The 56,101-nt window shown below is 73.1% G+C and carries 52 protein-coding genes (2 of these 52 only partly in view); 14 read left to right on the top strand and 38 right to left on the bottom strand.

Translation table 11 applies throughout. The annotated features are described in order from the left end of the window. On the bottom strand, positions 1-46 hold the beginning of the coding sequence (locus OG455_RS24810) for a hypothetical protein (protein ID WP_266297212.1). The gene continues 584 nt to the left of window position 1, outside the view; the window shows 46 of its 630 coding nt (coding positions 1-46); its start codon is at positions 44-46; its stop codon lies beyond the left edge, outside the window. Between the two features lie 92 nt (positions 47-138). Between OG455_RS24810 and OG455_RS24805 the strand changes: the two genes are divergently transcribed. Together OG455_RS24805 and OG455_RS24800 are read left to right on the top strand one after the other, a co-directional pair. Then, the gene (locus OG455_RS24805; RefSeq protein ID WP_266297210.1) at positions 139-672 is read left to right on the top strand and encodes a SigE family RNA polymerase sigma factor; all 534 of its coding nucleotides are present in this window, start codon (positions 139-141) and stop codon (positions 670-672) included. Further along, positions 669-1,766 (top strand): hypothetical protein, encoded by a 1,098-nt coding sequence (locus OG455_RS24800; protein WP_266297207.1) that lies wholly within the window; start codon positions 669-671, stop codon positions 1,764-1,766. The genes OG455_RS24805 and OG455_RS24800 overlap by 4 nt, the downstream gene beginning before the upstream one ends. Before the next feature lie 56 nt (positions 1,767-1,822). On the opposite strand, the gene ahcY is transcribed toward OG455_RS24800, so the two are convergent. The 6 genes from ahcY to OG455_RS24770 form a co-directional block, all read right to left on the bottom strand. Continuing rightward, positions 1,823-3,271, bottom strand: coding sequence for an adenosylhomocysteinase (gene ahcY, locus OG455_RS24795; RefSeq protein ID WP_266297205.1), 1,449 nt, complete (start codon positions 3,269-3,271; stop codon positions 1,823-1,825). A gap of 263 nt (positions 3,272-3,534) precedes the next feature. Beyond that, positions 3,535-4,740, bottom strand: coding sequence for a mannose-6-phosphate isomerase, class I (gene manA / locus OG455_RS24790; RefSeq protein WP_266297203.1), 1,206 nt, complete (start codon positions 4,738-4,740; stop codon positions 3,535-3,537). Positions 4,741-4,816: 76 nt separating this feature from the next. Continuing rightward, positions 4,817-6,055, bottom strand: coding sequence for an SIS domain-containing protein (locus OG455_RS24785; RefSeq protein ID WP_266297201.1), 1,239 nt, complete (start codon positions 6,053-6,055; stop codon positions 4,817-4,819). A 40-nt stretch (positions 6,056-6,095) separates the two neighbouring features. After that, positions 6,096-6,278 carry a Trm112 family protein gene (locus OG455_RS24780; RefSeq protein WP_266297199.1) on the bottom strand — a complete coding sequence of 61 codons (183 nt, stop codon included), beginning with the start codon at positions 6,276-6,278 and terminating at the stop codon, positions 6,096-6,098. Positions 6,279-6,387: 109 nt separating this feature from the next. After that, positions 6,388-7,779, bottom strand: a complete 1,392-nt coding sequence (locus tag OG455_RS24775; protein WP_266297197.1) for a phosphomannomutase/phosphoglucomutase — start codon at positions 7,777-7,779, stop codon at positions 6,388-6,390. Between the two features lie 189 nt (positions 7,780-7,968). Then, positions 7,969-8,340 carry a DUF3499 domain-containing protein gene (locus OG455_RS24770; RefSeq protein ID WP_266297195.1) on the bottom strand — a complete coding sequence of 124 codons (372 nt, stop codon included), beginning with the start codon at positions 8,338-8,340 and terminating at the stop codon, positions 7,969-7,971. Positions 8,341-8,479: 139 nt separating this feature from the next. Between OG455_RS24770 and OG455_RS24765 the strand changes: the two genes are divergently transcribed. Then, positions 8,480-8,950 carry a metallopeptidase family protein gene (locus OG455_RS24765; protein ID WP_266297193.1) on the top strand — a complete coding sequence of 157 codons (471 nt, stop codon included), beginning with the start codon at positions 8,480-8,482 and terminating at the stop codon, positions 8,948-8,950. A 27-nt stretch (positions 8,951-8,977) separates the two neighbouring features. Here OG455_RS24765 and OG455_RS24760 read toward each other — a convergent pair whose 3' ends face one another. The 3 genes from OG455_RS24760 to OG455_RS24750 all read right to left on the bottom strand — a co-directional run bounded on the left by OG455_RS24760 (position 8,978) and on the right by OG455_RS24750 (position 15,146). Further along, positions 8,978-10,597 carry a DUF5719 family protein gene (locus OG455_RS24760; protein WP_266297191.1) on the bottom strand — a complete coding sequence of 540 codons (1,620 nt, stop codon included), beginning with the start codon at positions 10,595-10,597 and terminating at the stop codon, positions 8,978-8,980. Continuing rightward, positions 10,594-14,592: a glycosyltransferase gene (locus tag OG455_RS24755; protein WP_266297189.1), complete on the bottom strand. Its 3,999-nt coding sequence runs from the start codon at positions 14,590-14,592 to the stop codon at positions 10,594-10,596. The genes OG455_RS24760 and OG455_RS24755 overlap by 4 nt, the downstream gene beginning before the upstream one ends. Positions 14,593-14,876: 284 nt before the next feature. Then, on the bottom strand, positions 14,877-15,146 hold the full coding sequence (locus tag OG455_RS24750) for a WhiB family transcriptional regulator (protein ID WP_035848588.1): 270 nt from the start codon (positions 15,144-15,146) through the stop codon (positions 14,877-14,879). A gap of 759 nt (positions 15,147-15,905) precedes the next feature. Here OG455_RS24750 and OG455_RS24745 point away from each other — a divergent pair. The 5 genes from OG455_RS24745 to OG455_RS24725 all read left to right on the top strand — a co-directional run bounded on the left by OG455_RS24745 (position 15,906) and on the right by OG455_RS24725 (position 20,255). Further along, positions 15,906-16,565: a cysteine dioxygenase family protein gene (locus tag OG455_RS24745; protein ID WP_266297185.1), complete on the top strand. Its 660-nt coding sequence runs from the start codon at positions 15,906-15,908 to the stop codon at positions 16,563-16,565. 20 nt (positions 16,566-16,585) lie between these two features. Continuing rightward, complete coding sequence (gene cofD, locus OG455_RS24740; protein ID WP_266297183.1) at positions 16,586-17,545, top strand: 2-phospho-L-lactate transferase; 960 nt, start codon at positions 16,586-16,588, stop codon at positions 17,543-17,545. Next, on the top strand, positions 17,542-18,843 hold the full coding sequence (locus OG455_RS24735; protein WP_266297182.1) for a coenzyme F420-0:L-glutamate ligase: 1,302 nt from the start codon (positions 17,542-17,544) through the stop codon (positions 18,841-18,843). Before cofD ends, OG455_RS24735 begins: the two co-directional genes overlap by 4 nt. A gap of 51 nt (positions 18,844-18,894) precedes the next feature. Continuing rightward, on the top strand, positions 18,895-19,554 hold the full coding sequence (locus OG455_RS24730) for a GNAT family N-acetyltransferase (protein ID WP_266297180.1): 660 nt from the start codon (positions 18,895-18,897) through the stop codon (positions 19,552-19,554). Between the two features lie 338 nt (positions 19,555-19,892). Further along, on the top strand, positions 19,893-20,255 hold the full coding sequence (locus OG455_RS24725) for a hypothetical protein (RefSeq protein ID WP_266297178.1): 363 nt from the start codon (positions 19,893-19,895) through the stop codon (positions 20,253-20,255). Positions 20,256-20,369: 114 nt separating this feature from the next. Here OG455_RS24725 and OG455_RS24720 read toward each other — a convergent pair whose 3' ends face one another. From OG455_RS24720 to OG455_RS24710, 3 genes are all read right to left on the bottom strand, one after another. After that, entirely contained in the window at positions 20,370-20,522 is a 153-nt protein-coding gene (locus OG455_RS24720) for a type II toxin-antitoxin system RelE/ParE family toxin (protein WP_266297176.1), read from the bottom strand. 43 nt (positions 20,523-20,565) lie between these two features. Next, positions 20,566-21,483 (bottom strand): DNA-3-methyladenine glycosylase, encoded by a 918-nt coding sequence (locus tag OG455_RS24715; RefSeq protein WP_266297174.1) that lies wholly within the window; start codon positions 21,481-21,483, stop codon positions 20,566-20,568. A 119-nt stretch (positions 21,484-21,602) separates the two neighbouring features. Then, positions 21,603-22,859, bottom strand: coding sequence for an N-acetylmuramoyl-L-alanine amidase (locus OG455_RS24710; RefSeq protein ID WP_266297172.1), 1,257 nt, complete (start codon positions 22,857-22,859; stop codon positions 21,603-21,605). A gap of 161 nt (positions 22,860-23,020) precedes the next feature. Between OG455_RS24710 and OG455_RS24705 the strand changes: the two genes are divergently transcribed. Beyond that, positions 23,021-23,797 carry a TIGR03089 family protein gene (locus OG455_RS24705; RefSeq protein ID WP_266297170.1) on the top strand — a complete coding sequence of 259 codons (777 nt, stop codon included), beginning with the start codon at positions 23,021-23,023 and terminating at the stop codon, positions 23,795-23,797. Positions 23,798-23,834: 37 nt separating this feature from the next. Here the strand turns inward: OG455_RS24705 and OG455_RS24700 are convergent, their stop codons facing one another. The 6 genes from OG455_RS24700 to OG455_RS42245 all read right to left on the bottom strand — a co-directional run bounded on the left by OG455_RS24700 (position 23,835) and on the right by OG455_RS42245 (position 29,954). Further along, positions 23,835-24,434, bottom strand: a complete 600-nt coding sequence (locus OG455_RS24700) for an acyltransferase (RefSeq protein WP_266297168.1) — start codon at positions 24,432-24,434, stop codon at positions 23,835-23,837. A 26-nt stretch (positions 24,435-24,460) separates the two neighbouring features. Then, entirely contained in the window at positions 24,461-25,504 is a 1,044-nt protein-coding gene (locus tag OG455_RS24695; protein WP_266300940.1) for a glycosyltransferase family 2 protein, read from the bottom strand. 132 nt (positions 25,505-25,636) lie between these two features. Further along, complete coding sequence (locus OG455_RS24690; protein ID WP_266297166.1) at positions 25,637-28,207, bottom strand: ABC transporter permease; 2,571 nt, start codon at positions 28,205-28,207, stop codon at positions 25,637-25,639. 22 nt (positions 28,208-28,229) lie between these two features. Next, the gene (locus OG455_RS24685) at positions 28,230-29,018 is read right to left on the bottom strand and encodes an ABC transporter ATP-binding protein (RefSeq protein ID WP_266297164.1); all 789 of its coding nucleotides are present in this window, start codon (positions 29,016-29,018) and stop codon (positions 28,230-28,232) included. A 178-nt stretch (positions 29,019-29,196) separates the two neighbouring features. Beyond that, positions 29,197-29,757 carry an NADPH-dependent FMN reductase gene (gene ssuE, locus OG455_RS24680; protein WP_266297162.1) on the bottom strand — a complete coding sequence of 187 codons (561 nt, stop codon included), beginning with the start codon at positions 29,755-29,757 and terminating at the stop codon, positions 29,197-29,199. A gap of 107 nt (positions 29,758-29,864) precedes the next feature. Beyond that, a complete protein-coding gene (locus OG455_RS42245; RefSeq protein WP_353963012.1) occupies positions 29,865-29,954 on the bottom strand; it encodes a putative leader peptide in 90 nt (29 codons plus the stop codon). A gap of 246 nt (positions 29,955-30,200) precedes the next feature. Between OG455_RS42245 and OG455_RS24675 the strand changes: the two genes are divergently transcribed. Further along, complete coding sequence (locus tag OG455_RS24675; RefSeq protein ID WP_266297160.1) at positions 30,201-31,511, top strand: LCP family protein; 1,311 nt, start codon at positions 30,201-30,203, stop codon at positions 31,509-31,511. 167 nt (positions 31,512-31,678) lie between these two features. Here the strand turns inward: OG455_RS24675 and OG455_RS24670 are convergent, their stop codons facing one another. The 5 genes from OG455_RS24670 to OG455_RS24650 form a co-directional block, all read right to left on the bottom strand. Then, entirely contained in the window at positions 31,679-32,398 is a 720-nt protein-coding gene (locus OG455_RS24670) for an SDR family oxidoreductase (protein ID WP_266297158.1), read from the bottom strand. 86 nt (positions 32,399-32,484) lie between these two features. Next, on the bottom strand, positions 32,485-34,056 hold the full coding sequence (locus OG455_RS24665; protein WP_266297156.1) for a GMC family oxidoreductase: 1,572 nt from the start codon (positions 34,054-34,056) through the stop codon (positions 32,485-32,487). A 135-nt stretch (positions 34,057-34,191) separates the two neighbouring features. After that, complete coding sequence (locus tag OG455_RS24660; protein ID WP_266297154.1) at positions 34,192-35,463, bottom strand: MFS transporter; 1,272 nt, start codon at positions 35,461-35,463, stop codon at positions 34,192-34,194. Between the two features lie 455 nt (positions 35,464-35,918). Further along, positions 35,919-36,614, bottom strand: a complete 696-nt coding sequence (locus OG455_RS24655) for a DUF4232 domain-containing protein (RefSeq protein ID WP_266297152.1) — start codon at positions 36,612-36,614, stop codon at positions 35,919-35,921. Between the two features lie 173 nt (positions 36,615-36,787). Next, positions 36,788-37,966, bottom strand: a complete 1,179-nt coding sequence (locus OG455_RS24650) for an acyl-CoA dehydrogenase family protein (protein ID WP_266297150.1) — start codon at positions 37,964-37,966, stop codon at positions 36,788-36,790. 195 nt (positions 37,967-38,161) lie between these two features. On the opposite strand from OG455_RS24650, the gene OG455_RS24645 reads away from it, so the two are divergent. Continuing rightward, a complete protein-coding gene (locus tag OG455_RS24645) occupies positions 38,162-39,502 on the top strand; it encodes a UDP-glucose/GDP-mannose dehydrogenase family protein (protein WP_266297147.1) in 1,341 nt (446 codons plus the stop codon). A gap of 83 nt (positions 39,503-39,585) precedes the next feature. Here the strand turns inward: OG455_RS24645 and OG455_RS24640 are convergent, their stop codons facing one another. From OG455_RS24640 to OG455_RS24625, 4 genes are all read right to left on the bottom strand, one after another. Further along, a complete protein-coding gene (locus OG455_RS24640) occupies positions 39,586-40,218 on the bottom strand; it encodes a response regulator transcription factor (protein WP_266297145.1) in 633 nt (210 codons plus the stop codon). Continuing rightward, positions 40,215-41,609 (bottom strand): sensor histidine kinase, encoded by a 1,395-nt coding sequence (locus OG455_RS24635; RefSeq protein ID WP_266297143.1) that lies wholly within the window; start codon positions 41,607-41,609, stop codon positions 40,215-40,217. Before OG455_RS24635 ends, OG455_RS24640 begins: the two co-directional genes overlap by 4 nt. A 44-nt stretch (positions 41,610-41,653) precedes the next feature. Continuing rightward, on the bottom strand, positions 41,654-42,400 hold the full coding sequence (locus OG455_RS24630) for an ABC transporter permease (protein ID WP_266297141.1): 747 nt from the start codon (positions 42,398-42,400) through the stop codon (positions 41,654-41,656). 66 nt (positions 42,401-42,466) lie between these two features. Continuing rightward, on the bottom strand, positions 42,467-43,375 hold the full coding sequence (locus OG455_RS24625) for an ABC transporter ATP-binding protein (RefSeq protein ID WP_266297139.1): 909 nt from the start codon (positions 43,373-43,375) through the stop codon (positions 42,467-42,469). Between OG455_RS24625 and OG455_RS24620 the strand changes: the two genes are divergently transcribed. Further along, positions 43,365-43,511: a hypothetical protein gene (locus OG455_RS24620; RefSeq protein WP_266297137.1), complete on the top strand. Its 147-nt coding sequence runs from the start codon at positions 43,365-43,367 to the stop codon at positions 43,509-43,511. The genes OG455_RS24625 and OG455_RS24620 overlap by 11 nt on opposite strands. A 45-nt stretch (positions 43,512-43,556) precedes the next feature. Here the strand turns inward: OG455_RS24620 and OG455_RS24615 are convergent, their stop codons facing one another. From OG455_RS24615 to OG455_RS24600, 4 genes are all read right to left on the bottom strand, one after another. Continuing rightward, positions 43,557-43,964: a CoA-binding protein gene (locus OG455_RS24615; RefSeq protein ID WP_266297135.1), complete on the bottom strand. Its 408-nt coding sequence runs from the start codon at positions 43,962-43,964 to the stop codon at positions 43,557-43,559. A gap of 87 nt (positions 43,965-44,051) precedes the next feature. Then, positions 44,052-45,242, bottom strand: coding sequence for a dipeptidase (locus OG455_RS24610; RefSeq protein ID WP_266297133.1), 1,191 nt, complete (start codon positions 45,240-45,242; stop codon positions 44,052-44,054). Between the two features lie 14 nt (positions 45,243-45,256). Beyond that, positions 45,257-45,790, bottom strand: a complete 534-nt coding sequence (purE, locus tag OG455_RS24605) for a 5-(carboxyamino)imidazole ribonucleotide mutase (protein WP_266297130.1) — start codon at positions 45,788-45,790, stop codon at positions 45,257-45,259. Next, the gene (locus OG455_RS24600) at positions 45,787-46,944 is read right to left on the bottom strand and encodes a 5-(carboxyamino)imidazole ribonucleotide synthase (protein ID WP_266297128.1); all 1,158 of its coding nucleotides are present in this window, start codon (positions 46,942-46,944) and stop codon (positions 45,787-45,789) included. Before OG455_RS24600 ends, purE begins: the two co-directional genes overlap by 4 nt. Before the next feature lie 220 nt (positions 46,945-47,164). Between OG455_RS24600 and OG455_RS24595 the strand changes: the two genes are divergently transcribed. Further along, positions 47,165-47,731: a GtrA family protein gene (locus OG455_RS24595; RefSeq protein ID WP_266297126.1), complete on the top strand. Its 567-nt coding sequence runs from the start codon at positions 47,165-47,167 to the stop codon at positions 47,729-47,731. A 31-nt stretch (positions 47,732-47,762) separates the two neighbouring features. Here OG455_RS24595 and OG455_RS24590 read toward each other — a convergent pair whose 3' ends face one another. Together OG455_RS24590 and OG455_RS24585 are read right to left on the bottom strand one after the other, a co-directional pair. Then, the gene (locus OG455_RS24590) at positions 47,763-49,031 is read right to left on the bottom strand and encodes an ATP-binding protein (protein WP_266297124.1); all 1,269 of its coding nucleotides are present in this window, start codon (positions 49,029-49,031) and stop codon (positions 47,763-47,765) included. Between the two features lie 17 nt (positions 49,032-49,048). After that, positions 49,049-49,723 carry a response regulator transcription factor gene (locus OG455_RS24585; RefSeq protein WP_035848478.1) on the bottom strand — a complete coding sequence of 225 codons (675 nt, stop codon included), beginning with the start codon at positions 49,721-49,723 and terminating at the stop codon, positions 49,049-49,051. Positions 49,724-50,168: 445 nt separating this feature from the next. On the opposite strand from OG455_RS24585, the gene OG455_RS24580 reads away from it, so the two are divergent. Further along, complete coding sequence (locus OG455_RS24580; RefSeq protein WP_266297120.1) at positions 50,169-51,680, top strand: peptide MFS transporter; 1,512 nt, start codon at positions 50,169-50,171, stop codon at positions 51,678-51,680. A gap of 97 nt (positions 51,681-51,777) precedes the next feature. On the opposite strand, the gene hutI is transcribed toward OG455_RS24580, so the two are convergent. The 4 genes in view from hutI to hutU are tightly spaced (at most 38 nt apart) and all read right to left on the bottom strand, a layout consistent with a single transcriptional unit that may run on beyond the window. Beyond that, a complete protein-coding gene (gene hutI / locus OG455_RS24575; RefSeq protein WP_266297118.1) occupies positions 51,778-52,944 on the bottom strand; it encodes an imidazolonepropionase in 1,167 nt (388 codons plus the stop codon). A gap of 34 nt (positions 52,945-52,978) precedes the next feature. Beyond that, on the bottom strand, positions 52,979-54,364 hold the full coding sequence (locus tag OG455_RS24570; protein WP_266297116.1) for a formimidoylglutamate deiminase: 1,386 nt from the start codon (positions 54,362-54,364) through the stop codon (positions 52,979-52,981). After that, on the bottom strand, positions 54,352-55,539 hold the full coding sequence (locus OG455_RS24565) for an allantoate amidohydrolase (protein ID WP_266300939.1): 1,188 nt from the start codon (positions 55,537-55,539) through the stop codon (positions 54,352-54,354). The genes OG455_RS24570 and OG455_RS24565 overlap by 13 nt, the downstream gene beginning before the upstream one ends. Positions 55,540-55,577: 38 nt before the next feature. Continuing rightward, positions 55,578-56,101, bottom strand: partial view of a urocanate hydratase gene (gene hutU / locus OG455_RS24560; RefSeq protein WP_266297114.1) — the end only. 1,147 nt of this gene lie beyond the right edge of the window; only the last 524 of its 1,671 coding nucleotides appear in the window; the start codon falls outside the window, past its right edge; it ends in the stop codon at positions 55,578-55,580.

The raw sequence follows: 56,101 nt of genomic DNA, 5'->3' as shown, positions 1-56,101 counted from the left end.
GTGTGCCGTCGTGCGGGTCGTGGAGGGAGTAGCGGCCGTTGGGCATGGCCCGAAGCCTACGTGCAACCTAATCGCGGGCCGGCCGCATCAGGGGGGCGGACGGCGCGGGGAGCGCGTCGGGGAGAGAGGTGGCCGTCGATGGCCGAAGACGCACGGGACGCGGAGTTCACCAACTTCGTGGCCGCACGGGCGGGGTGGTTACGAAAAGTGGCCTACCTGCTGTGCGGGGACTGGCACCGGGCGGACGACCTGGTGCAGGAGACCATCACCAAGCTGTACACGTCCTGGGGCCGGGTCTCCCGGGCCGACAACATGGACGGCTACGCGCGGCGGGTGCTGGTGAACATTTTCCTGGCCGAGCAGCGCTCCGGGTGGGGGCGGTGGGTCGCCCGGCTGCGCGGCGAGCCGGAGCCCTCACTGGAGCGGCCCGCCTCCGTACCGGACCTGGAGGCCGCGCTGGACCTGCGGCAGGCACTGTCCGCGCTGCCGCCCAGGCAGCGGGCGGCGGTGGTGCTCCGCTACCACTGCGACCTGTCGGTGGAGCAGACGGCCGAGGCGCTCGGCTGCTCCGTCGGGAACGTCAAGAGTCAGACCTCGCGCGGCCTGGGTGCGCTGCGCAACAAGCTCGGCGGCCCGCTGGCCGTCGCTTCTCCCGAGGGGATCGTCCGATGAGCGGCACAGAGGAAGAACTGACGGTCAGGCTGGCCCGGTTGGCCGACGGGGAGGCGCCCCACAGCACGGTGAGCGCAGGCGCGGCGATCCGGATGGGCCGCTCACGCCGGGTACGGCGGCGGCTGTCGGCGGTCGGTGCGGTCACCGCGGTGGCGGTCGCCGCGACGGGTCTGGTGACCGCTCTGCCCGAGCCGCGGCACGGCACGGTGACAGGCTCCGCCGCCGGCGGGACGACAGTCCAGGCCGCCGGCGACATCGCCAGTGATCCACTCGTCTCGCACGCGGAGTTCGGCTGGCTGCCGACCCAGTTCGCGGGCCTCAGCTACCAGGCGAGTCCGGCGAATCCGACCGGTGATACGCCCCAGTTCACCCGGGCGAACGGGAAGCACGGCGATGATGGTTTCACCACGATGCTCCTGTGGCTGACGGTCTACGGCAAGGGCGCGACGCCGCCGCTGAGGTCCACGGACAGCCGTGAGGGACCGGCGCAGCACTTGGTCGCCAGCCCGCCGGTGCACGGGCATCCCGCGTACTTCCTCGCGTCGCAGGACGGCACGCCGGGGCCGCACGAGCTGTGCTGGCAGCTCGCCGACGGGCGCTGGGTCGGGGTGGACGCGGAGCTGACGGCGGCGTCGGCACAGTCCGACTTCGTCAAGGTCGTCGCCGACCTGCCCCGGATCGCCGCGGGGGTCTCCGTGGATGAGCGCGCCGTGCCGCTGCCGTTCCGGATCAACGGCCTGCCGGACAACCTGCGGCTGTCCGCGGCGACCCTGGACCACGATTCGGTCGCGACCCCGGGGTCCTGGGCCGCCGGCGTCAACTACAACGTGGCGGGGACGAAGGACCACCTGGTGGTCACCGTCGAGCCCGAGGGTTCCGCCGATCCGGGCAGTCAGGTCGCCGTGGCGGGGTTCCCGGTCCAGCCCGACCCCAGCCTCCTCTGTGTCGTCTCGCACGGGCTGAAGGCCTGCGCCACCTCCCCGCAGGGCTCGTCCGCCTTCGACGCGGTCGGCGGCGAGCAGGCCTTCCTGAACCGGTTCACCCTGCTCGGCACCAACGAGAAGGCCTGGACCGCGCAGGTGCTCGGCAAGTGACGGAACGACTCAGGCCCCTGTCCCCGGAGCTCCGGGGGCAGGGGCCTGAGGGCGTATCAGTAGCGGTACTGCTCAGCCTTGTACGGGCCCTCGACCGGGACGCCGATGTAGTCGGCCTGGTCCTTGGTCAGGACGGTGAGCTTGACGCCCAGCGCGTCCAGGTGGAGACGGGCGACCTTCTCGTCCAGGTGCTTGGGGAGCACGTAGACGCCGATCGGGTACTGCTCGGTCTTGGTGAACAGCTCGATCTGCGCGATGGTCTGGTTCGCGAAGGAGTTGGACATCACGAAGGACGGGTGGCCGGTCGCGTTGCCCAGGTTCAGCAGGCGGCCCTCGGAGAGCACGATGATGGTGTGGCCGTCCTCGAAGCGCCACTCGTGGACCTGCGGCTTGACCTCGGTCTTCACGATGCCCGGGAGCTTGGCCAGGCCGGCCATGTCGAGCTCGTTGTCGAAGTGGCCGATGTTGCCGACGATGGCCTGGTGCTTCATCTTCACCATGTCCGAGGCGAGGATGATGTCCTTGTTGCCCGTGGTGGTGATGAAGATGTCACCGGTCGAGATGACCTCGTCCAGGGTGGTGACCTGGTAGCCGTCCATCGCCGCCTGCAGCGCGCAGATCGGGTCGATCTCGGTGACGATGACCCGGGCGCCCTGGCCGCGCAGCGACTCGGCGCAGCCCTTGCCCACGTCGCCGTAGCCGCAGACGACCGCGACCTTGCCGCCGATCAGCACGTCGGTGGCGCGGTTGATGCCGTCGATCAGCGAGTGGCGGCAGCCGTACTTGTTGTCGAACTTCGACTTGGTGACCGAGTCGTTGACGTTGATCGCCGGGAAGAGCAGCTGGCCGTCCCGGTGCATCTCGTACAGGCGGTGCACGCCGGTGGTGGTCTCCTCGGTGACGCCCTTGATGCTGGCGGCGGCCTCGGTCCACTTGCGCGGGGACTCGGTCAGGGTGCGGTTGAGCAGCTCCAGGATGATCCGGAACTCGTCGTTGTCGGCGGTGGCCGGGTCCGGCGCGGCGCCGGCCTTCTCGAACTCGACGCCCTTGTGGATCAGCAGGGTGGCGTCACCGCCGTCGTCCAGGATCATGTTGGGGGTCTGGCCGTTCGGCCAGGTCAGCGCCTGCTCGGTGCACCACCAGTACTCCTCCAGGGTCTCGCCCTTCCAGGCGAAGACCGGGACGCCGGCGGGGTTCTCGACGGTGCCCTCGGGGCCGACGGCGATCGCGGCGGCGGCGTGGTCCTGGGTGGAGAAGATGTTGCAGGAACACCAGCGGACCTCGGCGCCGAGCGCGGTGAGGGTCTCGATCAGCACGGCGGTCTGCACGGTCATGTGCAGCGAGCCGGTGACCCGCGCGCCGGCCAGCGGCCGGCTGGCGGCGAACTCCTTGCGGATCGACATCAGACCGGGCATCTCGTGCTCGGCGAGCTGGATCTCCTTGCGGCCGAACGGGGCCAGGGAGAGGTCGGCGACCTTGAAGTCACCAGTGGTGGTGTCGGACATGCGGAAACTCCTCGCTGCGTGGGCCTATGCGTACGGGTGTGCTCAACGGCGGGGCGGCGGCACTCTCAGGGCACCGCTCCGCTGCGCGGCACAATCCGTCGGAGGACCTCTCTCCCTCGACCCGGGACGAACCCGGATCGACCGCCATCAGCAGCGACGTTTGGCACTGGTGACGAATCTACACCGAGGGCCGGCGCGACCGGGGGCGGATCCACCGGATCACGCCGGGTGCGGCGCGCTCCGACGGGAAGTGCGGGGTACCCCTACAGGGTCACCGTGGCGCGGAACAGCACGCCCGCGCCGGTGAGCACGGTGGCGGTGCCGGTGGCCGGCAGGTAGGCGGACTGACCCCGGGTCAGCTCCAGGGCCTGCCCCGCGCCGTCGGTCAGGGTGACCGAGCCCTCGGTGCAGAGCAGGATCTGCACGGCCCGGCCGTCCACCTCGCACCGCAGGCCGGGTGCCAGGGTGAAGCGGGAGAGGCGGAACTCGTCGATCGGGACGGGGAACAGCTCCTCGCCGTCGCCGATCGCCACGGGGCCGCGCACACCCGGGTCGCCCGGCTCGAAGACGACGACCTTGAGCAGTTCGGGGACGTCGACGTGCTTGGGCGTCAGCCCGCAGCGCAGCACGTTGTCGGAGTTGGCGAGGATCTCCACGCAGGTGCCCCGGAGGTAGGCGTGCGGTACGCCCGCCCCCAGGTAGACGGCCTCGCCCGGTCGCAGCCGGAAGTGGTTGAGCAGCAGCGCGGCCAGCACCCCCGCGTCGCCCGGGAAGTGCTTGGCGGCGTAGGCGTAGCCCGCCCAGGCGGGGGCCCAGGGCGACTGCGGCTCGGCGGTCAGCAGCCGGTCCAGCGCCCCGGTCACCTCGGTCACGGTGGCCGCGACCACGACCGGGTCGAGGGAGAGCAGGGTGGCGAGGGCCTCGCGCAGCGCCCGCGCGGCGGGCTTGGTGCGCAGCAGGTCGATCAGCGGGAGCAGGCCGGGGACGGCCAGTTCCTCCATCAGGTCGGCCGTGGCCAGCGGATCGCGGAAGCCGCAGAAGCCCTCGAACTCCTCCAGCGCACAGCACAGCTCGGGCTTGTGGTTGGCGTCCTTGTAGTTGCGGTGACCGGCCGCGACCGGGATGCCGGCGGCCTGCTCGGCGGCGAAGCCGGCCCGGGCCTGGGCCAGGTCCGGGTGCACCTGGAGGGAGAGCGGGATCTCGGCGGCCAGCACCTTGAGCAGGAAGGGCAGCGTCGGGCCGAACTTCGCCACCGCCTGCGCGCCCAGCTCGCCGACCGGGTCGGCGGCGATCACCGTGTCCAGCGGCCGCGGGCCCTCGCCGCGGTCCACCCGGGAAGGGTCGCCCGGGTGGGCGCCGAGCCAGAGCTCGGCCTGCGGCCCGCCGGTGGGCTGCTCGCCGAGCAGGGCCGGGATCGCGGTGGTCGAACCCCAGGCATACGGGCGGACGGTGTTGGCGAGGCGATCCATCTGGCGGCCCTGCTCCTTGATTCGACTGGCATGTGCTGGTGTGGCGTGGTGCGGCCCCGGCCCGCCGGGGTTCGGATCAGTGCTGCTCGGCCAACCCGAGGTAGGCGGCGGCGAAGTCGGTCAGAGCGATCAGCTCGGCCAGCGCGTGCAGCGGCAGGGTGCGGGTACCGGCCAGCTCGGTCAACCGGACCTCGTGGTCGGCGGCCAGCCGGCGGGCGCGGCGCACCGTCGGGGTCGCCGGGCCGGGCTCGGGGGCGGACGGCGGCTCGGCGGGGTTGCCGGTGCCCTCGGCGCCGCCGTCGGCGGTGCCCTCCTCCGGCGGGGTGTGGCGCAGCAGCAGGACCTGCACGGCGAGCGGGTCGGGCTCGTCGACCCGGTCGCGGAAGAAGTCCCCGGCGTCGGCGCCCGCGCCGAGCCGCCCGGTGATCATGCCGCGGTGGGCGCTGAGCACCTCGGGCAGCTGTCCGGCGACGGCCGGCCGGCCGGCGCGGTCCGCCAGCATCGCGGTGAACCGCTCGGCGGCCACCGCCGCCACCGGACCCTCGCTCCACAGCAGCGGCACGGTGCCGGCGAGCTGGGCGGCCAGGTCCTTGGCGGGGTTGCGGTAGGCGGCCGCGTCCGGCCGGTGCCGCACCGCGAGCTCGTCCAGCAGGTCGGCGGTGGCCTCCAGCTCCCGGGCCGGGGCGGCCAGCACGCCGATCCGGTCGGCGAGGGCGAGCAGCGGGGTCAGGTGCGCCCAGAACGCGCCGAAGTCCTCGGAGGGCAGATCGGGTTCGGCGGCCCCGGCCGGCTGCTCCGCCTCATCCTCGGCGGTGGCCGACGGGACGTAGGGCAGCGGCAGCCCGCGCACCTGGAGCGCGGCCTCGGCCAGCGGGCGCCCCTCGGGGGCGATCACGGCGATCGCGCAGCCGCGCGCGTAGGCCTGCTCGGCCAGGCTGATCAGACCTGTCTCGGTGCCGTCGGCCGAGGCCAGCACCACCAGGTCGAGCGGGCCGGCCCAGCCGGGCAGCTGCCAGCTCAGACCGTCACTGAAGAGCGCCGCGGACAGCGCGTCCACCGGGGGCAGCGGCTGGACCAGGGTGCCGGTGCCGGCCAGCGCGGCCAGGGCCTGACCGGCCGTCAGCGCGCTGCCGTGGCCGGCCACCAGGATGCCGCGCGGGCGACCGTCGGGCCGCAGCTCGGCCAGGCCGGCGGCCCGGGCCTGGCGCAGCGCGGTACGGATCCGGGCGCCGGCACCCGCGAGGGCGAGCAGGGCGTGGTCCCGGTCGGCGCGCTGGAGGGCGGCCGGGTCGTCGAGCAGGCTGTCGTCGAGCATGCGGCTGGACCTCCGGGTCAGCTCCGGTGGTGACGGGGGCTCAGGCGGGGCGGCGTGCCTCGTCCACGAGCAGCACCGGGATGCCGTCGCGGACCGGGTAGGCCAGGCCGCAGTCGGTGCCGGTGCAGGCCAGCTCGGGCTGGTCGGCCGCGGCGCTCTCGCGCAGCGCGGCGTGGCAGCTCGGGCAGACCAGGATCTCCAGCAGGAAGGGTTCGAGCGTCATGGTCGGTGCTGCTCCGTTTCGAGAAGGGCGGGCGGAACGCCGGGCGCCCCGGCCGGTACGTCCACCCTACCGGCCGGGGCATCCCCTGAAGGTGATCCGGGTGACCTGGTCAGCCGCGGACGATCGCGAGCACCGCGTCGCGCAGCTCGGCCACCTTCGCGGCCTCCTTGGCCTCGACGTTCAGGCGCAGCAGCGGCTCGGTGTTGGAGGCGCGCAGGTTGAACCACCAGTCGGCGCCGGCGATGGTCAGACCGTCCAGCTCGTCGATGCTGACGCCCTCCTGCGAGGCGTACGCGGCACGCACCTCGGCGGTCTTGCCCGCCTGGTCGGCGACCTCGCTGTTGATCTCACCGGAGGCGGCGTAGCGGTCGTACTCGGCGGTCAGCGCGGAGAGCGTGCCGTCCTGGCCGCCCAGCGCGGCGAGCACGTGCAGCGCGGCCAGCATGCCGGTGTCGGCGCGCCAGAAGTCGCGGAAGTAGTAGTGCGCCGAGTGCTCGCCGCCGAAGATCGCGTCGGTCTCGGCCATCCGCTGCTTGATGAAGGAGTGGCCGACCCGGGTGCGCACCGCCTTGCCGCCGTGCTCGGCGACCACCTCGGGCACGGACCAGGAGGTGATCAGGTTGTGGATGATCGTCGCGCCCTCCTCGCCGGCCGCCCGGGCGCGGGCCAGCTCGCGCACCGCGACCAGCGCGGTGATGGCGGACGGGGAGACCGGCTCGCCGCGCTCGTCGATGACGAAGCAGCGGTCGGCGTCGCCGTCGAAGGCCAGGCCGATGTCGGCGCCGACCTCCCGGACCTTGGCCTGCAGGTCGACCAGGTTCTTCGGGTCGAGCGGGTTGGCCTCGTGGTTCGGGAAGGTGCCGTCCAGCTCGAAGTACATCGGGACGACGTCCAGCGGCAGGCCGGCCAGCACGGTCGGCACGGTGTGGCCGCCCATGCCGTTGCCCGCGTCCACCACGACCTTGAGCGGGCGGATCGAGGTGAGGTCGACCAGGCCGAGCAGGTGGTCGGCGTAGCCGCGCAGGGTGTCCTGCTGGGTCAGCACACCCTGCTCGGTACCGGCGGGCGCGGCCGGGACGGTCACCGTGTCGTCAGCGGCGATCCAGCTCTGCACCAGCTCGCGGATCTCGGCCAGGCCGGTGTCCTCGCCGACCGGGGCGGCGCCCTTGCGGCACATCTTGATGCCGTTGTACTGCGCCGGGTTGTGGCTGGCGGTGAACATCGCGCCGGGCAGGTCCAGCTTGCCGCTCGCGTAGTAGAGCTGGTCGGTGGAGCAGAGGCCGATCTCGGTGACGTCCGCACCGTAACCGGCCGCGCCCTCGGCGAAGGCCCGGCTCAGGCTCGGCGAGGAGGGGCGCATGTCGTGCCCGACAACGATCGCGTTCGCGCCGGTGACCTGCACGAATGCGGCACCGAAGGCCCGGGAGAGGTTCTCGTCCCACTGGTCCGGGACGACGCCCCGCACGTCGTACGCCTTGACGAGCTGCTTGAGGTCGCGCACTGCGGCTCCACCCTTGTCATATCTGCTGGAACGGACTGTCTGTTGGAGACGGGCTGTCTGTTGAAGACGGGCTGTCTGCTGGAGACGGGCCCGGTCGGCCCACGGTCACGATACGTCGCGCCCCGGGCACAGCACGGCGTGCCCGGGCAGGGGAGCAGCGTACCGGGTGGTGGTGGCGCTGAAGGAAACTCAGCTGTCGGGCGAGCGCAGCACTCTCAGATGGCCGCGGCGGCCGACCTCGGCCGGGTCACCCTCGGCGCGGCGCACCGGTCGGGGGCCGCGGTCCTGCGGACGGGCGGCCTCGCGCACGGCGTTGGCCAGCGCCTCCAGGTCGTCGCTGCTGCGGCGCATCGGTCCGCCACCGGTGGCGAGGCGGACCACCTCCCAGCCGCGCGGGGCGGTCAGGCGCTCGGCGTGCTCGGCGCACAGGTCGTAGCAGTGCGGTTCGGCGTAGGTGGCGAGCGGGCCCAGGACCGCCGTGGAGTCGGCGTACACGTACGTCAGGGTCGCCACGGCCGGTCGGCCGCACGCGGTCCGCGAACAACGACGTACAGGGCTCACGAGGGTGGACGGTACCGCACCCGCGCCCGGCTGGCTAAGACCCGGGCCCGCGAGGTGGTTCGTGTCGCGACCCGGCGCGCTCGGATCGCTGCTCGCGTGGTCCATTTCCTGGCCTCCAAGGACTAGGCTCGTTACCGATATGGACAGCTCCGCACCGCCACCGCCCGCTCCCCAGCCCGCCGCCGGGCCCGCGCGACCTCGGCGCCGCGACCGGCACGGCCGCGGCCTGCGCGGACCGCTGGCACCGCCGCAGGTCCCGATCTCGCTGAGCCGCTCCGAGCTGTTCGAGGACTACATCCGCGAGTCGGTGGAGCGGCTGGAGCGCCGCTGGCCGCAGTTGATCGACGTCGAGTTCGAGGTCGACGAGGTGCCCGAGGCGCTTTCCGACGAGCCGGCCGACCAGGCCGAGGTCGGCGTGCCGCTGGGCAAGGTGGAGAGCGCCGGGCCGGGCCGCAAGAGCCGGATCGTCATCTACCGCCGCCCGGTGGAGATCCGGGCCAAGTCGCGCGAGGACCGGGCGGCCCTGGTGCACGAGATCCTGATCGAGCAGGTCGCCGAGTTGCTCGGGCTCTCGCCGGACGCCATCGACCCGCGCTACGACGAGGACTGAGCGGCGCCCGGTCCTCGTCGCGGGCCGTCAGTGGATCAGCACGCCCGGGTCCTGGGCGACTTGGGGGATCTGGACGTAGCTGTGGTCGTCCTGCAGGGCTTGGATGGTGAACATCGGCACGTTGCCGGTGGTCACCGCCAGCACCCGGGCGGCCGTCACCGGTCCACCGGCGGTGGTCTCGATCGTGATGCCGAACGAGCCGCTGCCACCGGTGGGTTCGGGGGCTCCCATGGAGACGGTGGCACCCGCCGGGACCTGCACGTCCTTGCTGCTCGGGGTGCCGCCACCGGTGCCCGCCGAGGCCGTCACCCGGACCGTGGCGGCTTCACCCGTCGAGGTGATCAGCAGGGTGGACGTGCCACCGCCGCGGGTGTCGGCCACGCTGGCCCGCTTCCCCACCGGGGCACTGCCGGTCAGCCAGGCCGAGTCGCTCTTGCCGCCCGCCGAGCGGTCGATCCGCAGTGCGGCCACCACCGGGGTCGGGTGGGTCTTGTCGGTCGGGGTCAGCCGCAGCGCGGAGGCCTGCTGGCGGGTGATCTGGCCGCCGAGGTCGACCGCGCTCACCATGCCCGCCTTGACGTGGATCGTCTCGTGCCCGGCCGGGGTGAACCACCCGTTGGGGCCGGAGAGCTGGATGTTCAGGTCGGCGTCGTCGTCACCGCCGGGAGCCGCCACGATCAGCCGGGCCGCGGAGAGGTCGGAGGGCAGCCCGGGCAGCACCACGCTGGGGGCCGGGTCGACCGAGGCGGGGATCCAGTCGGCGCCGGCCGAGCCGTCGGCCGCGTGCAGGAAGGCGCCGACCCGGCCGCTGCGGACGGTCACCTGCACCGCGAGGTCGCTGACCTGGTCGGGGATCACCGTGGTCAGCAGCACGGCCAGCGAGCTGCCGGGCGGGACGGTGAGGCCGGTGCCGGAGTCGCTGTCGATCGGGCCCTTGTCGCCGTACAGCTGCAGGTCGACCACGGCCGCGGTGGTGTCCACGTTGGTCAGGCTGACGTAGTCCTTGCGGTCGCCGGCGGTACTGGCCCCGGCGAACCAGAAATGGGTGCCGGAGGGCTCGCAGGTGACGCCGGACAGGCCCTGGCCGTGCGGGTCGGTCGCGGTGGTGGTCTGGGTGACCGTGAAGCCGGGGGCGTAGGAGCCGGTGGCGACCGCGGAGGTGCCCACCGCCTGGTCGCCGTTGTCGGCCTGGCCGCTCACCGGGACGCCCGGCTTGGCCAGGGTGACCAGGGCGTTGCCCGGCTGACCCTGGCCCTGGGGCGGGGCCTGGCTCGGCGCGGCGGCCGGCGCGGGCGAACCCGACGGCGCGGGCGAACCGGACGGCGCGGCGGCGGCCGGCGGCGCCACGTCGCCGACCGTCGCGCTGCCGCCGGCGGCCGGCCCGCCGGTGCCCGGGGTGAGCGCGGTGATCTGGGTGGTGCCGGTCACGCCCTGGATCGGCTGCGGGCAGACCAGCGCGGTCCGCTCGACCTGCGCGCCCACCGGCTGCCCGGTCGGCGCGGTGGTGGGAGGGGCCGGCGGGCGCAGCTCGGCGACGCCGAGGACCAGGGCGAGCACCGCGACGCAGGCCAGCAGCGACAGCGTGGTGCGGCTGCCGCCCGGCGCGCCGTCACCGGTGCGGCCCGGGGAGGGGACAGGGAGTTTCATCGCGGGTCAGCTCCGTCGTGGTGCGGGTGGCCGCCGTAGGAGGAGGGGTCGTCCGGGTCGTAGGGGTGGCCGGGTCCGGGCAGCCAGGCCTGCGGCTCGCCGCCCTGGTAGCCCTGCTGGTCGTAGCCGCCGTAGCCGTAGGCCGGCGGGTAGGGCTGCTGGGCCGCGTACGGGTCGGCCTGGTGGTTGGGGTCGGCGTAGGGGTCGTACGGCTGCTCGGCGGGGTACTGCTCCCCCTGGTACGGCTGCTGCGCGTACGGGTCGGCGAGGGACTGCTCGTCCGCGTACCGGGGCTGTGCGGCGTACTCCGGCTGGTAGGGCTGCTGGGCCGCGTACGGGTCGTAGCCGTACGGATCGGCCTGCCGGAAGTCCTCCTCGCCGTAGCCGCCCTGCTGGTACGGCTGCTGCGCGTACGGGTCGGGGTGGACCGCCGGCTGCTCGGGCCGGCCGGGCTCGGCCGCGGGCTGCGCCGGGACGCCGTTGACCTGCCCGAGGGCGGCGCCGTAGACGCCGAGTTCGGTCTCGGCCGGCTCGGTCTCGCCCTCACCGCGTTCGGCCATCCGGCGCGCCCGGCGGCTGCCGGGGACGGGCGGGGCCTGGGCGGCGGCGACCGCGGCGGCGGCCACCACCTCCTCGGGCAGGTCGTCGTCCTTGGTGCTGCGCCGGCCCGGCAGCGCGAGCACCAGCACGGTCGCCCCGAGCAGCAGTTGCAGCCAGATCCAGCCGGTGTGCAGCAGCGGGGTGGTCCGGGTGACGGAGAGCTTGCCGCCGCCGGCCGGCAACTGGAAGCCCTGCGCCCAGCCGTTCAGGGTGACCGGCTTGAGCGCGGTGCCGTTCAGCGTGGCCTGCCAGCCGGGGTCGGCCTGCTCGGCCAGGTGCAGCACCCGCCCGGCCGGTCCGGCCGGGATGGTGGCCTGGACCGACTCGGCGCCCGAGGGCACCGGCACCGGCGCGGTGTTCGGCGCGGTGATCACCACCCGGGTCGCCGGGACGCCGTTGACCTGCCAGAGGGCGGCGCCGTTGGCCTGGCTGAGCGCGATCAGGCCGGGGGTGGTGTCCAGCACGTTCTCGACCTTGCCGGCCAGCGGGCCCTGGACCACCACGTAGGCCACGCCGAAGCCGGCCAGCGCGGCGGCCTGGTCGGCACCGGAGCCGGCCAGCAGGCTGCCGACCAGCTTGGTCAGCGGGGCCTTGGTGTCGCCGCCGGGGTCCACGGTGCCCTCCGCCTGACCGAGCGTCAGGCCGGCGCCACGGACCACGACGAAGCGCACCGAGCTCGCCTGCGCGTCCCCGGTGAGCACCAGGGTGTTGGAGCGGTCGGTGGTGCCGGCCTCCTCCGCGATGAAGGCGGGCACCTGGCCGTCGCCGCTGCGGTGCAGCGGGCCGTCGGCGCCGCTGACGGCCCACCAGAGGCCGGTGCCCAGCGGTGCCAGCAGGGCGGCGGCCACCACCAGGGCGGCCACCGGCTGGCGCCAGCCGAAGGCGATGCCGGCCACGCGGGCGTTGGCGCCGTCGGCGCCGATCGCCGCCGCGGCCAGCAGCGCGATGCCGCCCAGCAGGGTGGCCGGCCCGGCCCAGGCGGCCACCGGCAGTCCGCCGGCGGCCGGGGTGACGCTGGTACCGGCCACCGCGACCGCGAAGACCAGCCCGGCACCGGCCGCGGCCCAGGCCACCAGCACGGCGCGCCGGCGGTCGGCGCGCAGCAGCGCGGCGAGGGCGGCGAGTATGACGCCCGCCGAGAGCCAGAACGGCGGCACGCCCGCGCCGCCGGGGTTGACCAGCAGCAGGCCGAGCGGACCGGCCCGGTGCCCGCTGAAGCCGGGCAGACCGGCCTCCAGCAGCAGCCGCGAGGGGTGCGAGAGGACCTGCGGGAACCAGGGCGCCAGGATCAGCACGGGCAGGCCCAGGATCGCCGCGACGCGGGGCCCCAGCAGCCGCAGCGCGCCCGCCCCGCGGCCGTAGGCGCCGCCGCGCAGCACCGCGGCGACCAGCGCGCTGAACGCCAGCGGTACGGCGATCGCCCAGGTCAGCGGCACGAAGGCGGTGCACAGGGTGAGCAGCAGGACGGTCATCCAGGTGGACCGCCAGCCCGGGCGCAGGCCGCGGGCGGCGGTCTCGGTGCGGATGCCGAGGCCGGCCGAGACGGCCGCGGCGCGGGCCAGCGGCGGCAGCAGCACGGCGAGCACGGCGGTGCCCAGCCGGCCCTGGGCGATGGCGCCGGTGGCGGCGGGCAGCAGCGCGTAGGTGGCCGCCGCCCAGGCCCGGACCAGCTTGGAGCCGAGCAGCGGTCGGGAGACGAGGTAGGCGCTGACCGCCGCGAGCGGGACGGAGAGCACCAGCAGCAGGGTGATCGCCAGGTTGGCGTGGTCGAAGAGCACCCAGGAGAGCACCGACAGGACGGCGAGGTAGGGCGGCGCGGTCGCGGTGGAGCCGGTGCCGACCGGGTGCCAGCCGCTCGCGTACATGTGCCACAGGCCTGACGCGCCGTCGGCGGCGGGCAGCAGCGCGCCGCCCTGCAGCGCGCCGGAGCCGAGCAGGTTGCGGGCGGCGAGCAGCGCGAAGACCAGCAGCCCGGCGAAGAGCACCGGGGCCGGGCGCCGGGCCAGGCGCTTGATCAGCGCGAACTGCTCGACCTCGAGCACCTCGCTGTCCTCGTCGCCGCCGGTGGCCTCGACCGAGCCGTGCCGGCCGATCGTGTTGTCGTCACCGCCGCCGATGCCGAGCGAGCTGATCGCGCCCTCGATGGCCAGGCGCGCGGTGGCGCCGGGCGGTGGGAAGAGGCCGCGCTCGTCCAGCGCGTCCAGCGAGCGGGTGGCGGCCCGGCGCTTGCGGGCGAGCAGCAGCCGGGGCAGCCGGACGAGTTCGTGGCCCAGGCCCGCCACCTCGTCCAGCGCCTGGCGGGGGTCCTTGCCGACCAGGTTGGCCAGCACCCGCAGCAGGGTGCCGAGCACCAGGCGGAGCAGGACATAGGGGAAGACCAGGCGCCGGGAGTTGGCGAGCAGCGTGTAGACGGCGCCGGCCTTGTCGACCCGGTGCGGGTGGGCGGCGCCGCAGTCGATCGCGCGGCGTTCGCGACTGGCGGCCTCCGCGTGCCGCAGCACCGCGTCCGGGGCCACCACGACCCGGTGGCCGGCGGCATTGACCCGCCAGCAGAAGTCGGTGTCGTCGCGCATCAGCGGCAGCGCCTTGTCGAAGCCGCCGAGCTGCTCGAAGACGTCGCGGCGCACCAGCATGCCGGCGGTGGAGACCGCGAGCACCGGGCGGACCTGATCGTGCTGGCCCTGGTCCTGTTCGCGCCGGTCCAGGCCGGTCCAGCGGCGGCCGGAGCGGGCGATGGTGACGCCGACCTCCAGCAGCTGCCGCTGGTCGTACCAGCTGCGCAGCTTGGGGCCGATCACGGCGGCGGACGGGGTGGTGTCGGCGACCTGGAGCAGCCGGCGCAGCGCGTCGGTCTGCGGCTCGCAGTCGTCGTGCAGCAGCCAGAGCCACTCGACCGGCTGGGTCTCGCGCGGGCCGCCGGAGTCGAGGTCGTCCTCGGAGGAGAGCGGGTCGCCGAAGTCGTCCCAGCCGCCGGTGACCGGGTCGTAGCCGGAGGGGTCCAGGCTGTACGGGAGGTCTTCGGGACGCAGCGGCGCGCAGCTCGCGACGGCCTCGGCCACCGCGGTGCCGAAGCCGGCCCGGCGGCCCAGCACGGTGGGGCCCGACTCGGGCAGCCAGTCGCCCAGGGTCTCGCTCAGCAGTTGCGGGGAGGTGTCGGTGCTGCCGGTGTCCACCGCGAGGATGCGCTGCACCTGGCGGTCCTGGCCGAGCAGGCCGGCCAGCGCCTGGGGCAGCCAGCGGGCGCCGTCGTGGCTGACGACGACGGCGGTCACCAGGTGGCGCGGGTACGCGGGCGGGCGGGCGCTCCCCGGCCAGCCGCGGCTGGACCCCGCGGGCGGCTGGTGGCCGGCGGGCGGCTGGTCTGGGTAGCCGTGCTGCTGGCTGTAGGCAGTCATCGAGTGCGCGGGCCCCGGTTCCGGTGGACGGCAGGTGGCGCACCACACTAACGGCTTCGGCTGAGCGTGCCGCCCACCCGGTCGCGGGCTGCGAGGGCACCGGCCCGGTCAGGGGCGGCGCGGTGGCGGCGGGCGGCCCGAGGAGCGTGGGGAAATGCAAAAGCGCCCCGCCGTCCCGGCGAGGCGCTTGCACAACCGCGGTGGATACTGCGCAGATTCTGCGAAGGGTAAAGCGGGCCGACCGTCCAGGTAATCGGACAGCTGTTCGGCACCGCTATCGCACGTCAGACCGCGCTCTTCTTGAGCCGCCGGCGTTCGCGTTCGGACAGGCCTCCCCAGATTCCGAATCGCTCGTCGTTGGCGAGGGCGTACTCCAGGCATTCGGACCGCACCTCGCAGGCCAGGCAGACCTTCTTGGCCTCGCGGGTGGATCCACCCTTCTCCGGGAAGAAGGACTCAGGATCGGTCTGGGCGCACAGCGCGCGCTCCTGCCAGCCGAGCTCCTCTTCCTCCTCGATGTCCTCACCGATCAACAGCTCAAAGAGCTCGCTCATTGGCGCGCCTCCTCTGCCCCTCTTGGCGTCCCCGTGCGTATGTGCCGCGGCCACCGACATCTGCCCCGGTTCGGCCGAACGACACGACTGAAATTACATGTGCGTCACTCTGGCTCAGTCAAGCCGAGCTCTGGTATTGGGTCGTGAATTCACTCCCCGGAACCAAGGCGCTACAAATAGTGTACATATTCGGACAGAATGGACTTTGCGCAGCTGACGGCCGCGGCACCCTGCCCGAGCACCGCACATCCCCCGCCAACGGGGACGTGCGCCGAACCGATCCGGTTGCCGACGGCGTCTCCCGTGGCACCGGAGGCGGGGAGCGGATCCGGCAGCGGGCCCGGCGCCGACAGCCGCGGGAGCAACCCGGTCAACCGCCTGCCTTCCCGGCTATCTGCGGATCAAAACCACGAGTGGGACTTATCACCCGATCAAGTGGTTCGCCCCGAATGCCCCTCTGATGGCCGTACGGGCGACTTGACACGAAGCCCGGCGAACCTGTCTCCTGTAACGCATGTCAGAGCCCATCGCCCCGCGGAGCCGCCACATCGCGCTCCAGCGTGCCGCGAGCGCTCTGTGTTGCCCTCGCTGCTCCTGTTGTCGATAGGCGCGTCGGCTCTCCCCACCGTTCCGCTGTGAACGGTTCACCAGCCTCGGCGCGCCGCACCAGGACCACCGAGGCCGCCCGCGTACCTGGCACCCTGCTCCGCGGATCCGGCTGATCCCCTCCTTACCGACCAGCCGCCGAGGACTCCGCCGATGCGCACCCGACTCCGTCCCCGCAAGCGCAACCGCGACCGCAACAAGCTCGCCCGCCGGGCGGCCGCCGCCGCGCCGGCCACCCAGGCCCCGCGGCCGCCCGCACCGCCGGCCGCGGGCTGGGCCGACGGGCTCAGCGACGTGAGCATCGCCGGCGACCCGCTGGCCTTCCCCCATCTGGCCCGCACCGACCTGCCGGGCCACCCCACCACCGTGGCCGGCTACGCCCAACTGGTCCGCGAGATCGCCGCCGACCGCGACCGCTGGGCCCCGCTGGTGCGCTACGACGCGCTGACCCGCTGGTACGCCCGGCTGGAGACCGGCCCCGGCTACGAGGTCTGGCTGCTCAGCTGGCTGCCCGGGCAGAGCAGCGGACTGCACGACCACGGCGACTCCTCCGGCGTGCTGACGGTCGTCCAGGGCGAGCTGGTGGAGCGCTCGTTCAACCTCGCCCAGCCGGCCGCCGCGGGCGCACCCGGCGGCGAGGGCGTCCGCACGCTGCGCCCCGGGGGGCACCGTGTCTTCTCCGCCGGCTACCTGCACGAGGTGGTCAACGCGACCCTGGAGCCGGCCGTCAGCATCCACCTCTACTCCCCCGGGCTGACCGAGATGAACCAGTACGACGCGGCCGTGCCGGAGTTGGCGCCCGAACTGCCCTGAGCGTTTGGCAGGATGGGCGCATGCGTATCGTGGCACTGGCGGGCGGGATCGGCGGGGCGCGCTTCCTGCGCGGCCTCAAGGACGTGGTGGCGCCCGGGGACGAGATCACCGTCATCGGCAACACCGGGGACGACATCCACCTCTTCGGGCTCAAGGTCTGCCCCGACCTGGACACCGTGATGTACACCCTCGGCGGCGGGATCCACGAGGAACAGGGCTGGGGCCGGGCCGAGGAGAGCTTCGCGGTCAAGGAGGAGCTGGCCGCCTACGGCGTCGGCCCGTCCTGGTTCGGGCTGGGCGACAAGGACTTCGCCACCCACATCGTGCGCACCCAGATGCTCGGCGCCGGCTTCCCGCTGAGCGCCGTCACCGAGGCGCTCTGCCACCGCTGGCAGCCCGGGGTGCGGCTGCTGCCGATGAGCGACGACCGGGTGGAGACCCACGTCCGGATCACCGACGAGCAGGGCACCAGGGCGGTCCACTTCCAGGAGTACTGGGTCCGACTGCACGCCGCCGTGACCGCCGAGGCGATCATCCCGGTCGGCGCGGAGACCGCGAAGCCGGCGCCCGGGGTGCTGGAGGCGATCAGCGCGGCCGACGTGATCCTCTTCCCGCCGTCCAACCCGGTGGTGAGCATCGGCACCATCCTGGCGGTGCCCGGCATCCGGCAGGCGGTGGCCGACGCGGCCGCGCCGGTGGTCGGACTCTCGCCGATCATCGGCGGCGCGCCGGTGCGCGGGATGGCGGACAAGGTGCTGGCGGCGGTCGGGGTGGCCGCCTCGGCCGAGGCGGTGGCGGCGCACTACGGCGCCGAGCTGCTCGACGGCTGGCTGGTGGACGAGGCCGACGCCGCGGCGGTGCCGCTGGTGGCGGCGGCCGGGATCACCTGCCGCGCCGTCCCGCTGCTGATGAGCGACCCCGCGGCGACCGCGGCGATGGCCCGGGCGGCGCTGGAGCTGGCCGAGCAGGTGCGCCGGTGAGCCCCACGGCGCTCCAGGTCCTCCCCGTCACCGGTCTGCCCGAGATCGAGCAGGGCGCCGATCTCGGCGCGTTGATCGCCAAGGCTGTCGAGCTGCGGCCCGGTGACATCGTGCTGGTCACCTCGAAGGTCGTCAGCAAGGCGGAGGGGCGGCTGGTCCGGGCCGACGACCGCGAGGCCGCGATCGACGCCGAGGCGGTGCGGGTGGTGGCCCGGCGCGGGCGCACCCGGATCGTGCAGAACCGCCAGGGCCTGGTGATGGCGGCGGCGGGCGTCGACGCCTCCAACACCGCCCCCGGGACGGTGCTGCTGCTGCCGGCCGACCCGGACGGCTCGGCGCGCGAGATCCGCGCCCGGATCCACGAACTGACCGGCCGCCAGGTGGCCGTCCTGCTCACCGACACCTTCGGCCGCCCCTGGCGCAACGGGCTCACCGACGTGGCGATCGGCGCGGCCGGCCTGGCGGTGCTGGAGGACCACCGGGGGCGGGTGGACAGCCACGGCAACACGCTGGGCCTGACCGTGACCGCCGTCGCCGACGAGCTCGCGGCCGCCGGGGACCTGGTCAAGGGCAAGGCCACCGGCACCCCGGTCGCGGTGGTGCGCGGCCTGGGCGCCCTGGTCACCGCGGCGGACGGCGAGGGCATCCGCCCGCTGATCCGGCCGATCGAGGACGACATGTTCCGGCTCGGCACCTCGGAGGCGGTGCGGGAGGCCGTCACCCAGCGGCGCACGGTGCGGGAGTTCAGCGACGAGCCGGTGCACCCCGAGGCGGTCCGCCGCGCGGTGGCGGCGGCGGTGACCGCGCCCGCCCCGCACCACACGACGCCGTGGCGGTTCGTGCTGCTGGAGTCGGAGCGGGCACGGACGGCGCTGCTGGACGCGATGCTGGCGGCCTGGCGGACCGACCTGCGGGAGCTGGACGGCTGGGACGAGGCGAAGATCGCCCGCCGCACCGCCCGGGGGGACGTGCTGCGCAAGGCGCCCTACCTGGTGGTGCCCTGCCTGGTGGCGGAGGGCTCGCACGCGTATCCCGATGCCCGGCGCGCGGCGGCCGAACGGGAGATGTTCACCGTGGCGATCGGTGCGGCGGTGCAGAACCTGCTGGTCACGCTCGCGGGCGAGGGGTACGGGACGGCCTGGGTCTCCTCCACCATGTTCTGCCGGGACGTGGTGCGCGAGACCCTGGCACTGCCGGCGCACTGGGACCCGATGGGCGCGGTGGCGGTGGGCCGGCCGGCCGCGGCGGCGCCGGACCGGGCGGCGCGCGCGGTGGAGCCGTTCATCGCGGTGCGCTGAGCCACGCGAAAACCGGGTGACCCGGTGGACGGCGCGGTCCGAGAATGACGCATGCTGATCGATCACTGGCCGCTGCTGGGCCTGCGCCTGACCACTCCCCGCCTGGAGCTGCGGCTGCCCACCGACGAGGAGCTGGGCTCGCTGGCCGAGCTGGTCGTCGAGCCCATCCACGAACCCGACCGGATGCCCTTCACGGTGCCGTGGACCGACCGGCCTCCGGCCGAGCGCGCCCGGTCCGTGGTCCAGCACCACTGGCTGCGGCGCGGCAGCTGGGCCCCCGACAACTGGCAGCTGAACCTGGCGGTCTTCCGGGACGGTGAGGTGCTGGGCCTGCAGACCCTCGCGGCCCGCGACTTCGCGACCGTGCGCGAGGTGAACAGCGGCTCCTGGCTCGGCGCCCGCCACCAGGGGCAGGGCGTGGGCACCGAGATGCGGGCCGCCGTACTGCACCTGGCGTTCGCCGGCCTGGGCGCGGAGGAGGCCGTCTCGTCCGCGTTCGAGAGCAGCACCGCCTCACGGGCCGTCTCCGCGAAGCTCGGCTACGAGCCGGACGGCCTGGAGCGCTACCTGGTCCGCGGCGAGCGCCTGACCAGCGAGCGGCTGCGGCTGTCGCGCGAGCGCTGGCAGGCGCACCGCGGCGTCCCGGTGACGGTGACCGGCCTGGCCCCCTGCCTGGACCTGTTCGGCCTGCCCGCGGCGAGCGGGGCCTGAGCCCGGGAGTACGGCCCGTTCCGGCCATTCGCCCGGCCGTCGCGGGCAGGCCGCACGGGCCTGGACCGTGACACTGCGTCAGGTCGCTCCGGGACCGGAGGTCGCAGCGTGACTGATGAGCCCTCTGGTGCGTTCGGGCGGCCCGGTCGGTCGGTTGCGGTTCGTCATCGGCCACGACGTCCCGGTCGACCGGGGAACCGGCCGGTAATCGACCACGGTGCCCGAAATCCGGCTGCCGTTCGAACGCAAACTGTTAGCGTCCCGTTCCGGCCAGGGCGGGTCCGCCCGGCCGACCTGTCGCCGGTCCGTGACGGACCGTCCAGAAGTGTGGGGGATCAATGAGTTTCCTGAAGCGGGCCATGGCCATCGGTGCGTCGTCAGCCCTTCTCGCCACCGGCGCGGTGGCCTTCGCCTCCTCGGCGCAGGCGGCCTCGCAGTGCACCGGCGCGGCCGGCGGCTGGCTCTGCATCTCGACCGACCCGCGGGGCTACGGGGCCGAGTTCACCAATGGCGGTACCACCCAGTACCTGGACTTCAACCTGCAGTGCGGCATCACGTACGGGGACGGCGGCTCTTTCTACGCGTTCCCCGGCGACGACAAGTCGTACACCTTCGCGGTGGGCTCCAAGGGCTACTGCAACCTGGAGCTGCTGGACGGCCACTCGCACCAGATCCTGGGCGCCGTCGGCCTCTCTCGCTGACCCGACGGGCGAGGGCGGACTCCCGGGGGCCGAGGATCCGGTCCCCGGGAGTCCGCACGTCGGGCACCGGATCAGCGCGCGGTGGTCTTCCCCGTCAAGTCGGCACAGCGCCTTCTACCGGGTCACCGCGGCGTCCCGGTGACGGTGACCGGCCTGGACCACCAGGACGACCAGGACGACCAGGACCTCACCGTGCACCTCGTAGACCACCCGGTGGTCGCCGACCCGCAGGCGGTAGAGGCCCTGATGCCCACTGAGCCTCTTCACATCGACCCCCTCCGCACAGGGGTCCGCCCCCCAAGTCCGCAGGTCATCGCAGCCGGTGGTCGCTCGGCGCCAGGCGGGGGCCGTAGCGCGGTGGGCGCAGGCCGGTGAGGGCGATCAGGCGGCAGACGCGGTGGCGGTGCGGGGCGTAAGGGGCGAGCAGGGCGAGGAGTTCGCCGTCGTCGGAGCGGGGGCGACCGGCCAGCGCCCAGCCGACGATGTTCGGCAGGTGGAAGTCGCCGACCGAGACCGCGTCCGGGTCGCCGTTGCTGCGCTGGAGCGTCTCGGCGGCCGTCCACTCGCCGATCCCGGGCACGGCGGTGAGGCGGGCGAACGCCTCGGTGTGCGCCATGCCGGCCGCCTGCTCCAGCCGGGGCGCGAGGCGGACCGCGCGCTGGATGGTGGCCGAGCGCTTGGGGTCCACCCCCACGCGGTGCCAATGCCAGGACGGGATCAGCGCCCACTCCCGGGCGGACGGCGGCACCCGCATGCCCTCGGCCGGGCCGGGCGCCGGGGTGCCGAAGTCGCGCAGCAGCAGCCGCCAGGCGCGGTAGGCCTCGTCGGAGGTGACCTTCTGCTCCAGGACCGCCGGCACCAGCGACTCCAGCACCAGACCGGTCCGGCAGAGCCGCAGCCCCGGGTGGGCGCGCCGCGCCTCGCGCAGCGGTCCGGGCGGCAGCGGCGCCAGCTCCGCCGGGTTGTCGGCCGCGCCGAGCAGCACCGGCAGCCGCTCCAGCAGCCAGGGCGCGCCCGGCCCCCAGGCCCGCGCCTCGATCGCGCCGGAGCGCTCCAGGACCCGTAGCGTGCCGGGCCCGGCCGGGGTGCGCGAGGCCCGCCAGATCGCGCCGTCACCGGTGATCCGGCAGGCCGGATCACCGGGGCCGCGGCGCAGCGGCGCCAGGGTGCGGAGCAGGTCGAGCGGGTCGCCGGGGAGCCAGTGCCGCTCGAACGGGGCGTCGTTCACGGGTCCAGTCTGGCGCGCCGCGGTGACAGCCCGGCGCGCCGGGCGCGGGCGCACGGCAGCGGGCCCGGTGCGCCGGCCCCGGTTGGGGGGCGGCGCCGGGCCCGCGGCGGCGGCAGGGCTCAGCGGCCCTGCAGGTGGACGGCCCAGCTGCGGATGTCACCGAGGCGGTCGTACAGGGTGTCACCCGGGCAGTCGGTGTTGAAGGCGTCGCGGTGGCCGGAGATCGCCTCGAAGGTGTGCGCCGTGCCCTCGGCGTAACGGCTGCCGTCGCTGGCGGAGGTGAGGGTGGCGCTGCCGCCGGCGTCGCGCCCGGTCAAGCCGAGCTTCCAGGCGGCGATCTTGGCGATCCCGTCCACCTGGGCCTGCGGGGGCGCGGCGGAGTCGTAGCTGCCGAGCGCCGCGACACCGGAGGAGTCGGTGTTGAAGCCCAGCGTGTGGGCCCCCAGCACCGCGCGGGAGACGCCGCCGGCCCGGCCCTCGTAGATCGTGCCGCAGCGGTCGACCAGGAAGTTGTAGCCGATGTCGCGCCAGCCGTTGGTGCGCACGTGGTACTGGTAGATCGAACGGATCACCTTGGGACTGTCCGAGCAGCTGTACTCGTTGCCGGTGTCGGTGTGGTGGACGAAGACCACCTTGACGTCACCGGTGTAGACGAATCCCGGCGCGCGCAGGCTCTCGTCGGCGCCCCACCCGGCGCGGGTCACGATGCCGGGCCGCGGGGCCTGGTGGGGTGCCATGGGCAGCAGGCGCGGCGCGGCCTCCTGCGCTGCCGGCGCACCGGGCGCGAGCGCCTCACCAGTGGGTGCGTCGGCCGAGGGTGCGTCGGCCGGTGAAGTACCGGCCGGTGAAGTATCGGCCGGTGAAGTATCGGCGGCGGCCCCGGTGCCCGGGTCCACCAGGTCCACCCGCAGTCCGTCCGGCAGCGCCCCGCCCCCGGTCACCCGGACCTCGACCCCGTCGCTGGGCCCGACCCAGAGCGGCGCGGTGGCGCCGCGGGCGTGCGGGCCGCGCAGGTCGGCGGAGTCCAGGTCGGGGCGGTCCTCGGAGTCGGCGGTCAGGGCGCGCCAGCCGGTCCAGGCCCGCGACCGGCCGCCGCCTGCGGCGGGGTGGGTGCGGACTTCGACGGTGCCGTCGAGCGCGGCCGCCGGATCGTCCCAGCTGACCCCGAGCAGCGAGTAGCCGGCGGTGCCGCGCGCCCTCAGTCCGCGGGCCGCCGCACCGCCCGCGCGGCCGGCCGGGAGCGGGGCGAGCGGGAGCGTCACGGTGCTGGCCCGGGAGGCGGGCGCTGCGGCCGGTGTCGCGGTGGCGGTGGTCGCCGGGGCGAGCAGGGCGGCGGCGCAGCCGAGTCCGAGCAGGGAGGCAATGGAGATCCGCATAAAAGGGATGATGCGGGTATATGTCCGCGCCCGCCACCCGCTCCGCCGAAGCGATCTGACGGTTATTCGACAACCACTCCGATGCGCTCCGCCGCCACACCCCGACGGACCCCGGACCCCCTCCCCTCCGGTCCACAGCAGGCCTTAGGCTGGGACGCACCATGACTGCGCCTTTCGCTGCCGACGCCCGTACCCCCGCCGAGCTGCTGCGAGCCGCCCTCGGCGAGGACTCCGCCCGTCCCCTGGTCACGTTCTACGACGACCTCTCCGGCGAGCGGGTCGAACTCTCCGTCAAGACCTTCGACAACTGGGTCGCCAAGACCGCCAACCTGCTCCAGGACGAGCTGAACGCGGGCCCCGAGGACCGCGCCGCGCTGCTGCTGCCCGCGCACTGGCAGACCGCGGTCTGGCTGCTGGCCTGCTGGTCGGTGGGCGTCACGGCGGTGCCCGGCGGCGACCCGGCCGAGGCCGCGCTCGTGGTCAGCGGCCCGGACGGCCTTCAGGCCGCGCAGGCCTGTTCCGGCGAACGGGTGGCCCTGGCGCTGCGCCCGCTGGGCGGCCGGTTCCCGCAGCGGCCCGACGGGTTCCTCGACTACGCGGCCGAGGTGCCCGGCCAGGGCGACCGCTTCGCGCCCTACTCACCGGTGGATCCGCAGGCGCCCGCACTGGAGACCTCGGTGGACGGGCTGCCGCTCAAGCTGACCGGCGAGCAGACCGTGGCGCTGGCCCGCGAAGGCGCGGGGCGGCTGGGCCTGGAGCGCGGCGCGCGGGTGCTCAGCACGGAGTCCTTCGACAGCTGGGCCGGACTGGAGGCCGGGCTGCTGGCCCCGCTCGCGGCCGGCGCCTCGGTGGTGCTCTGCCGCAACTCGGCGCAGCTGACCGAGGAGCAGTGGGCGGCCCGGGTCGAGGCCGAGCGGGTCACCCTGCGCCTGCCGTGACCGCCGCGGCCGGGACGGCGGCAGCGGTGGCGACCCGTCAGGAGATGAGCCCCAGCAGGCCGTTGGCCTCCGCGTAGGCCTCGCCGGTGCGCGGGCAGCGCCAGCGGTCCACCCCGAGCCGGCGCAACGGCTCCCCGGCCCGCCCGACCCACGCGGTGCGGCGCGCCGGGACCCCGGCGACCAGCGCGAAGTCCGGCACGTCCCGGTGCACCACCGCACCGGCGGCCACCAGCGCCCAGCGCCCGACGGTGACCCCGGCGACCAGCACCGCGCGGGCGCCGATCGAGCAGCCCTGACGCAGGGTCACCCCCCGGGCCAGCCAGTCGTCCACGCCCTTGAGCCGGCCGTCGACCGCGACGGAACGGGGGTAGAGGTCGTTGGTCAGCACCGCGGCCGGCCCGATGAAGACACCGTCCTCGACCACGGCCGGCTCGTAGAGCAGGGCGTGGTTCTGCACGTTGACGCGGTCGCCGAGCCGCACCCCGGGACCGAGGTACGCACCGCGCCCGATCACGCACTCGGCGCCGATCACGGCGTCCTCGCGGATCTGGGCGAGGTGCCACACCGCGCTCCCCGCGCCGATCCGCGCCCGCGGATCGACATCCGCGCTGGCCTCGATACGCACCGCCTCCGTCATACCACTGACGGTAGCGGCAATCGCGCTCAGCCGGTACGTTCCGGGACCGGCGAGGTACCGACCGCCCCGCTGGGCGTGGTGCTGGCGATCACCCTGGCCGCCAGTCGGCGCGGCGAGGTGAGGAAGCCGAACCCCCAGCTGAAGTGCATGGTGGCCAGCGCCAGCGGCAACTGCAGCCGGGCCCGCGCGGACAGGCCGCGCCCTTCGAGCAGCGAGCCGCCGAGGATCCCGACCGCGTAGCCGCCCGGCACCACGAGGAAGGCCGGGTGCACCGCGGCGCCCAGCACCAGGCCGAGCAGCACCGCGAGCACCGCGGTCGGCGGGGCCAGGTAGCGCAGGTTGACCGAACCGCGGTGGTAGCGGGTCACCACCCGGCGCCAGCGACCGTAGTCCTTGTACTGCTTGGCCAGCGCGCGCACGCTGGGGCGCGGGCGGTAGGTGACCCGAAGCTGCGGGGTGAACCAGATCAGGCCGCCGTCCTGGCGGATGCGGTAGTTCAGCTCCCAGTCCTGGGCGCGGACGAACTCCTCGTTGTAACCGCCGAGCCGCTCCAGCACCTCGCGGCGGAAGACCCCGAGGTAGACGGTCTCCGCGGGGCCGGCCAGGCCGCCGGTGTGGAACGCGGCGTTGCCCACGCCGATCTTGGCGGTCATCGCGACGGCGACCGCCTTCTCCCACTCGGTCTCGCCCTCGGCGTGCATGATGCCGCCGACGTTGGCCGCCTCCATCTCGCCGAGCAGCCGCACCGCGGTGGCGATGTAACCGGGCGTGAGCAGGCCGTGGCCGTCGACCCGGACCACGATCGGGTGAACGGAGGCACGGATCGCGGCGTTCAGCCCGGCGGGGGTGCGGCCACTGGGGTTCGGCACGGTCCGCACCCGGGGGTCCTCGGCGACCAGCTCGGCGGCGATCGCGTCGGTCCGGTCGGTGGAAGGACCAAGGGCGATCACCACCTCCATGGCCCCGGAGTACTCCTGCTCCAGGATGCGCCGCACGGCGGTGCGAAGGTGTCGTTCCTCGTTGAGCACCGGCATGATCACGGAGACCGCCGGCAGCTCCTCAGCAGCCATGGTGTTCATCACGCCCAACGTTACCGGACCGGCATGAACGCGCCGGGCCGGGCGCTCCTCCCCTGTGGGAGCGCCCGACCCGGTGAGCTGACGGAAAGTCAGCTGGGAACCAGCTGGGAACCGCGGCCCGACTCAGTCCGTGGCGATGGCCGCCAGGACGTTCATCCGGCCGGCCCGGAAGGCCGGCAGCAGCGCGGCCAGCAGGCCGACCACCGCCGAGAGCAGCAGCACCACCACGATGGTGGTGACCGGGACCGCCAGCTCGTTCAGACCCGAGTTGCGCAGCACCCGCTGGGTGGTGACACCCCAGGCCAGGCCGAGGCCGGTACCGAGCAGGGCACCGAAGACCGCGATCACCACCGACTCCAGGCGGATCATCCGGCGCAGCTGACGCCGCGACAGGCCGATCGCCCGCAGCAGGCCGATCTCCCTGGTCCGCTCGACCACCGACAGGGCGAGCGTGTTGACCACGCCGAGCACCGCGACCATGATCGCCAGCGCGAGCAGGCCGTAGACCAGGTAGAGCAGGGTGTCCACGCTCTGCTGGACGATCTTCTTGTAGCCGGCCTGGTCCTGCACCGAGAGCTGCGGGTAGGCGTTGAGCGAGTCCTGCAGCGCGGTCAGGGTCTTCTCGACGTCCGCCCCGGACGCCGCCTTGCCGAAGACGGCCACGTCGGTGGGCTGCTGGGCGGCCGGGACCGCCTGGGCCACGGTGTCGATGGTGGCGTAGAAGTGCCGGTCGAAGATCTGGTTGCCGGTGGTGGTGACCAGCGCGATCGGCAGGCTCTGGGTGCGGCCCTTGCCGTAGTCGATGCCGAGCTTGTCGCCGACCTTGAGGTTGTTGTCCTTGGCGAAGTTGGCGTCGACGGTGATCCCGCCGCTCGCCAGGCCGTCCGCGCTGCCGGAGCTGACCGGCAGCGAGAAGTCCTGGGTGAAGCTGGGCGAGACGGCCGAGACCAGCTCGTCCATGCTCTTGCCACCCGGCAGGGTGAAGGTGGCGGGCAGCTCGCGCTGCTCGGTGATGTGGGCGATGCCCGCGGTGCCCTTGGCCGCGGCGACCATGGGGGCGGTCAGGCCGCCGTGGTTGACCGTGATGATGTAGTCCGCGCCGACCGACTTGTCGATCTGCGCGCTGGTCGAGCTGACCATCGAGTTGGTGACCACCGAGGCGCCGGTGACCAGCGCCAGGCCGATCATCAGCGCGGCCGCCGTGGCACCGGTGCGGCGCGGGTTGCGCAGCGCGTTGCGCTGGGCCAGCCGGCCGGCCGGGCCGAAGAGCGCGGGCAGCGCCGCACCGAGCACCCGGATCACCACGCCGGCCAGCACCGGGCCGAGCACCACGAAGCCGATCAGCGTGAGCACCAGGCCGAGCGCCAGGTCACCGCCCCCGGTGCCGAGCTGCTTGGAGGTCGCGGCCCCCGCGAGCAGCGCACCGCCCCCGGCGGTGACCAGCAGGCCGAGGACCAACCGGATCTTGTTGGCGGCGCCCTCGCTCGGGGTGCCGTGGTCGCGCAGCGCGGCCATCGGGGAGACCTTGCCGGCCCGGCGGGCCGGGATCCAGGCGGCCAGCACGGTGATCACCACGCCCACCAGGTAGGAGGCGATCGGCACGCTGGCGCCGATGTCCAGCGAGCTGGAGAGGTTCATCCCGGCCAGCTTCATCAGCTGGATCAGCAGCAGCGCGATGACCAGGCCCGCGACCATGCCCAGGGTGGAGCCGATCACGCCGAGCAGCAGCGCCTCGATCAGCACCGAGCGGTTGACCTGGCGGCGGCTGCCGCCGAGCGCCCGCAGCAGGCCGATCTCGCGGGTGCGCTGGGCCACCAGCATGGAGAAGGTGTTGATGATCAGGAAGGCCCCGACCAGCAGCGAGATGCCGGCGAAGCCGAGCATCACGTACTTCATGAAGTTGAGGAAGGAGCCGACGCTCTTCTGGTTGTCGGCCTTCTGCTCGGCGCCCGTCTTGACCTGGTAGTCGCCGCCGAGGAGCGCGGTGACCTGGGTCTTGAGCTGGTCGTCGGTCCTGCTGCCGTCACCGTAGAGGTCGATCGAGGTGTAGCTGCCGGTGGCGCCGAGCAGGTCCTGCTGGGCGGTGGGGACGTCGGTGAAGGCCAGCGCCGCACCGGGGTTGGTGCCGGTGAAGGTGGCGATCCCGGCGATGGTGAAGTCGAAGGTGCCCTGGTCGCCGATGATCCGGATCGGGTCGCCCAGGTGCAGTTTCGCGTGCTTGGCGGTGTCCGCGTCGATCATCAGCTGCTTCGGCCCGGACGGGGCGCTGCCGGAGGTGATCGTCATCGGGCTGCGCGGCCCGGGGACCCAGGCGCCGACGATGGTCGGGGCGCCGCCGGTGGGGCCGGCCGCCTTGTTGGTCTTGGGGTTGACCAGGGTGGCGCTCTCCACCGAGACCTGGCCGTCGGCGGTCTTGACGCCGGGCTGGGCGGCGAGCTGGGCCACCGTGGCGGCCGGGATGGTGAGGGTCTTGCCCCCGTTGTCGGTCGCGTCGGCGCCGCCCTTGGCCGGCGCCGGGCTGATCGCCACGTCGGAGGCGGTGGAGGCGAAGAGCTTGTCGAAGGTGCTGGTCGCGGTGTTGGAGAAGACCAGGGTGCCGGAGACGAAGGCCACCGAGAGCACCACGGCGATCAGCGACAGCACCATCCGGCCCTTGTGGGCGAAGAAGCTGCGGAGTGAGGTTTTGAGCAGCATGGTCGTGTTGTCCCGCCCCGTCTCAGCTGGTGCGCTTGCCGTCGAAACGGCGCATGCGCTCAAGGACGGAGTCCGCGGTCGGGCCGTGCATCTCGTCCACGATCACGCCGTCGGCCAGGAACAGCACCCGGTCCGCGTAGCTCGCCGCCACCGGGTCGTGGGTCACCATCACGATGGTCTGCGCCAGTTCGTCCACCGAGCGGCGCAGGAAGGTCAGCACCTCGGCGCCGGAGCGGGAGTCGAGGTTGCCGGTGGGCTCGTCGCCGAAGATGATCTCCGGCCGGGCCGCCAGCGCGCGGGCCACGGCGACCCGCTGCTGCTGGCCGCCGGAGAGCTGGGTGGGGCGGTGCTTGAGCCGATCGGCCAGACCGACGGTCTCGACCACCTGGTCCAGCCAGCCCTGGTCGGCCTTGCGGCCGGCTATGTCCATCGGCAGCGTGATGTTCTCCAGCGCGTTCAGCGTCGGGAGCAGGTTGAAGGCCTGGAAGATGAAGCCGATCTTGTCCCGCCGGAGCCGGGTGAGCTGCTTGTCCCTCAGCCCGGTGATCTCGGTGTCGCCGATCCAGATCCGACCCTCGGAGACCGTGTCCAGCCCGGCCAGGCAGTGCATCAGGGTCGACTTGCCCGACCCCGACGGACCCATGATCGCGGTGAACCGGCCACGCTGGATGTCGACGTCGACGGCGTTCAGCGCTGTCACCCGGGTCTCGCCCGAGCCGTACGCCTTGGTCACCTGCCGAGCGGCGGCGGCACTGGCGGACGGGCCGCCAGGGTTCTCGGAAGTCTGCACGGCTGCGGATGCCGTCGTCACGTCTCGCTCCTAGGTCGGTGTTCCCCCGGAACTCGGCCCCCTTGACAACCGGGGCCGAGTCGATACCACCAACCTAGAGGGTGCGGTCCGACACCTCGTCATCCGGCGGGAGGACCCGAGGTGACGGCAGGAGTACGGGTCCCAGAGCACCGTCCCTTAGGGGATGCGGGGCCCGCCCTCAGGGGCACGCGGCCAGCGCGGGTTCGGAGCGCGGCCGCAGGGCCGCGGCGAAGGCGTCGACGACCGGCTGGAGCAGCACGTCCGTCTCGCGCTCGACCACCGTCAGGCCGTCCTCGCGCACCGAGATGTGACGGTCCAGCACGAACCAGCCCTGGGTGATGTGTGAGGCCCCCATCGAGGAGAGCACCGGGCGCAGCGCGTAGTCAACCGCCAGCACGTGGGCGGTGGAGCCGCCGGTGGCCAGCGGCAGCACGGTCTTGCCGGCCAGCGCGTACTGCGGCAGCACGTCGAGCAGGGCCTTCAGCAGACCCGAGTAGGCGGCCTTGTAGACGGGGGTGCCGATCACCAGGCCGTCCACCTGGGCGACCAGCTCCAGGGCGCGGGCTATCTCGGGGTGCCGGGTGTCCCCGGCCAGCAGCGGCGCGGCGGGCAGCTCGCGGACGTCGAGCGGGAGCACCTGGTGGCCTTGCGCGGCCAAGCGGGCGCCGACGTGGCGCAGCAGGCGGGTGGTGCGGGAGGTCGGGGACGGGGAGCCGGAGACAGCGAGGACAGTGGCCATGGGTTCACCTCGGGGCAGGCGGAGGACGCTGCCTCGGGGCAGCGGGAGAGGCGGCCGGCGGGGACGGCCGCGAGAAGGTCCAACCGGTGCGGAGCGGCGGCGGGTGGTCAGCCGCGGATACCCGGACAACAGAGCGAACCGGAGACACGCTGCAGGTCGACGTGCCGCCGACGCGTGAGACTCGGGCGCTGTTCCATGGTTCTCATGCAAACACGCGCCGTTCCGGGCGGTCAAGAATCGTTTCAGCCCCTGGATGGCGGTGGACTGCGGTCGGACGGCGGTTGGACGGCGGTCTGACGGCGGTCTGACGGCGGTTGGACGGCGGTCGGACGGCGGTGACGATGCGCCGAAACCATCGCACCTCTGCTTCAGCTCTGCTACAAGCGCCCGCTCACCCGTGCGGACCGGACTGTCCGGGGTCCGGATCGGGCATCCTCGGGGACATGAACACGTGGCAGCAGGGCCGCTCGAGCGGCGGTGACGGTGGTGACCCCCGACCGGGGGCCCGGGGCGGGTACGGCGGGTCCGGCGGTGCGGCCGGCGGCGCCGAGCCGCCGCTGCCGCCGGGGCTCAGCCCGCGCGGGCCGCGCGGGGCGGGGGCGCCGGGTGGGCAGCGGCCGCCGCTGCAGCGCCCGGCGCCCGGGGCGGCGCCGGGGCCCGGGGTCCCGAGCCAGCAGCCGGGCGGGCCGCTGCGGCCCGGTGGCCCGGCCGGCCCGGGCAGGCCGGGCGGTCCCGGTGGCCCCGGGGCTCCGCCGCAGGGCCGCAAGCGCCGTCGGCGCCGGGTGGTCGGCTACGTGGCGCTCGGCCTGGTCGGCGCGCTGCTGGCCACCGGCGTCGGCACCTACTTCTGGGCCGACTCCAAGCTGCATCACCAGGACGTGCTGGCCGACTACGGCAGCCGCCCCGCGGCCGGCAAGGGGACGAACTGGCTGATCGTCGGCTCGGACAGCCGCGACGGCCTGTCGGCCACGCAGAAGCAGGACCTGCACACCGGCTCGGACGACGGCAAGCGCAGCGACTCGATGATGATCCTGCACATCGGCGCCCACGGGAACACGCTGATGAGCATCCCGCGCGACTCCTGGGTACCGATCCCGGCGCACCTGGACAGCTCGGGCAGCGGGAAGACCATCAAGGCCACCACTTCGAAGATCAACTCTGCCTTCGACAACGGCGGCGGCCCGCTGCTGGTGCAGACCGTCGAGCAGAACACCGGCATCCACGTCGACCACTACGCGGAGGTCGGCTTCGCCGGCTTCGTCGGCATCGTGGACGCGGTGGGCGGGGTGAACATGTGCATCGACCAGAACATCCAGGACACCGACTCCGGGCTGAACCTCAAGGCGGGCTGCCAGACCCTGAACGGTACCCAGTCGCTGGCCTTCGTCCGCCAGCGCCACCAGATGGCCGACCAGGACCTGGGCCGGATGCGCAACCAGCAGAAGTTCCTCTCCGCACTGGCCCACCAGGCGGCCTCGCCGGGCACCCTGCTCGACCCGTTCACCCTCTACCCGCTGATCGGCTCGGGCCTCGACACGCTGATCGTCGACAAGAACACCGGACTGACCGACCTGGCCTCGCTCTTCGAGGCGATGAAGTCGGTCAGCGGCGGGGACGGCAAGAGCATCACCATCCCGATCGCGAACGCCGACTACCGCACCAGCACCGGCGAGTCGGCGGTGAAGTGGAACCAGGGCGAGGCCACGCAGGTGTTCGACGCGATCAAGAACGACACCGCGGTACCCAGTTTCTGACGGCTGGTCAGACGGTCGCGCGAGTCCGCCCGCGTCCGTACGGGCCTGTCCGGATCCGCCCGCCCGTCCGGCCCCGGACAGGCCCGTACGGCCCGAGCCGGGGGCGCGGGCCGTACGGGGCGGTGCGGGGCGGTGCGGGCGGGCCCGCGGACAGAGCCGGGCAGGGCTCAGACGAGCACGTGACCGCCGTCGACGGTGAGCACGGTGCCGGTGGTGAAGGTGTTGTTCAGCAGGTAGATGTAGGCCTCGGCCACCTCGGTGGCCTCGGCGACGCGCTTGGTCAGCAGGTGCGGACCGAAGGTGTCGTAGATGTCCTGCGCGTTCGGCACGCTGGCGTCCCACATCGCGGTCTTGGCCGGGCCGGGGCGCACGGCGTTGACCCGCACGGCCGGGCCGAGCTCGACCGCGAGCGCACGGGCCAGCGACTCGGCGGCGGCGGTGCTGCTGGCCGCCACCGAGGTGCCGGGGGCCGGGCGGGTGGCCACGCTGCCGGAGCTGACCACGATCGAGCCGCCGGGGCGGATGCCGGGGGCCCCGTGCTTGGCGCTCAGGAAGGCGCCCCAGTAGCGGATGTCGAAGAAGGCCTTGGCCTCGGCCACGGTCACCTCGGCCAGGGCCTTCATCAGCAGGGCGTCGCCGGCGGTGTAGACCAGGTGGTCGAACTCGCCGACCCGGGTGAAGAACTCGCTGATCTGGGCCTCGTCGGTGACGTCCAGGCGGTAGCCCTCGGCGTCGCCGCCGAGCTGCTTGACCGCGTCGTCGACCCGGTCCTGCTTGCTGGACGCGACGACCACGCTCGCGCCCTCCGCGGCGGCCAGCTTGGCGGCGGCGAAGCCGATCCCGGAGGTGCCGCCGATCAGGACCACGCGCTTGCCGTTCAGGCTCATGGGAATGCCTCTCATGCGATTCGTGCGAAATGGTGAAGTGGGTACCCAGGCGGTGCGGTTGGTGCGTCGCGGGAGTTGACGATCCATCAACTCCGGTCTTCCAGAAGCCAGTCCGCGACCCGCTCGCCGATCATGATGCAGGTCAGGTTGGTGTTGGAGCGGACCATCACGGGCATCACCGAGGCGTCGGCGACCCGCAGGCCCTGGACTCCGTGCACGCGGCACCGGTCGTCGACCACAGCCGTCGGATCATCGGCCGGTCCCATCTTGGCCGTGCCGACGGGGTGGAAGTGAGTGATGACGGTCTTCTGCAGGAACTCGTCCAGCACTTCGTCACTTCGCAGGACGTCGGCGCCCGGCCAGATGTTTCCGGTGGTGAGCAGTTTGAACTCCGGCTGCTGGGCCAGCTCCCAGCAGAGCCGCAGGCCCTCGCGCATCTTCCGGAGGTCCTCCGGGTCCTGCAGGTAGTTGGCGACCACGACGGGCTTGGCCTCGGGGTCGGTCGAGTCGATGGTCACCCGGCCCACCGAGCGCGGCAGTTCGAGGCCCACCGAGAACATCATGGCCTGGTCGGTGCCGAGCGGCTCGCGGACCCAGGAGCCGTAGCCGTTCAGGTCCACGTGGCTGAAGACGTAGAGCTGCATGTCCGCGAACTCCTCGGAGTCCGGGGCGGTGTACTGCAGCAGCATCTGGGTCACCGGGGTCGCCTCGTCGTAGACCCCCGGACGCAGCTGCAGCGAGAGCAGGTTGGTGCAGTGATCGAGGAAGTTCTCTCCCACGCCCGGCAGTTCGGCCACCGGCTCGACCCCGAGGTCGGCCAGCTTCGCCGGGTCGCCGATCCCCGAGCGGAGCAGGATCGCCGGGCTCGCCACGGTGCCGGCCGACAGGGTGATCCGCTCGGCGTAGAGCTCCTCGGCCACCCCGCCGGTGATCACCCGCACGCCGACCGCCCGGGTGCCCTCGAAGAGGATCCGGTCCACGGTGGTGTCCGCCCTGATGGTCAGGTTCGGGCGCTTGCGGGCCTCGGTCAGGTAGCCGATCGCGGTGGAGATCCGCTGCCCGTCGAGAAGGTTCTGCGGCAGCGGCCCGACGCCCAGCGCGCCGGGGGCGTTGTGGTCGGGCACCTCGGGGAAGCCGAGCCGCTTGGCCGCCTCCTGGAGTGCCTTCTGCTGCGGCGTCAGCTGCGCGTCCTGCCAGCGCCAGATCGGGATCGGGCCGCCCGCGCCGTGCAGCCGGGGCTCGCCCTCGGCGGGCGGCAGGGCGCCGAAGTCCTTGTCGTCCTCCAGCTTGACGTAGTACGGTAGCACGTCGTCCCAGGTCCACCCCTCGTTGCCGACCTTGGTCCAGGCCTCGAAGTCCAGCGGCTCGGGCCGCATCGCCAGCGAGACGTTGATCGCCGAGGTGCCGCCGACCACCTTGCCGCGCGGGAAGCCGATGGTCCGGCCGGGGACGGCCTCGGCGGTGTAGCCCCAGTCGTGGGTGCCGATCGCCGGGTAGAGGCCGTTGCGCAGCGGGGCGGGCAGGTCGGCCGGGTCGGGGTAGTCCGGCCCGGCCTCGATCAACAGGACGTTGCGGTCGGCGCGCTCCGACAGGCGGGCCGCGATCACCGCGCCGGTCGATCCGGCACCGATGACGATGTCGGTGTGAGGGGTGGGCATCGCGGGTCTCCTGACTGTGCTGATCGGGCGCTGCTGGACGGGTGGTGCCGGACGGGTGTTGCCGGACGGGTGGTGCCGGACGGGTGGTGCCGGACGACTTCCGCTGGGGATGGAGCGGGTCAGCTGGTCAGGCGGTCAGCTGGTCAGCTGCTGCGGCGGGTTGTAGGCGATCCGGCGCTGCTTGCTGGCCGCCTCGGCCGCCACCCACAGGAGCAGCGCGAGCCCGGCGAAGACCGCGCCGATCACGCTCACCCCGGTCCAGCCGTAGGCCGCGTAGGCCGCTCCGGAGCCGGCCGAGCCGGCGATGCCGCCGACCAGGTAGAGGGTCATGTAGGCGGTGGTGAGGCGGGAGCGGGCCTCGGGGCGCAGCCGGTAGATGATGCTCAGGTTCATCACCTGCATGCCCTGGACGCCGAAGTCCAGGACCACGATCCCGGCCAGCACCGCGATCAGCCAGCCGCCGCCGTGCAGCACCATCAGGCCCCAGCTGACCAGCACCGAGGTGAGCAGCAGGCCGGTGGCCACGCTCTCCTTGCCCCGGTCCGCCAGCCGGCCGACCAGTCGGGCGGCGATGGCGCCGACCAGTCCGGCGAAGCCGAACAGGCCGATCACACCCTCGTTGTAGTGGTACGGGGACTTGGCCAGCAGGAAGGCCAGCGAGGTCCAGAGCACCTGGAACCCGGCCTGGGAGAAGAAGCCGTAGGCGGTGCGCAGCCGCAGCACCTTCTCCTCGCGCAGCAGCGAGACGGCCGAACCGAGCAGCTTGCCGTAGCCGAGCTTCTCCCCCGCGGCCTGGGTGCTGGGCAGCAGCCGCAGCAGCGCGATCGCCAGGGCGGCGACCACCACGGCGTCCACCACGTAGACCAGGCGCCAGCCGCCGAACTCGGCGATCACGCCACCGGCGGTCCGGGCCAGCAGGACTCCGAGCAGGACCCCGCTCATCACGCTGCCGGTGACCCGGCCACGCTGTTCGGGGGCGGCCAGGTTGGCCGCGAAGGAGACCATCAGCGGGGAGACGGTGGAGACGATCGCCGCGACGATCTCGGCCACGATCAGCACCCCGAGCGAGGGGGCGGCGGCGGCCAGCAGTTGGAAGAGCGCCACCACGCCGAGCATCGAGACGACCAGCTTGCGCCGGTTGACCATGTCGCCCAGCGGGACCAGGAACGCCAGACCCAGCGCGTAGCCGATCGGGCCGGCGGTGACCACCCAGGAGGCCGCGCCGCTGCCGACGTGGAAGGTCTGGGCGATCGAGGTGAGCAGCGGCTGGGCGTAGTAGGTGTTGGCGGCCGAGAGGCCGGCGGTGGCGGCGAAGAGCGTCACCATGGACTTGGAGATACCGGCGGCGGGTGGCGTGGCCTGGGCGGCCTTCGCGCCTCCGCTCGTCTGGTTCTGGATGAGCGCCATGGACTGGCTGCCTTTCGGGAGGCTTTCGACGGGGCGGAGCGGTCGGCCCCGGAAATTCCGGAGCCCTTCTCATGTCATCGAGATTATCCGGCGGAGCTTCCTTGCGGAATTCCTCTTCGGTACTCCTCCGATGGCCCGAAGGAGGCATCCGAACCGGGAATATGATGCCCTGCAACCCTTGGTACCACTGGCCCGAGGTGGCACTGTCGGATCTTCCGGGGAATAGGACGTCATATTTCCGAGGACCCCTTCCGATATTCCGGAGCGGGATCTTCGGTGGCATTCGCCGGGCTCAACGGCAGCTATCGCACAGGCATTCCCCGACACCTCCTCAGTGGTAGCCGGGTGCCTCTGTGGAGACATGGCGGAGCCCTCCGGCCCCGGTCGAGGGGGCGGGAGGGCTCCGTGGTGCGGGTGCGCTTCTTCGCGGCGCCGGTGCGCTACCGCGCACTGCGCTACGAGGCGAAGATCACGCCCTGGTTGCTCGGCTGGAGCGAGCCGACGGTGAAGCCGGCGGCGGAGACGGTCAGCTGCTCCAACGGCTTGCCGTTCGCGTCGAGCACGTTCGCGGTCAGCTGGGTCGTCTCGTCCGGTGGCGTGATGGTCACCCCGGCGAGCACGTGGCAGCTCACGTCACCCTTGTCGCAGGAGGCCCACTTGAGCCCGGAGAAGGCGGTGGTGCCGGGCTTCAGGGTGGCCTCGACCGGCGGGCCCGGGTGGGCGACCCGGCTGGTGCCCAGCGTGACCGGGCTGTTGTCGGCGAGCAGGCCGCCGTAGCCGAGATAGCCGTAGACGGTGCAGGTGCGGGTGCCCTTGTTGGTCAGCATCACCATGGCGGTGCCGGGGAAGTCCGGCTGGAGCTGCACGTCGGCCTTCAACTCCCCGGTGTGGCACCGGGTCGAGGAGACGGGCTCGGCGCTGCCGCCCGCCGCCGGGGCCACGGAGCGGCTGCTCGCCGCCCCCGCGACGGCCGACCGCGATGCGGCGGGTGCCGCACCGGCGGGTGCGCCGGCGGGCGGCGCGGCGGCCGGTGCGCGGCTGCCCGGCGGATTGGCGCTGCTGGTCGACGGGACGTCGTCGTTGCAGGCCACCGCCCCCAACGCCAGTGCCAGCGTGCCGACCGCGACCGCCACTGCCTTGCCCACCCTCATGACCGCTCCCCTCGAAAACGCGCCGCTCTCCTCCCCTCTCACGACGCACTCGTCCGATGCCCGGTTCGCCCTCATCCGTCCCAGGCACGTAACGCCGGTAACAGGCGTGACAAAGCGCCGACCCCCGCGCCCTGGGCAGGACGCGGGGGTCGAGGTGACAGCGGAACCGCAGGTCAGGAGCCCGGCAGGTTGCGCGCCATGACGATCCGCTGGACCTGGTTCGTGCCTTCGTAGATCTGGGTGATCTTGGCGTCGCGCATCATCCGCTCCACCGGGTAGTCACGGGTGTAGCCGTAACCGCCGAGCAGCTGGACGGCGTCGGTGGTGATCTCCATCGCGACGTCCGAGGCGAAGCACTTGGCGGCCGCGCCGAAGAAGGTCAGGTCCTCCTTCTCCCCCCCACCGGCAACGCGCTGCGACTTCGCGGCGGCGGAGTAGGTCAGCTGGCGGGCCGCCTCCAGCTTCATCGCCATGTCGGCCAGCATGAACTGGACGCCCTGGAACTCGGCGATCGCCTTGCCGAACTGCTTGCGCTCCTTGACGTAGCCGGCGGCGTAGTCGAGCGCGCCCTGGGCGATGCCCAGCGCCTGGGCGGCGATGGTGATCCGGGTGTGGTCCAGGGTCTTCATCGCGGTGGCGAAGCCGGTGCCCTCGGCGCCGATCATGCGGTCGGCCGGGATCCGGACGTTGTCCAGGTAGACCTCGCGGGTCGGCGAGCCCTTGATACCGAGCTTCTTCTCCGGGGCGCCGAAGGAGACGCCCTCGTCGCCCTTCTCCACCACGAAGGCCGAGATGCCCTTGGAGCGCTTCTCGGGGTCGGTGACGGCCATCACGGTGTAGAACTCCGAGACGCCGGCGTTGGTGATCCACCGCTTGACGCCGTTGAGCACCCAGAAGTCGCCGTCGCGCACCGCGCGGGTCTTCATGCCCGCCGCGTCCGAACCGGCGTCCGGCTCGGAGAGGCAGTAGGAGAACATGCCCTCGCCGCGGGCCAGCGCGCCCAGGTACTTGGCCTTCAGCTCCTCGGAGCCGGACAGCTGCACCGGCAGCGAGCCGAGCTTGTTGACGGCCGGGATCAGCGACGAGGAGGCGCAGACCCGGGCGACCTCCTCGATCACGATGACGGTGGCCAGCGCGTCGGCCCCGCCGCCGCCGTACTCCTCGGGGACGTGCACCGCGTGCAGGTCGTTGGCCTCCAGGGCGTCCCGGGCCTCCTGCGGGAACCGGCCGTGCTCGTCCACGTCCGCCGCGAACGGGGCGATCTTGGCCTCGGCGAGCGCGCGGACCGTCTCGCGGAGCATCTCGTGCTCCTCCGAGATCCGGAAGAGGTCGAAATCGGCGTTGCCAGCCATGGTCTGCTGCCCCTCTGCGAAACGACGTTAATTACCGTTAAGTAGTTGCTCATTCTAGGCCCGCGGGCCGCGATCACCAGACGTGACGTCGATGACATACCGAGCGGCGGCTACCATCAGTGGCTGCACCTCCGTCCTGTCCGCTGCTGTCCTGCATGCCGGTCTTATCCCGGCGGCCCGCGAAGGGGAAGCCCCGTGGCCCTGCGAATCTCGGTGATCGGTACCGGCTACCTCGGTGCCACCCACGCGGCCTGCCTCGCGGAGCTGGGGTTCGAGGTGATCGGGCTCGACATCGATCCCGAGAAGCTCGCCGCGCTCACCGCCGGCCAGGTGCCGATGTACGAGCCCGGCTTGTCCGAGCTGCTGCTGAAGCACGTCGCGGGTCATCCGGGTTCGAGTGGACGGCTGCGCTTCACCTCCTCCTCGCAGGAGGTCGCCGAGTTCGCCGACGTCCACTTCATCTGCGTGAACACGCCGCAGAAGAGGGGCGAGTTCGCCGCCGACATGTCCTGGGTCGACCTCGCGGTGGACCAGCTGGCCCCGCACCTGACCCGCCCGGCCCTGGTGGTCGGCAAGTCCACCGTCCCGGTGGGCAGCGCGAGCCGGCTGGCCGAGCGGCTGGCCGCGCTGGCCCCGGCGGGCGAGGACGTCGAGCTGGCCTGGAACCCGGAGTTCCTGCGCGAGGGCTACGCGGTGGGCGACACGCTGCACCCCGACCGGATCGTGATCGGTGTGCGGCCGGGCGGCCGGGCCGAGGAGCTGCTGCGCGAGGTGTACGCGACCCCGCTGGGCGACGGCGTGCCGCTGGTGGTCACCGACTACCCGACCGCCGAACTGGTGAAGGCCGCCGCCAACTCCTTCCTGGCCACCAAGATCTCCTTCATCAACGCGATGGCCGAGGTCTGCGAGAGCGCCGGCGCGGACGTGACGCTGCTGGCCAAGGCGCTCTCCTTCGACGAGCGGATCGGCGGCCGCTTCCTCAACGCCGGGCTCGGCTTCGGCGGCGGCTGCCTTCCCAAGGACATCCGCGCCTTCATGGCCAGGGCCGGGGAGCTGGGCGCCGACCAGGCACTGACCTTCCTGCGCGAGGTCGACTCGATCAACATGCGCCGCCGCTCGCGGATGGTGGAGCTGGCCCGTGAGCAGTGCGGCGGCGGCTTCCTGGACCGGCGGGTGGCGGTGCTCGGCGCCTCCTTCAAGCCCGACTCGGACGACATCCGCGACTCGCCCGCGCTCAACGTGGCCGCGCAGATCCAGCTGCAGGGCGCCCAGGTCACCGTCTACGACCCCAAGGCGATGGACAACGCCCGCAAGATGTTCCCCTCGCTCTCCTACGCCGTCTCGGCCACCGAGGCGGCCGTGGGTGCCCACGTGGTGCTGCACCTGACGGAGTGGCAGGAGTTCCGCGAGCTGGACCCGGTGGCACTGGGCGAGGTGGTCGCCGAACGCCGCCTGCTGGACGGGCGCAACGTGCTGGACGGGCCGAGTTGGCGTGCGGCGGGCTGGATCTACCGTGCGATGGGGCGCCCGAGCTGACCGCCGGCTGCTGACGGCCGGTCGCTGACGGCCGGGCCTGGGGCGGCGCGCTCGCGGCCGAGCCCCGACCGGGCGGGCGCGCCTCAGCTGAGCAGGCCCTTCCGGTAGCCCGCGGCGACCGCCGCCGCCCGGTCGCGGACGCCCAACTTGGCGTACAGGTGCAGCAGATGGGTCTTGACGGTGGCCTCGCTGATGAGCAGCCGCTTGGCCGACTCCTTGTTCGTACTGCCCGCCGCGACCAACCGCAGCACCTCCAACTCGCGGTCCGTCAGCACCTCGGCGGGTGCGGGCGCCGGTTCCCGCATCCGGCCCAGCAGCTTCTGCGCCACCGTCGGAGCGAGCACCGCCTGCCCCTGGTGGGCTGCCCGCACCGCGCGCACCAACTCCTCCCGCGGGGCGTCCTTGAGCAGGTAGCCGGTCGCGCCGGCCTCCACCGCGGGCAGCACATCGGCGTCGGTGTCGTAGGTGGTCAGCACCAGGACCCGCACGTCCGGCGCCAGTTCACGCAGCCGCCGGATCGCCTCGACACCGCCGGTGCCGGGCATCCGCAGGTCCATCAGCACCACGTCCACCCGCAGTGCCAGCGCCCGCTCCACGCCCTGGGCCCCGTCCGAGGCCTCGCCCGCGACCTCGAAGGCGGGGTCGTCCTCGAAGACGCCGCGCAGGCCGTCCCGGACGATGGGGTGGTCATCAACGATCAGCAGGCGAATGGTCACACCGCATTCTCCACCGGCGTGGTGGCACGGCGGACCGGCGGGGCGGGCACGCTGATGCTGATCGCGGTGCCCTCCCCCGGGGCGCTCTCGATCTCCAGCGTGCCGCCGACCTGGCGCAGCCGCCGGCGCATCGCGGTGAGGCCGTAGCCGCCGTGGTCCTGGCCTTCGCCCTGGCCGTCGTCCTTGCCGTCGTCCTGCCCGTCGTCCTTGCCGTCGTCCTTGCCGTCGTCCTTGCCGTCGTCCTGCCCGTCGTCCTTGCCGTCGTCCTTGCCGTCGTCCTTGCCGTCGGGGGCCGTGTCCGCGCCGCCCGGCTCGAACCCGGCGCCGTCGTCCAGCACGTCGAGCAGCACCACCTCGTGCGTGTAGGAGAGGGTCAGCGCGGCCCGCGTGGCGCCGGCGTGTTTGGCGATGTTGGCGAGCCCCTCCTGCGCGGCCCGGAAGAGCGCCACCTCCAGGGCGGGCGCCAGCGGAACCGGGGTCCCGGTGACCGTCACCCGGGCGGGCACCCCCGAGGTCTGCGACCAGCGCCCGGCCAGGTCCTGGACGGCCTCCGGCAGGTGCGCCTCGGCGAGCGGGCCGGGCCGCAGCGCCTGCACCGAGCGGCGCGCCTCGGCCAGGCTCTCGCGGGCCAGCCGCCGGGCCAGTTCGCGGTGCCTGGCGCGGCGCTCGGGGTCACCGTCGAAGCGCTCGGCCGCCTCCAGCTGGGTGACGATCCCGGTCAGCCCCTGGGCGATGGTGTCGTGGATCTCGCCGGCCATCCGCTGGCGCTCGTCCAGCACCCCGGCCTCGCGGGCCTGCACCACCAGCTGCGCGTGCAGGCCGGCGTTCTCCGCCATGGTCTCCCGCAGCCGCCGGTTGGCCTCGGCCAGTTCGTCGATGTGCGCGGCCCGGCGCTGGCTGCGCTGCTCGCCCTCGATGCTCTGGTAGGTGATCGCACCGGCGATCACGATGTTGAGCACCGTCAGGCCCGCGTACAGCACCAGCAGGTCGCCGTGCAGGCTGCCCACCCCGCCGACCTGGGCGATCGCCGTCAGCGCGGCGGTGGCCGCGATGGCGGGCGGCCACAGCCGGCGGGGCAGCACGGCCACCTGGAGGTAGCCGGTGAAGGCGAAGAATCCGAAGACCGGGCTCAGCGCCACCAGCAGGCCGATCAGGACCAGCAGGCCGGCGTAGTAGGCCACCGCCTTGCCCCGCCGGCGCCCGCTCTCGGTGAAGGGGACGCACATCAGCCACTGCCAGAGCGCGGTGAGCCCGGAGAGCCCGAGCACCGCCGCCCGGTGGGCGGCGGTGCCGGTGAGCACGGTGGCGAGGAGGGCCGAGAAGGCCAGACCGCAGTAGGGGACGTACCGCTGGATCCGCCTGATCCGGTTCTCCCGGGAATCCTGGTTCATGCTCCCCATCCTGACGATCTTGGCCCGGCCCGGCTCTGCCGGGGTCACTCCCACCGGAAGGTCCGAGCGGCGATCGTGCTGCCCAGGACGGTGTAGCCGGCCAGCACGAGCAGGTGCTGCCAGAGCAGGCCCTCACCGGACCAGGCGTCCATCACCGCGCCGAACGGGATGAACTCGGCGATCCGCTGGAGCAGGTGGGGCATCTGGGCCATCGGGAAGTAGAGGCCGCTGGCGAAGAAGTTGAGGACCATCAGCGGCACGCCCAGGGCGCTGGCCGCCCCACCGGTGCGGGCCCGGGCCGCGACCACCAGGCCCAGCGAGAGCACCGCGCTGCCGCCGAGCAGGAAGGCGGCGAGGACGGCGCCCGGGTTGGACGGCGCCGACACCCCGAAGGCGAGGACGCCGATGCCCACGATCAGCGCGACGCCCGCCGCGGCGAGGCCGGCGATCACCACGACCAGCGCGGCGAGCATCCCGGCCGCCGGCACGGGGCTGGCGGACAGGCGGCGCAGCACGTCCTTCTCGCGGAAGCCGGCCATCGTCATCGGCAGCGCGGTGAAGGCCAGGAAGAGCGGGACCATCGCGGCCAGCGTCGGCACGTAGACGTCGATCATCCGCTTGCCGCCGAGGGCGGCCTGGGCGGTGTGGAAGCCGGGGATGCTGCCGAAGACGAGCAGCAGCAGGACGGGCAGGCCCAGCCAGATCAGCGCGGCCGGTTCGCGCAGCAGCAGCCTGGCCTGGGTGAGGGTGAGGGTCCGGAAGCCGCGGCGCGTCATGGCGAACATGCTCATGTCAGTATCCTTGCGAGAGTGGGAGGGGGAGCGGCAGCGAGGGTGGGGGGCGCGCGGGGCGCGCGGTCAGTCGGCGGTGCCGCGGCCGGTCAGCGCGATGAACGCGTCGTCCAGGCTGGCCTGCTCGACCCGCAGGTCGGCGGCGATGATCTGGCGCCGGGCCAGCAGCGAGCTGACCGCCTGCACCACGTTCCCGGTGCCGCTGACCTCGATCTGCGCCCCTTGCCGACGCACCTCGACCACCTCGGGCAGCGCGCGCAGCAGTTCCTCGTCCAGCGGGGCGGAGGGCCGGAACCGCATCAGCTGCCGCCGGCCGGCCCGCGCCGTCAGGCCCGCGGGGGTGTCGACGGCCACCACCCGGCCGCCGTCGATCACCGCGACCCGGTCGCAGAGCCGCTCGGCCTCCTCCATGAAGTGGGTGACCAGCAGCACGGTGACGCCCGCCTCCCGGATCTGCTCCACCAGCTCCCAGGCGGTGCGGCGGGCGTGCGGGTCCAGCCCGGTGGTCAGCTCGTCGAGCACCACCACCTTCGGGCTGCCCACCATGGCCAGCGCGATGGCCAGCCGCTGCTTCTGGCCGCCCGACAGCTTCTTGAACCGGGTGCCCGCCTTCTCCGCCAGCCCGAGCCGCTCCATCAACTCCACCGGGTCGGCCGGGTTCCGGTAGAACGAGGCGTACAGTTCGAGCGCCTCGGCGACCTTCAGCCGGTCCGGCAGCCCGCTCTCCTGGAGCTGCACACCCAGCACCTGGCGCAGCTCCTCCCGCCGGCGGCCCGGGTCGAGCCCCAGCACCGAGATCCGCCCGCCGTCCATCGGCCGCAACCCGGCCAGGCACTCGACCGTCGTGGTCTTGCCGGCGCCGTTCGGGCCGAGGATGCCGAAGATCTCCCCCTCCTCGACCTGGAACGACACGTCGTGCACCACGGTCTCCTGCCCGTACCGCTTCCGAAGGTGCTCGACCTCGATGACTGCCATGACCGTCTCTCCCCTGGTGGCCTTTGCCGCTCTCGCGCTGTGCCACCAGAATCCCGCGCCGGCCACCGTGCGGACATCGACCGCCCGGCTGCCCGCGCCGCCGATACGGCTGAGCCCGTATCAACCGATCGGTTGATACGGGGCTCGGCCCGGCGCCCGGGTGGTAAGCCCTGGCGGGCGGTCAGCCCAGGCGGGGCAGCTCGATCGCCGGGCACTTGTCCATCACGATGGCCAGCCCCGCGGCCCGGGCCCGCTCGTAGGCCGCCTCGTCGATGACGCCGAGCTGCAGCCAGAGCGCCTTGGCGCCGATCCCGATCGCCTCGTCGACCACGGCGCCGGCCAGCTCACCGCGCACGAAGACGTCCACCACGTCGACCGGGAACGGGATCGCGGCCAAGGTGGGGTAGCCGGGCTCGCCGTGCACCGTCTCCGCCTTCGGGTGGACCGGGACGACCCGCTTGCCGTGGCGCTGGAGCACGTCCGCCACCCCGTAGGCCGCGCGGCGCTGGTTGGCGGACAGGCCCACCACCGCCCAGGTGCCGCCGAGTTCGGTCAGGATCCGGCGGACCGTCGCCGCGTCTCCGTACATCTCCAGCCTCCTGAAGGATCCGCTGCCCGACGGGCAGCTGTTCGACGTTCGACGGACCCCGCCGACCGGTGACTCCCGCGGGCGCGGTCAGCCGTCCAGCTGCGCCAGGGTGGCGATCGAGGGCCCGCGGGCGGCGCCCGCCGCGCGGGCCACGTCCTCGGCGGCGCGCAGCACCCGCACGGCGTTGCCCCAGGTGAGCTTGGCCAGGTCGGCCTCCGACCAGTTCCGGTCCAGGAGTTCGGCGACCAGGTTGGGGTAGCCGGAGACGTCGTCGAGGCCGGCCGGGGTGAAGGGGACGCCGTCGAAGTCGCCGCCGACGCCGAGGTGGTCGACACCGGCCACCTCGCGCATGTGGTCCAGGTGGTCGGCGACGGTGGCCGTGGTGGCGATCGGGCGCGGGTCGCCGGCCTCGAACGCGTGCAGCACCGCCATCGCCTCGGGGGTGTGCGCCTGGTGGTGGAAGCCGTCGGCCTCCAGCGCCGCGGCGGCCCGCAGCATCCAGGCGGTGGCCTCGGGCAGGATGAACTGCGGCACGAAGGTGGCCATCGCCACGCCCCCGTTGGCGGGCAGCAGGGCGAGCACGTCGTCGGGGATGTTGCGCGGGTGGTCGTGCACGGCGCGCGCGGAGGAGTGCGAGAAGATCACCGGCGCCTCGGTGACCCGCAGCGCGTGCCGCATGGTGTCGGGCGAGGTGTGCGAGAGGTCGACCAGCATGCCGAGCCGGTTCATCTCCCGCACCACCTCCTCGCCGAAGCGGGTGAGGCCGCCGGCGGCCGGCTCGTCGGTGGCGGAGTCGGCCCACGGCACGTTGTCGTTGTGGGTGAGCGTCATGTACCGCACACCCAGCTGGTGCAGCGCGCGCAGGGTGGCCAGCGAGGAGTTGATGCTGTGCCCGCCCTCGGCCCCCATCAACGAGGCGATCCTGCCCTCGGCCCGGGCCGCCTCCATGTCGTCGGCGCTCAGCGCGAGCCGCAGCCGGTCCGGGAACCGGTCGACCAGCGCGCGCACGAAGTCGATCTGCTCCAGGGTCGCGCTGACCGCCGTGTCGCCCGACAGGTTCGCGCTGACGAAGACCGACCAGAACTGCGCACCGACCCCGCCGGCCCGCAGCCGGTCGAGGTCGGTGTGCAGCCGGCCCCGCTGGTCGGCGGCCAGGTCGATGGCGTCCAGGTCGTAGCCCGCCTGGTTGCGCATCGCCCACGGCAGGTCGTTGTGACCGTCCACCACCGGCGCGGCGGCGAGCAGCGTACGGGCGCGGTCCAGCTGATCAGAGGTCATGGACCCCATCCTGCCTACCGGCTGAAGCCGAAGGAAGCGGAACCCGCCACCTTGGCGCGCAGCTTCCTGCCCTTCTCGGTGGCCTGGTGGTTCAGCTCGGCCTGGAACTCGCTCATCTTCTCGGTGAGCTCCGGGTCGAAGGCGGCGATCATGCGCACCGCCAGCAGGCCCGCGTTGCGCGCGCCCGCCACCGAGACGGTGGCCACCGGCACGCCGGCCGGCATCTGGACGATGGAGAGCAGGCTGTCCATGCCGTCCAGGTAGCGCAGCGGCACCGGCACGCCGATCACCGGCAGCGGGGTGACCGAGGCCAGCATGCCCGGCAGGTGGGCGGCCCCGCCGGCCCCGGCGATGATCGCCTTCAGGCCGCGGTGGTGGGCCTGCTCGCCGTAGCCGATCATCTCGCGGGGCATCCGGTGCGCCGAGAGGACGTTGACCTCGTAGGGCACCTCGAACTCGTCGAGTGCCTGGGCGGCGGCCTCCATCACGGACCAGTCGGAGTCGGAGCCCATGGCGATGCCGACGAGCGGCGTGGTGCTGTTCGTCATTCGGTGATCGTGCCTCTCAGGTAGGCGGCCGCGTGGCGGGCGCGCTCGCGCACGTCCTCGAGGTCGTCCCCGAAGACGGTGACGTGGCCGACCTTGCGGCCGGGCTTCACGTCCTTGCCGTACATGTGGATCCGCAGACCGGGGTCGCGGGCCATGCAGTGCAGGAAGGCGTGGTACATGTCCGGGTAGTCGCCACCGAGCACGTTGACCATCACGGTCCACCGGGCGCGCGGGCGCGGGTCGCCGAGCGGCAGGTCGAGGACGGCCCGCAGGTGGTTCTCGAACTGCGAGGTGACCGCGCCGTCGATCGACCAGTGGCCGGAGTTGTGCGGGCGCATCGCCAGCTCGTTGACCAGGATCCGGCCGTCGCGGGTCTCGAACAGCTCGACCGCCAGGTGGCCGGTGATGTCGAGCTCCCCGGCGATCCGCAGGGCCAGCTCCTGGGCCTCGCCGGCCAGCTCCGGCGCCAGGTCGGGAGCGGGGGCGGTGACCTCGGCGCAGACCCCGTTCTCCTGCAGGCTCTCCACCACCGGGTAGGAGACGGCCTGGCCGCTGGGTGAGCGGACCACGTTGGCGGCCAGCTCGCGGACGAAGTCGACCTTCTCCTCGGCCAGCACCGCCACGCCCGCCAGGAAGGGCGCGTGCGCCTCCTCCTCGTCGCCGACCACCCAGACGCCCTTGCCGTCGTAGCCGCCGCGCACCGTCTTCAGCACCACCGGGTACCCGTCGCCCTCCTGGGCGAAGGCGGTGACGTCGGCCGGGTCGGCGACCAGGCGGTGCCGCGGGCAGGGGGCGCCGATCTCGTCCAGCTTGGCCCGCATCACGCCCTTGTCCTGGGCGTTGACCAGGGCCTCGGGGCCGGGCCGCACCGCCACGCCGTCGGCCAGCAGGGCCCGCAGGTGCTCGGTGGGGACGTGCTCGTGGTCGAAGGTGACCACGTCACAGTCCGCGGCGAAGCGGCGCAGCGTCTCCAGGTCCCGGTAGTCGCCGAGCACGGTGTCGGCGACCACCTGGGAGGCGGAGTCCTGCGGGGTGTCGGCGAGGAGCTTGAAGCGGATGCCCAGCGGGATGCCCGCCTGGTGCGCCATGCGCGCCAGCTGCCCGCCGCCGACCATGCCCACCGTTGGAAATTTTGCGCTGCCCGGAAAAGTCACCCTGCCAGGATATCCGGGCAGCTCCCGCAGGGTGCACGCCCGGCGGTGGGCCCTGCCGCCGGGCTCCGGGGCAGGCTCCTCCGCCGGAGGGGCCGGTGGGAGCCGGTGGGAGCCGGTAGCCTGGATGGCCGGACCCGAACGGGGCACTGCCGTGATCATGTGCCCTCGCCCGCAGGCCACTTCCGGCCTTCGGCGACCAGGCGCTCAGGAGACCTCCCGGATGACCAAGCACAGCGCGCACCGACGCCCCTCCCTGACCCAGCGGCTGCGCGGGGCCTCCAGCGAGGTGGGGAAGTTCGCGGTCGTCGGGCTGATCGGCATCGTAGTGAACTTCGGCGTCTCCAACGCCACCATCCACGCCACCCACTGGGCCGTGGTGCGCTGCTCACTGATCGGCACCGTGGTGTCGATCCTGGTCAACTACGTCGGCTACCGCTACTGGGTGTACCGGGACAGCGACGCGGCCTCGCGGCGCCGGGAGATCACGCTCTTCCTGGTCTTCAGCGGGATCGGCCTGCTGATCGAGAACGGCACGGTCTGGTTCACCACCTACAGCCTGGGGCTGACCGGCACCCTCGCGTACAACGCCTCGAAGGTGGCGGGCACCGGGGTGGCGACGCTGTTCCGCTTCTTCTCCTACCGCACCTGGGTCTTCAAGGCGATGCCGGAGCTGGCCGAGCACGAGCACGAGCAGCAGCCGGTCGCGGCGGTGGTACCGGCCCAGCCGGTGGTCGCGCAGGCCGAGCGGATCCTGACCTCCCAGGAGCGGACGCAGTACACCCGGTAGCTTGAACCCTTCGGCTCAGGGGTCCTTAGGCTCAGGGCCCTTCGGCGCCGAGGCCGCGCCCCAGGAAGAGCGCGAAGACCGGCGGCTTGAGCGAGAGCAGCTCCAGCCGCCCGCCGTCCGCCTCCGCGAGGTCGCGGGCCACCGCCAGGCCGATGCCGGTGGAGTTGCGCCCGCTCACCGTCCGCTCGAAGACCCGGTTGCCGAGCTCGGCGGGCACGCCAGGCCCCTCGTCCTGCACCTCGACCACCGCCGAGCTGCCGGAGGGCCGCACCCGCAGGATGACCGTGCCCGCGCCGTGCATCAGCGAGTTCTCGATCAGGGTGGCCAGCACCTGGGAGACGGTGCCCGGAGTTCCCAGCGCGACCACCCCGGCGAGTCCTTCGATCACCAGGCGCCGCCCGGCACCGCGCATCGGCACCGCCCACTCCTCGCGCTGCTGGCGGATCACCTCGTCCAGCTCGAAGCCGCCGGCGCTCGGGCCGTGGGTGTCGCGCTGGTTGGTGAGCAGGCGCTGGACCACGTCGGTGAGCCGCTCCACCTGCTCCAGCGCGATGGTGGCCTCCTCCCGCACGGTCTCGGGCTGGTGGGCCAGCGCGGTGATCTCCTCCAGTCGCATGGAGAGGGCGGTCAGCGGCGTGCGCAGCTGGTGCGAGGCGTCGGCGGCGAGCCGGCGCTCGGCGGTGAGCATCCGGCCGATCCGCTCGGCGCTCGCGTCCAGCACCTCGGCCACCCGGTCCAGCTCGGGCACGCCGTAGCGCCGGTCGCGCGGACGCGGGTCGCCGGAGCCGAGCCGCTCGGCGGTCTCGGCCAGGTCGGTGAGCGGGCGGGCCAGCCGCCTGGCCTGCCAGACGGCCAGCGCCACCGCCGTCTGCACGGCCAGCAGGGTCACCAGGCCCAGGAGCAGCAGCATGTCGCCGATCTCACGGGTGACGTCCGCCCGGGACTGCTCGACCGTCACCGTCACGCCGCTCTGGTCCGACTCGCTGGCGCGCAGCGCGGCGCCCTTGGGCACCTCGCCGATGGTCACCAGTTGCGGCTGGTCCGGCGAGCCCTGCGGCGGGATCCGGATCTCGGCGTAGTCCCCCTCGATGGCCTGGGTGCCGAGCCGCTCCTGGGTCACCGGCTCGTGCGCGGCCAGCCGGTTCTCCACCAGGCCGAGCAGCCGCACCGCGGCCGCGTCGACCCGGGACTGCGCGTTGTTGACGATGCTCTGCTTCTCGACCAGCGCCAGCGGTACGCAGAACACCACCACGACCACCAGGACCACGCCCAGCAGCGAGTTGATCATCCTGCGCTTCACGCGGTGCTGCCCCGGCCCTAGTTCTTCTCGAAGCGGAAGCCCACGCCGCGCACGGTGGCGATGTAGCGGGGGTTGGTGGCGTCGTCGCCGAGCTTCTTGCGCAGCCAGGAGATGTGCATGTCCAGCGTCTTGGTGGAGGTCCACCAGGTGGTGTCCCAGACCTGGCGCATGATGTCCTCGCGGGTGACCACCCGGCCCGCGTCCCGGACCAGCACCCGAAGCAGCTCGAACTCCTTGGCGGAGAGGGTCAGTTCCTCCTCGCCGACCCAGGCGCGGTGGGACTCGATGTCGATCCGCACACCGTGCGCGCCGGTGGAGAGCGAGTCCACGTTGCCGCGCCGCAGCAGGGCCCGGACCCGGGCGAGCAGTTCGGCCAGCCGGAACGGCTTGGTGACGTAGTCGTCGGCGCCGGCGTCCAGGCCGACCACGGTGTCCACCTCGTCGGCGCGGGCGGTGAGCACCAGGACGGGGCAGCTCTTGCCGTCCGCGCGCAGCCGGCGGCAGACCTCCAGCCCGTCCATCTGCGGCAGGCCGAGGTCGAGCACGACCAGGTCGACCTCCTCCTCCAGCCCGGCCTCCAGGGCGGACGGGCCGTCCTCCCGGACGAGCACCTCGTACCCCTCGCGGCGCAGGGCGCGGGCCAGCGGTTCCGAGATGGCGGGGTCGTCCTCGGCGAGCAGCACACAGGTCATGGTGCGAATCGTAGTCCGCCGAACGGGCCGTGATCAGACCCACACGGGAGCGCGCGGTCGGGACGGGCGGGCGGGGCGCTGTGAACTAGTTCACAGCGGGTAATCGGCGTGCCGACCCAGGCAACGGCCGGAACGGCGGCGAACACCGAGTGGGACCGCAGTTCCTCCCATTGGACCTTGGCTTCGAAGGAACTGATCCTGCTCTACCATCGATTGGCGGACCAGACCTGAACAACGCTGCGTGATCCCGTTATTGAACAGTGGCTTTTGTCCGTCCATATCGTGGAAAAGCTGGACGTACAGTGGTCCGGTCCCCGTGTCGTGCGCCGCGGATCCCCCGCCTGCCCGAGCAGCGAGCAGGCCCACCGCGGCGCTCGGACCCGTCCGCCTCCCCACCACAGTGGCGCGACGGTGTCCCAGACAGTCAGGCAAGGAACAACTACTGATGGCGTCACCCTCCACCTTGGACGCCGGCGTACAGCCGGTCGCCCCTTCTGGCGGCAAGACCTTCTTCGGGCACCCCCGAGGACTGGCCACGCTCTTCATGACGGAGATGTGGGAGCGGTTCAGCTTCTACGGCATGCGGGCCCTGCTGGTGATCTACCTGGTCACCGCGACCCACGACGGCGGGCTCGGCTACAAGGCCGCCGTCGGCGCCGCGATCGTCAGCGTCTACAACGCGATGGTCTACCTGACCGCACTGCCCGGCGGCTGGATCGCGGACCGCTTCTGGGGCCCGCGCAAGACCGTCGCCGTCGGCGGCTGCATCATCATGATCGGCCACTTCCTGCTGGCCGTCCCGGCCACCGTGTCGTTCTTCGTCGGCCTGGCGTTCATCGCGGTCGGGTCCGGCCTGCTCAAGGCCAACATCTCGACGATGGTCGGCCACCTCTACGACGGGCCGAACGACCCGCGGCGCGACGGCGGCTTCACCGTCTTCTACATGGGCATCAACCTCGGTGCCTTCGCCGCGCCGCTGGTCATCGGCACGATCGGCCAGAAGGTCGACTGGCACCTGGGCTTCGCGCTGGCCGGTGTCGGCATGGCGCTGGGACTGGGTCAGTACCTGCTCGGCACCCGCCACCTCAGCCCGACCAGCAACATCGTGACCGCGCCGATCACCCCCGGCGAGAAGAAGGCCGTGCTGCGCAAGGCGCTGCTCTGGCTGGCCGCCGCCGCGGTCTTCTACGGCGTGATCGTCGCCGCCGGCAGCTTCTCGATCAGCTGGGTGATCTGGCCGCTCTCGGTCGCGGGCATCGCGATCCCGGCGCTCTACTTCGCCCGGATGAAGAAGGACAAGGACCTCGCCCCGGACGAGCAGTCCAAGATGAGCGGATTCATCTGGTTCTTCATCGCCGCCGCCGTCTTCTGGATGATCTACGACCAGTCCAGCTCGACGCTGAGCATCTTCGCGACCGACAGCACCTCCTCGACGCTCTTCGGTTTCAACTTCCCGTCGAGCTGGTTCCAGTCGCTCAACCCGCTCTACATCATGGCGCTGGCCCCGGTCTTCGCCTGGCTCTGGGTCTGGCTCTCCCGCCGCGCGAAGAACCCCAGCACCACGGTGAAGTTCGCCATCGGCCTGCTGATGATCGGCGCCTCGTTCCTGGTGATGATGCTGGCGATGGCCGCCGCCTCCGGCGGCGTCAAGGTCTCGCCGCTCTGGCTGGCCATGGTCTACCTGGTCCAGACCGTCGGCGAGCTGACCCTCTCCCCGGTCGGCCTGTCGGTCACCACCAAGCTGGCCCCGGCGAAGTACGCCAGCCAGATGATGGGTGTCTGGTTCCTGGCCGTCACGGCGGGCGACTGCGTCGCGGCCATCACCCAGCTCGTCGTCGGCGACGCGACCGGCAGCACCTGGTACTTCGCGCTGCAGGGCGTGCTGGCGATCCTGGCGGGGATCGCGCTGTGGCTGTCCCGCAAGAAGGTCATCAGGCTGATGGGCAACGTGCACTGACCAGGCGCACACCGCTCCGAAACTGAGACACCGCAGGCCCGGTACGGAACTCCGTACCGGGCCTGCGTGCTCACTACCGCGACGGGTGCGGTTCCCGCTACAGCTCCCGCACCCCCGCCCGCCAGACGGCCGCCGTCAGCGGCACACCCGGGCGGTAGGCCAGGTGGACCGGGGAGGGGGCGTCCAGCAGCAGCAGGTCGGCGCGCGCGCCGGGGGCGATCCGGCCGACATCGGTGCGGCGCAGCGCGCGGGCGCCGCCCGCGGTGGCGGCGTGCACCGCCTCGTCGGGGGTCATGCCCATCTCGCGGACCGCCACCGCGATGCAGAAGGCCATCGAACTGGTGAAGCTGGAGCCCGGGTTGCAGTCGGTGGAGAGCGCCACGGTGGCCCCGGCGTCCAGCAGGCGGCGGGCGTCCGGGTAGGCGGCGCGGGTGGAGAACTCGGCGCCGGGCAGCAGGGTGGCGACCGTGCCGGAGCCGGCCAGCGCCGCCACGTCCGCGTCGGTCAGGTGGGTGCAGTGGTCGGCCGAGGCGGCGCCGAGCTCCACCGCCAGCTGCACGCCGGGCCCGTAGGAGAGCTGGTTGGCGTGCACCCGCGGGGTCAGGCCGCGCTCGATCCCCGCCGTCAGGATCGCCCGGGCCTGGTCGCCGTCGAAGGCGCCCTGCTCGCAGAAGACGTCCACCCAGCGGGCGTGCGGGGCGCAGGCGTCCAGCATCTCGCCGGTGACCAGGTCGACGTAGCCGGCCGGGTCCTGCGCGTACTCGGGCGCCACCACGTGCGCGCCCAGGTAGGTCGTCTCCGGGGTGTGCGCGGCGGCGATCCGCAGCGCGCGGGCCTCGTCCTCGACGGTGAGGCCGTAGCCGGACTTGCACTCGATGGTCGTGGTGCCCTGGCGCAGCGCCTCGCGGACGAACCGGCCCAGGTTGGCGTCCAGTTCGGCGTCGCTCGCGGCCCGGGTGGCGGCCACCGTGGTGCGGATGCCGCCCGCGGTGTAGGCCTGGCCGGACATCCTGGCGTTGAACTCGGCGGTGCGGTCGCCCGCGAAGACCAGGTGGGCGTGCGAGTCCACGAAGCCGGGCAGCAGGGCCCGCCCCTGGGCGTCGTGGACCTGGTCGGCCGCGGGGGCGTCGGCGGCCCGCCCGGTCCAGATGACCACCGAGCCGTCGATCACCACGGCGGCCTGCTCGATCAGGCCGAGCAGGCCGGGGTGTGACGGGTCGTTGGTGACCAGGGCGCCGATGTTGGTGATCAGGGTGCTGGTCATGAGCCCTTCAGAGGTGGTGGTGGTCCGGAGCGGATCAGGCGAGCAGCGCGGCGATGGCGGTGCGCAGCGCGGACGGCACGTCGGCGACGCCCTGGTGCACCCCGTCCACCACGACCCGCCGGCCGCCGACCACCACGTGCCGGACATCGGCCGCCGAGGCGGCGAAGACGGCGGTCTCGGCGCCCAGGCGCGCGGGCGGGCCCGCGGTGCGGACCGAGTCCAGCGCCAGCACGGTGAAGTCGGCCAGCGCCCCGGCCTCGATCCGGCCGGCCTCCGGCCAGCCGAGCGAGGCGTGGCCGTCCTCGCTGCCGGCTCGCAGCAGCGCGCCCGCCGTCCAGTGGCCCCTGGTGCGGGTGCGCAGGCGCTCGTTCAGCTCCAGCGCGCGGGCCTCCTCGAACGGGTCGATGACGGCGTGGCTGTCGCTGCCCAGGGTGACCGGGCAGCCGCCGCTGGCCAGCCGGCGGGCCGGGCCGATGCCGTCGGCCAGGTCGCGCTCGGTGGTGGGGCACATGCAGACCACCGTGGAGGAGTCGGTCAGCAGCTTGATGTCCTCCTCGGTCAGGTGGGTCGCGTGCACGGCGCTGGTGCGCGGGCCCAGCACGCCGTGGTCGGCGAGCAACCGGGTCGGGGTGACGCCGTGCGCGGTCAGGCAGGCGTCGTTCTCGGCGGTCTGCTCGGACAGGTGCACGTGCAGCGGGGCCTGCCGCTCGGCGGCCCACCGCGCCACCGTGCCCAACTGCTCGGCCGGCACCGCGCGCACCGAGTGGATCGCGGCGCCCAGCCGGGCGTGGTCGCGCGCCTTGAGCTCGCTCGCCCGGGCGGCCCAGGCCTCGGCGTCCCCGTCCCCGAAGCGCAGTTGGGGCTTGCTCAGCTCGGCGCCGAAGCCGGAGGAGAGGTAGCAGGTGTCGAGCAGGGTGATCCGGATCCCGGCCCGGGCGGCGGCCTCGATCAGCGCCTCGCCCATCGCGTTGGGGTCCTGGTAGCGGGCGCCGCCCGGGGCGTGGTGCAGGTAGTGGAACTCGCCGACCGAGGTGATGCCGGCCAGCGCCATCTCGGCGTAGACGGCGGTGGCGAGCGCCAGGTAGCTGTCCGGGTCGAGCGCGCCGGCGAACCGGTACATGGTGTCGCGCCAGGTCCAGAAGGTGCCGGAGCCGACCTGCACGGTGCCGCGCAGGGCTCGGTGGAAGGCGTGCGAGTGGGCGTTGGCCTGGCCGGGGACGGTCAGGCCCGCCAGCTTGACGGCCCGCGGCGGGCAGGGGCCGCTGTCCGGGGTGACCGCGGCGATCCGGCCGTCGGCCGCCACCTCGATCAGCACCTGCGACTCGACCACCGGGCCGTTGGCGTGCGGTACCCAGGCGTGCTCGGCCCAGTAGGCCTGCGCCGCGTCACCGCGGTCGTGCTGCTCCGTCACTGCCGGCATGCCAGGTCCTCCAGGACGTCCGCGAGTGCCGCCACTCCCGCGAGGCAGTCCGCCACCTCGGCGCGCTCGGCCGGGGAGTGCGAGACACCGCTCGGGTTCCGCACGAACAGCATGGCGGTCGGGACGGCGGATGCCAGGATCCCGGCGTCGTGTCCCGCGCCGGTGGGCAGCACCGGGGCGCCGCCGAGGGTGCCGACCAGCCGGTCGCGCAGCGGGACGTCGAAGTCGACCACCGGCGTGTACGACTCGCGGGTCAGCTCGACCTTGACGCCGTCGCGCTCGCCGCGCTCGGCGGCGGCCTGGTGGATCTGCTCGACCAGCTCGGTGAGCGTGGCCTCGTCGGCCGCCCGGGAGTCCAGCCAGCCGCGGACCAGCGAGGCGATCGCGTTGGTGCCGTTGGGCTCGACGGCGATCTTGCCGAAGGTGGCCAGCGCGCCGGCCAGCCTGGCCTTCTTGCGGGCCGAGAGCACGGTGTTGGCGTAGGTGATCATCGGATCGCGGCGGTCCTCGATCCGGGTGGTGCCCGCGTGGTTCGCCTCACCGTGGAAGTCGAAGCGCCAGCGGCCGTGCGGCCAGATCGCCCCGGCCACCCCGACCGGCTGGTCCTCGCCCAGGTAGCGGCCCTGCTCGACGTGCAGCTCGACGAAGGCGCCGATCCGGGCCAGGCGCTCCTCGTCCACGCCGATCGCGCCCGGGTCGTAGCCGGCCCGCTCCATCGCGTCGGGCAGCCGCACGCCGTCCGCGTCGCGGAGCTCGTAGGCCTGCTCCCGGGTCAGCAGACCGGCGCTGAGCCGGGAGCCGATGCAGGCCACGCCGAACCGGGCGCCCTCCTCGTCACCGAAGTTGACGATCGCCAGCGGCCGCCGGAACGTCGCGCCGCGCTCGCGCAGGGCGTCCAGCGCGGCGAACGAGGAGACCACGCCGAGCGGGCCGTCGAAGGCGCCACCGTCCGGCACCGAGTCCAGGTGCGAGCCGGTGACGATCGCGCCCGGCGCGTCCGCCTCGCCCAGCCAGGCCCACTGGTTGCCGTTGCGGTCCAGCTCGTAGGTCAGGCCGCGGCCGCGGGCCTGCTCCTCGAACCAGGCCCGGCACTCCGCGTCGGCGCCGTTCCAGGCGTGCCGGCGGTAGCCGCCGGAAGCGGCGGAGCGGCCCACGGGGAGCAGCTCCGCCCACATCTCCTCGAAGCCCGCCGGCCTCGCTCCTGAAGGGAGGGTCACAGCTCACCCATGGGGATGCGCACACCGCGCTCGGCGGCGACCTCGTCGGCGCGGTCGTAGCCGGCGTCCACGTGGCGGATGACGCCCATGCCCGGGTCGTTGGTGAGCACCCGGCGGATCTTCTCGCCCGCCAGCGCGGTGCCGTCGGCCACCGTGACCTGGCCGGCGTGGATCGAGCGGCCGATGCCGACGCCGCCGCCGTGGTGGATGGAGACCCAGGAGGCGCCGGAGGCGACGTTGACCATGGCGTTGAGCAGCGGCCAGTCGGCGATCGCGTCGGAGCCGTCCAGCATCGCCTCGGTCTCGCGGTAGGGCGAGGCGACCGAGCCGCAGTCCAGGTGGTCGCGGCCGATCACGATCGGCGCGGAGAGCTCGCCGGAGGCGACCATGTCGTTGAACCGCTCGCCGGCCTTGTCGCGCTCGCCGTAGCCGAGCCAGCAGATCCGCGCGGGCAGGCCCTGGAAGTGCACCTTCTCCTGGGCCATCTTGATCCAGCGGTGCAGCGACTCGTTCTCCGGGA

The organism is Kitasatospora sp. NBC_01287 (assembly GCF_026340565.1).
Lineage (GTDB): Bacteria > Actinomycetota > Actinomycetes > Streptomycetales > Streptomycetaceae > Kitasatospora.
This window is presented reverse-complemented; position numbering and strand designations above follow the sequence as displayed.

Coding starts and splice junctions, on each gene's coding strand:
- OG455_RS24700 (WP_266297168.1), bottom strand. CDS start 24,434: ATGACGGAGGCGGTGCGTATCGAGGCCAGCGCGGATGTCGATCCGCGG.
- OG455_RS24630 (WP_266297141.1), bottom strand. CDS start 42,400: ATGAGCATGTTCGCCATGACGCGCCGCGGCTTCCGGACCCTCACCCTC.
- OG455_RS24725 (WP_266297178.1), top strand. CDS start 19,893: ATGAGTTTCCTGAAGCGGGCCATGGCCATCGGTGCGTCGTCAGCCCTT.
- OG455_RS24565 (WP_266300939.1), bottom strand. CDS start 55,539: ATGTGGGCGGAGCTGCTCCCCGTGGGCCGCTCCGCCGCTTCCGGCGGC.
- OG455_RS24710 (WP_266297172.1), bottom strand. CDS start 22,859: ATGCGGATCTCCATTGCCTCCCTGCTCGGACTCGGCTGCGCCGCCGCC.
- OG455_RS24785 (WP_266297201.1), bottom strand. CDS start 6,055: ATGCTCGACGACAGCCTGCTCGACGACCCGGCCGCCCTCCAGCGCGCC.
- OG455_RS24690 (WP_266297166.1), bottom strand. CDS start 28,207: ATGCTGCTCAAAACCTCACTCCGCAGCTTCTTCGCCCACAAGGGCCGG.
- OG455_RS24755 (WP_266297189.1), bottom strand. CDS start 14,592: ATGACTGCCTACAGCCAGCAGCACGGCTACCCAGACCAGCCGCCCGCC.
- OG455_RS24580 (WP_266297120.1), top strand. CDS start 50,169: ATGGCGTCACCCTCCACCTTGGACGCCGGCGTACAGCCGGTCGCCCCT.
- OG455_RS24805 (WP_266297210.1), top strand. CDS start 139: ATGGCCGAAGACGCACGGGACGCGGAGTTCACCAACTTCGTGGCCGCA.
- OG455_RS24670 (WP_266297158.1), bottom strand. CDS start 32,398: ATGAGCCTGAACGGCAAGCGCGTGGTCCTGATCGGCGGCACCTCCGGG.
- OG455_RS42245 (WP_353963012.1), bottom strand. CDS start 29,954: ATGGAACAGCGCCCGAGTCTCACGCGTCGGCGGCACGTCGACCTGCAG.
- OG455_RS24615 (WP_266297135.1), bottom strand. CDS start 43,964: ATGTACGGAGACGCGGCGACGGTCCGCCGGATCCTGACCGAACTCGGC.
- OG455_RS24800 (WP_266297207.1), top strand. CDS start 669: ATGAGCGGCACAGAGGAAGAACTGACGGTCAGGCTGGCCCGGTTGGCC.
- OG455_RS24620 (WP_266297137.1), top strand. CDS start 43,365: ATGACTGCCATGACCGTCTCTCCCCTGGTGGCCTTTGCCGCTCTCGCG.
- OG455_RS24625 (WP_266297139.1), bottom strand. CDS start 43,375: ATGGCAGTCATCGAGGTCGAGCACCTTCGGAAGCGGTACGGGCAGGAG.
- manA (WP_266297203.1), bottom strand. CDS start 4,740: ATGGATCGCCTCGCCAACACCGTCCGCCCGTATGCCTGGGGTTCGACC.
- OG455_RS24750 (WP_035848588.1), bottom strand. CDS start 15,146: ATGAGCGAGCTCTTTGAGCTGTTGATCGGTGAGGACATCGAGGAGGAA.
- ssuE (WP_266297162.1), bottom strand. CDS start 29,757: ATGGCCACTGTCCTCGCTGTCTCCGGCTCCCCGTCCCCGACCTCCCGC.
- OG455_RS24665 (WP_266297156.1), bottom strand. CDS start 34,056: ATGCCCACCCCTCACACCGACATCGTCATCGGTGCCGGATCGACCGGC.
- OG455_RS24745 (WP_266297185.1), top strand. CDS start 15,906: ATGCGCACCCGACTCCGTCCCCGCAAGCGCAACCGCGACCGCAACAAG.
- OG455_RS24610 (WP_266297133.1), bottom strand. CDS start 45,242: ATGACCTCTGATCAGCTGGACCGCGCCCGTACGCTGCTCGCCGCCGCG.
- OG455_RS24760 (WP_266297191.1), bottom strand. CDS start 10,597: ATGAAACTCCCTGTCCCCTCCCCGGGCCGCACCGGTGACGGCGCGCCG.
- OG455_RS24595 (WP_266297126.1), top strand. CDS start 47,165: ATGACCAAGCACAGCGCGCACCGACGCCCCTCCCTGACCCAGCGGCTG.
- OG455_RS24585 (WP_035848478.1), bottom strand. CDS start 49,723: ATGACCTGTGTGCTGCTCGCCGAGGACGACCCCGCCATCTCGGAACCG.
- hutI (WP_266297118.1), bottom strand. CDS start 52,944: ATGACCAGCACCCTGATCACCAACATCGGCGCCCTGGTCACCAACGAC.
- OG455_RS24705 (WP_266297170.1), top strand. CDS start 23,021: ATGACTGCGCCTTTCGCTGCCGACGCCCGTACCCCCGCCGAGCTGCTG.
- purE (WP_266297130.1), bottom strand. CDS start 45,790: ATGACGAACAGCACCACGCCGCTCGTCGGCATCGCCATGGGCTCCGAC.
- ahcY (WP_266297205.1), bottom strand. CDS start 3,271: ATGTCCGACACCACCACTGGTGACTTCAAGGTCGCCGACCTCTCCCTG.
- OG455_RS24675 (WP_266297160.1), top strand. CDS start 30,201: ATGAACACGTGGCAGCAGGGCCGCTCGAGCGGCGGTGACGGTGGTGAC.
- OG455_RS24655 (WP_266297152.1), bottom strand. CDS start 36,614: ATGAGGGTGGGCAAGGCAGTGGCGGTCGCGGTCGGCACGCTGGCACTG.
- OG455_RS24780 (WP_266297199.1), bottom strand. CDS start 6,278: ATGACGCTCGAACCCTTCCTGCTGGAGATCCTGGTCTGCCCGAGCTGC.
- OG455_RS24695 (WP_266300940.1), bottom strand. CDS start 25,504: ATGGCTGCTGAGGAGCTGCCGGCGGTCTCCGTGATCATGCCGGTGCTC.
- OG455_RS24650 (WP_266297150.1), bottom strand. CDS start 37,966: ATGGCTGGCAACGCCGATTTCGACCTCTTCCGGATCTCGGAGGAGCAC.
- OG455_RS24765 (WP_266297193.1), top strand. CDS start 8,480: ATGGACAGCTCCGCACCGCCACCGCCCGCTCCCCAGCCCGCCGCCGGG.
- OG455_RS24660 (WP_266297154.1), bottom strand. CDS start 35,463: ATGGCGCTCATCCAGAACCAGACGAGCGGAGGCGCGAAGGCCGCCCAG.
- OG455_RS24570 (WP_266297116.1), bottom strand. CDS start 54,364: ATGCCGGCAGTGACGGAGCAGCACGACCGCGGTGACGCGGCGCAGGCC.
- OG455_RS24730 (WP_266297180.1), top strand. CDS start 18,895: ATGCTGATCGATCACTGGCCGCTGCTGGGCCTGCGCCTGACCACTCCC.
- OG455_RS24635 (WP_266297143.1), bottom strand. CDS start 41,609: ATGAACCAGGATTCCCGGGAGAACCGGATCAGGCGGATCCAGCGGTAC.
- cofD (WP_266297183.1), top strand. CDS start 16,586: ATGCGTATCGTGGCACTGGCGGGCGGGATCGGCGGGGCGCGCTTCCTG.